General features: G+C 56.1%; 58 protein-coding genes and 1 other RNA gene (2 of these 59 cut by a window edge). 33 read left to right on the top strand and 26 right to left on the bottom strand.

From position 1 onward, the window contains the following. Window positions 1-211, bottom strand: partial view of a 23S rRNA (guanine(1835)-N(2))-methyltransferase RlmG gene (gene rlmG, locus AC0TOY_RS06520; RefSeq protein WP_090418807.1) — the start only. It extends 926 nt beyond the left edge of the window; 211 of the gene's 1,137 nt are visible here — the first part of the coding sequence; its start codon is at window positions 209-211; the stop codon falls past the left edge of the window. Window positions 212-294: 83 nt separating this feature from the next. Between rlmG and AC0TOY_RS06515 the strand changes: the two genes are divergently transcribed. From AC0TOY_RS06515 to sstT, 4 genes are all read left to right on the top strand, one after another. After that, window positions 295-798 carry a YgjP-like metallopeptidase domain-containing protein gene (locus AC0TOY_RS06515; protein ID WP_023333531.1) on the top strand — a complete coding sequence of 168 codons (504 nt, stop codon included), beginning with the start codon at window positions 295-297 and terminating at the stop codon, window positions 796-798. Between the two features lie 70 nt (window positions 799-868). Further along, window positions 869-1,867 carry a Gfo/Idh/MocA family protein gene (locus tag AC0TOY_RS06510; protein WP_032650326.1) on the top strand — a complete coding sequence of 333 codons (999 nt, stop codon included), beginning with the start codon at window positions 869-871 and terminating at the stop codon, window positions 1,865-1,867. A 251-nt stretch (window positions 1,868-2,118) separates the two neighbouring features. Next, a complete protein-coding gene (locus tag AC0TOY_RS06505) occupies window positions 2,119-3,087 on the top strand; it encodes a TerC family protein (protein WP_407859105.1) in 969 nt (322 codons plus the stop codon). A gap of 237 nt (window positions 3,088-3,324) precedes the next feature. Further along, window positions 3,325-4,566 (top strand): serine/threonine transporter SstT, encoded by a 1,242-nt coding sequence (gene sstT, locus AC0TOY_RS06500; protein ID WP_048992600.1) that lies wholly within the window; start codon window positions 3,325-3,327, stop codon window positions 4,564-4,566. A gap of 84 nt (window positions 4,567-4,650) precedes the next feature. Here the strand turns inward: sstT and AC0TOY_RS06495 are convergent, their stop codons facing one another. Both AC0TOY_RS06495 and uxaC read right to left on the bottom strand, forming a co-directional pair. After that, window positions 4,651-6,138, bottom strand: a complete 1,488-nt coding sequence (locus AC0TOY_RS06495; RefSeq protein ID WP_048992599.1) for an altronate dehydratase family protein — start codon at window positions 6,136-6,138, stop codon at window positions 4,651-4,653. A gap of 17 nt (window positions 6,139-6,155) precedes the next feature. Then, window positions 6,156-7,568: a glucuronate isomerase gene (gene uxaC, locus AC0TOY_RS06490; protein WP_048992597.1), complete on the bottom strand. Its 1,413-nt coding sequence runs from the start codon at window positions 7,566-7,568 to the stop codon at window positions 6,156-6,158. Window positions 7,569-8,043: 475 nt separating this feature from the next. On the opposite strand from uxaC, the gene AC0TOY_RS06485 reads away from it, so the two are divergent. The 11 genes from AC0TOY_RS06485 (at window position 8,044) to AC0TOY_RS06435 (ending at window position 15,303) form a co-directional block, all read left to right on the top strand. Then, window positions 8,044-9,342 carry an MFS transporter gene (locus AC0TOY_RS06485; protein ID WP_024906406.1) on the top strand — a complete coding sequence of 433 codons (1,299 nt, stop codon included), beginning with the start codon at window positions 8,044-8,046 and terminating at the stop codon, window positions 9,340-9,342. 115 nt (window positions 9,343-9,457) lie between these two features. Beyond that, complete coding sequence (gene exuR, locus AC0TOY_RS06480) at window positions 9,458-10,234, top strand: transcriptional regulator ExuR (protein ID WP_023309288.1); 777 nt, start codon at window positions 9,458-9,460, stop codon at window positions 10,232-10,234. A 344-nt stretch (window positions 10,235-10,578) separates the two neighbouring features. After that, window positions 10,579-11,241, top strand: coding sequence for a DedA family general envelope maintenance protein YqjA (gene yqjA / locus AC0TOY_RS06475; protein WP_024906405.1), 663 nt, complete (start codon window positions 10,579-10,581; stop codon window positions 11,239-11,241). 2 nt (window positions 11,242-11,243) lie between these two features. After that, a complete protein-coding gene (gene mzrA / locus AC0TOY_RS06470; protein ID WP_032650331.1) occupies window positions 11,244-11,627 on the top strand; it encodes an EnvZ/OmpR regulon moderator MzrA in 384 nt (127 codons plus the stop codon). Between the two features lie 142 nt (window positions 11,628-11,769). Continuing rightward, window positions 11,770-12,138 carry a DUF1090 domain-containing protein gene (locus tag AC0TOY_RS06465; RefSeq protein WP_048992595.1) on the top strand — a complete coding sequence of 123 codons (369 nt, stop codon included), beginning with the start codon at window positions 11,770-11,772 and terminating at the stop codon, window positions 12,136-12,138. Between the two features lie 31 nt (window positions 12,139-12,169). Continuing rightward, window positions 12,170-12,475: an ElaB/YgaM/YqjD family protein gene (locus AC0TOY_RS06460; RefSeq protein ID WP_008503141.1), complete on the top strand. Its 306-nt coding sequence runs from the start codon at window positions 12,170-12,172 to the stop codon at window positions 12,473-12,475. A 1-nt stretch (window position 12,476) separates the two neighbouring features. Then, window positions 12,477-12,869, top strand: a complete 393-nt coding sequence (locus AC0TOY_RS06455; protein WP_023333540.1) for a phage holin family protein — start codon at window positions 12,477-12,479, stop codon at window positions 12,867-12,869. Between the two features lie 2 nt (window positions 12,870-12,871). Then, window positions 12,872-13,168, top strand: coding sequence for a YqjK-like family protein (locus tag AC0TOY_RS06450; RefSeq protein WP_024906403.1), 297 nt, complete (start codon window positions 12,872-12,874; stop codon window positions 13,166-13,168). A gap of 211 nt (window positions 13,169-13,379) precedes the next feature. Beyond that, on the top strand, window positions 13,380-13,772 hold the full coding sequence (locus AC0TOY_RS06445; RefSeq protein WP_023309292.1) for a DoxX family protein: 393 nt from the start codon (window positions 13,380-13,382) through the stop codon (window positions 13,770-13,772). A 71-nt stretch (window positions 13,773-13,843) separates the two neighbouring features. Continuing rightward, window positions 13,844-14,830, top strand: a complete 987-nt coding sequence (locus tag AC0TOY_RS06440) for a glutathione S-transferase family protein (RefSeq protein WP_473721618.1) — start codon at window positions 13,844-13,846, stop codon at window positions 14,828-14,830. A 107-nt stretch (window positions 14,831-14,937) separates the two neighbouring features. Beyond that, window positions 14,938-15,303, top strand: coding sequence for a DUF805 domain-containing protein (locus AC0TOY_RS06435; RefSeq protein WP_024906401.1), 366 nt, complete (start codon window positions 14,938-14,940; stop codon window positions 15,301-15,303). Between the two features lie 41 nt (window positions 15,304-15,344). Here the strand turns inward: AC0TOY_RS06435 and AC0TOY_RS06430 are convergent, their stop codons facing one another. Next, entirely contained in the window at window positions 15,345-16,247 is a 903-nt protein-coding gene (locus tag AC0TOY_RS06430) for a LysR family transcriptional regulator (RefSeq protein ID WP_473721617.1), read from the bottom strand. Window positions 16,248-16,351: 104 nt separating this feature from the next. Here AC0TOY_RS06430 and AC0TOY_RS06425 point away from each other — a divergent pair, with 104 nt between their 5' ends. Continuing rightward, window positions 16,352-17,053, top strand: coding sequence for a pirin family protein (locus tag AC0TOY_RS06425; protein ID WP_032650336.1), 702 nt, complete (start codon window positions 16,352-16,354; stop codon window positions 17,051-17,053). A gap of 105 nt (window positions 17,054-17,158) precedes the next feature. Here AC0TOY_RS06425 and AC0TOY_RS06420 read toward each other — a convergent pair whose 3' ends face one another. From AC0TOY_RS06420 to garL, 11 genes are all read right to left on the bottom strand, one after another. Beyond that, entirely contained in the window at window positions 17,159-18,463 is a 1,305-nt protein-coding gene (locus tag AC0TOY_RS06420; protein ID WP_407820749.1) for an L-cysteine desulfidase family protein, read from the bottom strand. A gap of 20 nt (window positions 18,464-18,483) precedes the next feature. Next, the gene (locus tag AC0TOY_RS06415) at window positions 18,484-19,815 is read right to left on the bottom strand and encodes an SLC5/6 family protein (RefSeq protein WP_407820748.1); all 1,332 of its coding nucleotides are present in this window, start codon (window positions 19,813-19,815) and stop codon (window positions 18,484-18,486) included. Window positions 19,816-20,076: 261 nt separating this feature from the next. After that, entirely contained in the window at window positions 20,077-20,487 is a 411-nt protein-coding gene (locus tag AC0TOY_RS06410) for a Spy/CpxP family protein refolding chaperone (RefSeq protein ID WP_024906397.1), read from the bottom strand. 149 nt (window positions 20,488-20,636) lie between these two features. Then, the gene (pflB, locus tag AC0TOY_RS06405) at window positions 20,637-22,931 is read right to left on the bottom strand and encodes a formate C-acetyltransferase (protein ID WP_473721616.1); all 2,295 of its coding nucleotides are present in this window, start codon (window positions 22,929-22,931) and stop codon (window positions 20,637-20,639) included. 15 nt (window positions 22,932-22,946) lie between these two features. Beyond that, window positions 22,947-24,155, bottom strand: a complete 1,209-nt coding sequence (gene tdcD, locus AC0TOY_RS06400) for a propionate kinase (protein ID WP_090418950.1) — start codon at window positions 24,153-24,155, stop codon at window positions 22,947-22,949. Window positions 24,156-24,185: 30 nt separating this feature from the next. Then, window positions 24,186-25,517 carry a threonine/serine transporter TdcC gene (tdcC, locus tag AC0TOY_RS06395; protein WP_024906394.1) on the bottom strand — a complete coding sequence of 444 codons (1,332 nt, stop codon included), beginning with the start codon at window positions 25,515-25,517 and terminating at the stop codon, window positions 24,186-24,188. A gap of 9 nt (window positions 25,518-25,526) precedes the next feature. Further along, window positions 25,527-26,516, bottom strand: a complete 990-nt coding sequence (tdcB, locus tag AC0TOY_RS06390; RefSeq protein ID WP_048992630.1) for a bifunctional threonine ammonia-lyase/L-serine ammonia-lyase TdcB — start codon at window positions 26,514-26,516, stop codon at window positions 25,527-25,529. A 101-nt stretch (window positions 26,517-26,617) separates the two neighbouring features. Beyond that, a complete protein-coding gene (tdcA, locus tag AC0TOY_RS06385) occupies window positions 26,618-27,538 on the bottom strand; it encodes a transcriptional regulator TdcA (RefSeq protein ID WP_008501504.1) in 921 nt (306 codons plus the stop codon). Window positions 27,539-28,224: 686 nt separating this feature from the next. After that, window positions 28,225-28,602: RNase P RNA component class A (gene rnpB / locus AC0TOY_RS06380), an RNA gene on the bottom strand. Between the two features lie 59 nt (window positions 28,603-28,661). Beyond that, window positions 28,662-29,552, bottom strand: coding sequence for a 2-hydroxy-3-oxopropionate reductase (garR, locus tag AC0TOY_RS06375; protein ID WP_032650346.1), 891 nt, complete (start codon window positions 29,550-29,552; stop codon window positions 28,662-28,664). A 21-nt stretch (window positions 29,553-29,573) separates the two neighbouring features. Further along, window positions 29,574-30,344, bottom strand: a complete 771-nt coding sequence (gene garL / locus AC0TOY_RS06370) for a 2-dehydro-3-deoxyglucarate aldolase (RefSeq protein ID WP_032650347.1) — start codon at window positions 30,342-30,344, stop codon at window positions 29,574-29,576. 377 nt (window positions 30,345-30,721) lie between these two features. Here garL and garD point away from each other — a divergent pair, with 377 nt between their 5' ends. The 8 genes from garD to AC0TOY_RS06330 all read left to right on the top strand — a co-directional run bounded on the left by garD (window position 30,722) and on the right by AC0TOY_RS06330 (window position 38,771). Then, window positions 30,722-32,293, top strand: a complete 1,572-nt coding sequence (garD, locus tag AC0TOY_RS06365) for a galactarate dehydratase (RefSeq protein WP_024906390.1) — start codon at window positions 30,722-30,724, stop codon at window positions 32,291-32,293. A gap of 177 nt (window positions 32,294-32,470) precedes the next feature. After that, a complete protein-coding gene (locus AC0TOY_RS06360) occupies window positions 32,471-33,325 on the top strand; it encodes a tagatose bisphosphate family class II aldolase (RefSeq protein WP_473702193.1) in 855 nt (284 codons plus the stop codon). Window positions 33,326-33,359: 34 nt separating this feature from the next. After that, on the top strand, window positions 33,360-34,631 hold the full coding sequence (gene gatZ / locus AC0TOY_RS06355) for a tagatose-bisphosphate aldolase subunit GatZ (protein WP_473721615.1): 1,272 nt from the start codon (window positions 33,360-33,362) through the stop codon (window positions 34,629-34,631). 13 nt (window positions 34,632-34,644) lie between these two features. Continuing rightward, window positions 34,645-35,112, top strand: coding sequence for a PTS galactitol transporter subunit IIA (gene gatA / locus AC0TOY_RS06350; RefSeq protein WP_473702191.1), 468 nt, complete (start codon window positions 34,645-34,647; stop codon window positions 35,110-35,112). A gap of 28 nt (window positions 35,113-35,140) precedes the next feature. Then, a complete protein-coding gene (gene gatB, locus AC0TOY_RS06345) occupies window positions 35,141-35,425 on the top strand; it encodes a PTS galactitol transporter subunit IIB (RefSeq protein ID WP_021242240.1) in 285 nt (94 codons plus the stop codon). 4 nt (window positions 35,426-35,429) lie between these two features. After that, window positions 35,430-36,803, top strand: coding sequence for a galactitol-specific PTS transporter subunit IIC (locus AC0TOY_RS06340; protein ID WP_473702190.1), 1,374 nt, complete (start codon window positions 35,430-35,432; stop codon window positions 36,801-36,803). A 40-nt stretch (window positions 36,804-36,843) separates the two neighbouring features. Further along, window positions 36,844-37,887 carry a galactitol-1-phosphate 5-dehydrogenase gene (gene gatD / locus AC0TOY_RS06335; protein WP_473721614.1) on the top strand — a complete coding sequence of 348 codons (1,044 nt, stop codon included), beginning with the start codon at window positions 36,844-36,846 and terminating at the stop codon, window positions 37,885-37,887. A gap of 110 nt (window positions 37,888-37,997) precedes the next feature. Further along, complete coding sequence (locus AC0TOY_RS06330; protein ID WP_115876337.1) at window positions 37,998-38,771, top strand: DeoR/GlpR family DNA-binding transcription regulator; 774 nt, start codon at window positions 37,998-38,000, stop codon at window positions 38,769-38,771. A gap of 136 nt (window positions 38,772-38,907) precedes the next feature. On the opposite strand, the gene rsmI is transcribed toward AC0TOY_RS06330, so the two are convergent. Beyond that, a complete protein-coding gene (gene rsmI, locus AC0TOY_RS06325; protein ID WP_045331026.1) occupies window positions 38,908-39,771 on the bottom strand; it encodes a 16S rRNA (cytidine(1402)-2'-O)-methyltransferase in 864 nt (287 codons plus the stop codon). Window positions 39,772-39,833: 62 nt separating this feature from the next. On the opposite strand from rsmI, the gene AC0TOY_RS06320 reads away from it, so the two are divergent. The 4 genes from AC0TOY_RS06320 to dolP are packed head-to-tail and all read left to right on the top strand — an operon-like array spanning window position 39,834 to window position 43,552. Next, complete coding sequence (locus tag AC0TOY_RS06320) at window positions 39,834-42,002, top strand: penicillin-binding protein activator (protein WP_473721613.1); 2,169 nt, start codon at window positions 39,834-39,836, stop codon at window positions 42,000-42,002. Further along, window positions 41,960-42,355, top strand: coding sequence for a YraN family protein (locus AC0TOY_RS06315; RefSeq protein WP_021242244.1), 396 nt, complete (start codon window positions 41,960-41,962; stop codon window positions 42,353-42,355). Before AC0TOY_RS06320 ends, AC0TOY_RS06315 begins: the two co-directional genes overlap by 43 nt. Before the next feature lie 21 nt (window positions 42,356-42,376). Further along, window positions 42,377-42,967 (top strand): DnaA initiator-associating protein DiaA, encoded by a 591-nt coding sequence (gene diaA / locus AC0TOY_RS06310; protein WP_003861754.1) that lies wholly within the window; start codon window positions 42,377-42,379, stop codon window positions 42,965-42,967. A 9-nt stretch (window positions 42,968-42,976) separates the two neighbouring features. Then, window positions 42,977-43,552, top strand: a complete 576-nt coding sequence (gene dolP, locus AC0TOY_RS06305) for a division/outer membrane stress-associated lipid-binding lipoprotein (protein ID WP_024906379.1) — start codon at window positions 42,977-42,979, stop codon at window positions 43,550-43,552. 67 nt (window positions 43,553-43,619) lie between these two features. Here dolP and AC0TOY_RS06300 read toward each other — a convergent pair whose 3' ends face one another. Both AC0TOY_RS06300 and AC0TOY_RS06295 read right to left on the bottom strand, forming a co-directional pair. After that, a complete protein-coding gene (locus tag AC0TOY_RS06300; RefSeq protein ID WP_407820742.1) occupies window positions 43,620-44,657 on the bottom strand; it encodes a permease in 1,038 nt (345 codons plus the stop codon). Between the two features lie 40 nt (window positions 44,658-44,697). Beyond that, window positions 44,698-45,342 (bottom strand): NAD(P)H-binding protein, encoded by a 645-nt coding sequence (locus AC0TOY_RS06295; RefSeq protein WP_407820741.1) that lies wholly within the window; start codon window positions 45,340-45,342, stop codon window positions 44,698-44,700. A 128-nt stretch (window positions 45,343-45,470) separates the two neighbouring features. Between AC0TOY_RS06295 and AC0TOY_RS06290 the strand changes: the two genes are divergently transcribed. Beyond that, window positions 45,471-45,989 carry a type 1 glutamine amidotransferase domain-containing protein gene (locus AC0TOY_RS06290; RefSeq protein ID WP_023333577.1) on the top strand — a complete coding sequence of 173 codons (519 nt, stop codon included), beginning with the start codon at window positions 45,471-45,473 and terminating at the stop codon, window positions 45,987-45,989. On the opposite strand, the gene AC0TOY_RS06285 is transcribed toward AC0TOY_RS06290, so the two are convergent. Beyond that, window positions 45,969-46,403, bottom strand: coding sequence for a YhbP family protein (locus tag AC0TOY_RS06285; protein WP_473721612.1), 435 nt, complete (start codon window positions 46,401-46,403; stop codon window positions 45,969-45,971). The genes AC0TOY_RS06290 and AC0TOY_RS06285 overlap by 21 nt on opposite strands. A gap of 14 nt (window positions 46,404-46,417) precedes the next feature. On the opposite strand from AC0TOY_RS06285, the gene AC0TOY_RS06280 reads away from it, so the two are divergent. Continuing rightward, the gene (locus tag AC0TOY_RS06280; protein WP_008501484.1) at window positions 46,418-46,747 is read left to right on the top strand and encodes a GIY-YIG nuclease family protein; all 330 of its coding nucleotides are present in this window, start codon (window positions 46,418-46,420) and stop codon (window positions 46,745-46,747) included. On the opposite strand, the gene AC0TOY_RS06275 is transcribed toward AC0TOY_RS06280, so the two are convergent. Then, entirely contained in the window at window positions 46,734-47,237 is a 504-nt protein-coding gene (locus tag AC0TOY_RS06275; protein WP_023309324.1) for a GNAT family N-acetyltransferase, read from the bottom strand. The two genes, AC0TOY_RS06280 and AC0TOY_RS06275, sit on opposite strands and share 14 nt — an antisense overlap. Then, window positions 47,231-47,755, bottom strand: a complete 525-nt coding sequence (ubiT, locus tag AC0TOY_RS06270) for a ubiquinone anaerobic biosynthesis accessory factor UbiT (protein ID WP_024906374.1) — start codon at window positions 47,753-47,755, stop codon at window positions 47,231-47,233. The genes AC0TOY_RS06275 and ubiT overlap by 7 nt, the downstream gene beginning before the upstream one ends. Window positions 47,756-47,966: 211 nt before the next feature. On the opposite strand from ubiT, the gene ubiU reads away from it, so the two are divergent. From ubiU to AC0TOY_RS06255, 3 genes are all read left to right on the top strand, one after another. Further along, complete coding sequence (gene ubiU / locus AC0TOY_RS06265) at window positions 47,967-48,962, top strand: ubiquinone anaerobic biosynthesis protein UbiU (RefSeq protein ID WP_048992077.1); 996 nt, start codon at window positions 47,967-47,969, stop codon at window positions 48,960-48,962. Between the two features lie 7 nt (window positions 48,963-48,969). Beyond that, window positions 48,970-49,848 carry a U32 family peptidase gene (locus AC0TOY_RS06260; RefSeq protein WP_090418859.1) on the top strand — a complete coding sequence of 293 codons (879 nt, stop codon included), beginning with the start codon at window positions 48,970-48,972 and terminating at the stop codon, window positions 49,846-49,848. A 78-nt stretch (window positions 49,849-49,926) separates the two neighbouring features. Further along, a complete protein-coding gene (locus tag AC0TOY_RS06255) occupies window positions 49,927-50,934 on the top strand; it encodes a luciferase-like monooxygenase (protein WP_032650369.1) in 1,008 nt (335 codons plus the stop codon). An 84-nt stretch (window positions 50,935-51,018) separates the two neighbouring features. Here the strand turns inward: AC0TOY_RS06255 and mtr are convergent, their stop codons facing one another. From mtr to pnp, 5 genes are all read right to left on the bottom strand, one after another. After that, window positions 51,019-52,263 (bottom strand): tryptophan permease, encoded by a 1,245-nt coding sequence (gene mtr, locus AC0TOY_RS06250; protein ID WP_473721611.1) that lies wholly within the window; start codon window positions 52,261-52,263, stop codon window positions 51,019-51,021. 142 nt (window positions 52,264-52,405) lie between these two features. Then, window positions 52,406-54,301 carry a DEAD/DEAH family ATP-dependent RNA helicase gene (locus tag AC0TOY_RS06245; protein ID WP_473721610.1) on the bottom strand — a complete coding sequence of 632 codons (1,896 nt, stop codon included), beginning with the start codon at window positions 54,299-54,301 and terminating at the stop codon, window positions 52,406-52,408. Continuing rightward, window positions 54,294-54,374, bottom strand: a complete 81-nt coding sequence (yrbN, locus tag AC0TOY_RS06240; protein ID WP_100122156.1) for a protein YrbN — start codon at window positions 54,372-54,374, stop codon at window positions 54,294-54,296. Before yrbN ends, AC0TOY_RS06245 begins: the two co-directional genes overlap by 8 nt. Window positions 54,375-54,481: 107 nt before the next feature. Beyond that, entirely contained in the window at window positions 54,482-55,366 is an 885-nt protein-coding gene (gene nlpI / locus AC0TOY_RS06235; protein ID WP_023309331.1) for a lipoprotein NlpI, read from the bottom strand. 108 nt (window positions 55,367-55,474) lie between these two features. Beyond that, on the bottom strand, window positions 55,475-56,233 hold the 3' end of the coding sequence (pnp, locus tag AC0TOY_RS06230; RefSeq protein ID WP_473721609.1) for a polyribonucleotide nucleotidyltransferase. It continues 1,380 nt past the right edge of the window; only the last 759 of its 2,139 coding nucleotides appear in the window; its start codon lies off the right edge, out of view; its stop codon occupies window positions 55,475-55,477.

The raw sequence follows: 56,233 nt of genomic DNA, 5'->3' as shown, positions 1-56,233 counted from the left end.
CGATGCTGTATGGCGTGTGCTCCGCCAGGGCGCATCCCAGCGCGCCAAACGCGTCATTCAGGATCAAAACCGGGCCGCGGATTTCAGTGTCATCCAACTGCTGCAGCAGATATTCATCCGCTGCTTCCCACGCCTGAAGCGGGTTAACGTCGTCCGTTTCCGGGAAACGTTTAAGGTTGAGTGAACGGAAACCGTTGTCTAAGTGGCTCATCGGCCCTCCTGAATGGTAAAATTTGGCGTATCCCTGAAAAGGGTGCGTGAGTATACCCGTTTTCGCATTAATTTGGGCTTTTGATGAACCAACTTACTTATCTCCAGGGCTATCCGGAGCATTTACTGACTCAGGTTCGCAGCCTGATTGCCGAGCAGAAGCTCGGTGCGGTGCTGGAAAAACGCTATCCCGGCACGCACGATTTCGCGACCGATAAGGCCCTCTGGCAGTATACGCAGGATCTGAAAAGCCGGTATCTGAAGAGCGCGCCACCGATCAACAAGGTGATGTACGACAATAAGATCCACGTGCTGAAAAACGCGCTCGGCCTGCACACCGCCATCTCCCGCGTGCAGGGCGGCAAGCTGAAGGCGAAGGCCGAAATCCGCGTCGCGACGGTGTTCCGTAACGCGCCGGAAGCGTTTCTGCGGATGATCGTGGTGCACGAACTGGCGCACCTGAAAGAGAAAGAGCACGACAAAGCGTTCTATTCCCTGTGCTGCCACATGGAACCGCAGTACCATCAGCTGGAGTTTGATACCCGCCTGTGGCTTACGCATTTATCGTTAAATGGTAATGCGGAATAGCGCACGCGAATTGTCATGATGACGTGCTACAGTGGCTAAAGGTTCCCCGCTACGGAGTACGTAAACGTTTATGATACGTTTCGCAGTCATTGGTACGAACTGGATCACGCGCCAGTTCGTCGACGCCGCCCACGAAACCGGCAAACTTAAACTTACCGCAGTCTATTCCCGCAGCCTTGAGCAGGCGCAGAGTTTTGCTAACGACTACCTCGTTGAGCATCTCTTCACTTCGCTTGATGAGATGGCGCAAAGCGACGCCATTGACGCGGTCTATATCGCCAGCCCGAACTCCCTGCACTTCCCGCAGACAAAGCTGTTTCTCAGCCACAAAAAGCATGTGATTTGCGAGAAGCCGCTGGCGTCGAATATCCAGGAAGTGGAAGCGGCCATTGCGCTTGCCCGCGAAAATCAGGTGGTGCTGTTCGAAGCGTTCAAAACCGCCAGCCTGCCGAATTTCCTGCTGCTGCAGCAGTCCCTGCCGAAAATTGGCAAAGTGCGTAAAGCCTTTATCAACTACTGCCAGTACTCGTCGCGCTACCAGCGCTATCTGGACGGCGAGAACCCGAATACCTTTAACCCGGCCTTCTCTAACGGTTCGATTATGGATATCGGCTTCTACTGTCTGGCCTCTGCCGTGGCCCTGTGGGGCGAGCCGCACGGCGTAACGGCCACCGCCAGCCTGCTGGAGAGCGGCGTGGATGCGCACGGACTCGTAGTGCTGGATTACGGTGATTTCAGCGTCACGCTGCAGCACTCCAAGGTGAGCGATTCCGTGCTGCCGAGCGAAATTCAGGGCGAGGCGGGCTCGCTGGTTATCGAGAAGATCTCCGAGTGTCAGAAAGTGAGCTTTGTGCCGCGCGGCGGCAAAGCGCAGGAGCTGACGCAGCCTCAGCATATTAACACTATGCTCTATGAGGCAGAGGTCTTCGCCCGTCTGGTGGAAGACAACGAAGTGAATCACCCTGGCCTGGCGGTGAGCCGCACCACGGCGAAGCTGCAAACGGAGATCCGCCGCCAGACCGGCGTGGTGTTCCCGGCAGACGGCATCAGCGCGGAAGCGATCGCGTAAAGCTGTGTAATGAAACGGTGCAGACCATTGACGAAACCGATGGTCTGACATATTTTGTTACCTGCAAAGGGGAGTAACTTCTTCGCCGGTGGATCGTCATTACGATGCGTGCAATACCGCATCCGGTCGCCGGGCAACCCTCGTGGTTGTAAGTGAGACCTTGCCGGAAGGCGAGGTCTATGCATAAAAAGCTAACGGCTATCGTCTTCTGACCATGGCCGTTTTTGTTTTTTATGTGTAAGGAAAATAGTATGCATTCTGTCGGCACTCCAATGTTGTGGGGCGGATTCGCGGTTGTCGTGCTCATCATGCTGGCGATCGACCTCTTTTTGCAGGGGCGTCGCGGCGCACACGGCATGAGCATCAAACAGGCTGCAGCCTGGTCTCTGGTGTGGGTCACCCTCTCCCTGCTGTTCTGTGCCGCCTTCTGGTGGTATCTGGCCTCGACCGAAGGCCGCGCGGTTGCCGATCCTCAGGCCCTCGCCTTCCTCACCGGCTATCTGATTGAAAAAGCCCTGGCGGTCGATAACGTCTTCGTCTGGCTGATGCTGTTCAGCTACTTCGCCGTGCCTGCGGCCCTGCAGCGCCGCGTGCTGGTTTATGGCGTACTGGGTGCCATTGTTCTGCGTACCATTATGATCTTCGCTGGCAGCTGGTTGATTACCCAGTTCGAATGGCTGCTGTACGTCTTCGGCGCGTTCCTGCTGTTCACCGGGGTCAAAATGGCGCTGGCGAAAGAGGACGGCTCTGCGATTGGCGATCGCCCGCTGGTGAAGTGGATCCGTGGACACCTGCGCATGACCGACAAGATTGAGAGCGAGCACTTCTTCGTGCGCAAGAATGGCCTGCTGTTTGCCACCCCGCTGCTGCTGGTGCTGATTCTGGTTGAGCTGAGCGACGTGATTTTCGCCGTGGACAGCATCCCGGCTATCTTCGCGGTGACCACCGACCCGTTCATCGTCCTGACCTCAAACCTGTTCGCCATTCTCGGCCTGCGTGCGATGTACTTCCTGCTGGCGGGCGCGGCGGAGCGCTTCTCGATGCTGAAGTACGGTCTGTCGGTGATCCTGGTGTTTATCGGTATCAAGATGCTGATCGTCGATTTCTACCATATCCCGATCGCCATTTCGCTCGGCGTGGTGTTTGGCATTCTGATCGTGACGCTGATTATCAATACCTGGGTTAACCGCCAGCACGATAAGAAGCAGCAGATGGAGTAAAACGTTCGGTGCGGGCTGATGCCCTCACCCCGGCCCTTTCCCACAGGGAGAGGGTGAACACACATTTGTAACGCAGTAGTTAAAAAACATGACGCACCACGTAAAATCCAGCATTTTACGCTTCCCTCCCAAGACACTTTCCCTATACTCGACCAGGCAAACATTTACTTACATCCGGACATAAATGTGACTAAGAGCACATCCGGGATGGAACGCAATTTCACTCAGGAATAATGTATGAGCACACAATCAACGGGGCTGTTTGCGCGCCTGGCGCAGGGAAGTCTGGTTAAACAAATTCTGGTAGGACTGATATTGGGTATTCTGCTTGCGATGGTTTCAAAACCTGCAGCGGAAGCCACGGGGCTGCTCGGTACCCTTTTCGTTGGCGCACTGAAAGCGGTCGCGCCGGTTCTGGTACTGATGCTGGTTATGGCGTCGATTGCCAACCACCAGCACGGACAAAAAACCAATATTCGCCCTATTCTGTTCCTGTATCTTCTGGGGACCTTCTCAGCCGCGCTAACCGCCGTTGTGTTTAGTTTCCTGTTCCCGTCCACGCTGCACCTGACCAGCGCGGCCGGTGATATCACGCCGCCATCCGGCATTGTCGAAGTGCTTCGCGGCCTGCTGATGAGCATGGTCTCTAACCCCATCACCGCGCTGATGAGCGGAAACTACATTGGCATCCTGGTCTGGGCGATTGGTCTGGGCTTCGCGCTGCGCCACGGTAACGACACCACGAAACACCTGGTCAACGATTTGTCGAACGCCGTCACCTTTATGGTGAAGCTGGTCATTCGCTTTGCGCCAATTGGTATTTTCGGTCTGGTCTCTTCCACGCTGGCAACCACCGGTTTTGACGCGCTGTGGGGTTACGCGCAGCTGCTGGTGGTTCTGGTCGGCTGTATGCTGCTGGTGGCGTTGGTGATCAACCCGCTGCTGGTGTTCTGGCAGATCCGCCGTAATCCGTACCCGCTGGTGCTGACCTGCCTGCGCGAAAGCGGCGTGTATGCCTTCTTCACCCGCAGCTCTGCGGCGAACATTCCGGTTAACATGGCACTGGCGGAGAAGCTGAACCTGGACCGCGATACCTACTCCGTGTCGATCCCGCTGGGTGCAACCGTGAACATGGCGGGCGCGGCGATCACCATTACGGTGCTGACGCTGGCCGCGGTGCAGACGCTGGGTATTCCGGTGGATCTGCCAACCGCGCTGCTGCTGAGCGTGGTGGCGTCGCTGTGTGCATGCGGCGCATCCGGTGTGGCGGGCGGTTCCCTGCTGCTGATCCCGCTGGCGTGCAATATGTTCGGCATCCCGAACGAGATCGCAATGCAGGTTGTGGCCGTCGGCTTTATCATCGGCGTGCTGCAGGACTCCTGCGAAACCGCGCTGAACTCCTCTACCGACGTGCTGTTCACCGCAGCGGCCTGTCAGGCGGAAGACGCGCGTTTAGCGAAGAACGCCCTACGCAGTTAAAAAAAAGCCCGGTGGCGGCTACGCCTTACCGGGCCTACAGGGTTTAGTAGGTCGGGTAAGCGCTAGCGCCACCCGACAAAGCACTTAAAGCGTCACACCACTCTTAAAGATCGCCAGCTCGCGGAAGTCATTCTTCTCGTTGCAGGTCTGCTTGCCGTTAGCAATTTCCACGATAGCGTCCACGAACTCCGTCAGCAGCTGCGGCATCGCTTTGCCGTGGATAAGCTGCCCGGCATCAAAGTCTATCCAGTGCTTTTTCTTCGCCGCCAGCTCGCTGTTGGTGGCGATTTTCACCGTCGGCACAAAACCGCCGTACGGCGTGCCGCGACCGGTGCTGAACAGCACCATATGGCAGCCGGCTCCCGCCAGCGCGCTGGTGGCAACCGCATCGTTGCCCGGTGCGCTCAGCAGGTTCAGACCGTGCGTTTTCAGGCGCTCGCCGTAGCGCAGCACGTCAACCACCTGGCTCGAGCCCGCTTTCTGGGTGCAGCCGAGGGATTTCTCTTCCAGCGTGGTGATCCCGCCCGCCTTGTTGCCCGGAGACGGGTTTTCATAAATCGGCTGATTGTGGGCAATGAAGTACTGTTTGAAGTCGTTCACCATGGTGACGGTTTTCTCAAACGTCTCTTCGTCGCGGCAGTGGCTCATCAGAATACGTTCCGCGCCGAACATCTCCGGCACCTCGGTCAACACCGTCGTGCCGCCGTTAGCAATCATATAGTCCGAGAAGCGACCCAGCATCGGGTTGGCGGTGATACCGGACAGGCCGTCAGACCCGCCGCACTCCAGCCCAAACTTCAGCTCGCTCAACTTGCCCGGCTCGCGCTTGTCGTGGCGCATCACGTTATACAGCTGATGAAGCTGCTCAACGCCCGCTTCCACTTCGTCGTCCTGATGCTGACACACCATAAAATGCACGCGCTCAGGGTCGAATTCCCCCAGCGTTTCGCGGAAGGCGTCCACCTGGTTGTTCTCGCAGCCCAGGCCAATCACCAGCACCGCGCCCGCGTTCGGGTGACGCACCATGTTTTGCAGCATGGTGCGGGTATTAATGTGGTCATCACCCAGCTGGGAGCAGCCGTAGGTGTGGCTAAACAGATGTACCCCGTCGGTGCCTTCGGCATCGTGAGTCTCTTTCAGGAAGCGCGTCTGGATCTGACGCGCAATCCCGTTCACGCAGCCGACGGTCGGGAGGATCCACAGCTCGTTGCGGATCCCCACGTCGCCATTGGCGCGGCGGTAGATCTGCACGTCACGATCCGCCGCCTGCTCTTGTGCCGCAGGTAAATCAGGTTGATAGCTGTACTCGTCCAGATCGCTCAGATTGGTGCGGGTATTATGGGAATGAATATGTTCACCCGGCACGATATCCGCCAGCGCATGCCCAATCGGAAGACCGTACTTAATGACGTTGTCCCCTTTAGCGAGAGGCTTCACGGCAAACTTGTGTCCGCGAGCAATCGCCTGACGCAGGGTGACGCTCTGGTTATCAACGGTCACCACGTCGCCTTCAGCGAGATCCGTCAGCGCGACGGCCACGTTATCCAGCGAATGGATTTTGATGTATTGCATATCAACCTCAAACGGCCTTAGTTCAGTTCAATGGCGAAGTAGTCACGCGCATTGTTAAAGCAGATGTTTTTCACCATTTCACCCAGCAGCTGGATATCCGCTGGCGCTTCGCCCGCGTGCACCCAGCGGCCAATCATCTGGCACAGAATGCGGCGGAAGTATTCGTGGCGAGTGTAAGAGAGGAAGCTGCGGCTGTCGGTCAGCATGCCGACAAAGCGGCTCAGCAGGCCAAGCTGCGCCAGCTGCGTCATCTGACGCTCCATGCCGTCTTTCTGATCGTTGAACCACCAGCCAGAACCGAACTGCATCTTGCCCGGCATCCCTTCGCCCTGGAAGTTGCCGACCATGGTACCCAGCACTTCGTTATCGCGCGGGTTCAGGCAGTACAGGATGGTTTTTGGCAGCAGGTTTTGTTCGTTCTGTTTACTCAGCAGTTTGGACAGCTCTTCCGCCAGCGGGCGGTCGTTGATGGAGTCGAAGCCCACGTCCGCACCGATCAGTTTGAACTGGCGCTGGTTGTTATTGCGCAGCGCACCGATGTGGTACTGCTGTACCCAGCCGCGACGGGCGTATTCCGCACCGAGGAACACCAGCACCGCCGTTTTGAACTGCGCCACTTCGCGCTCGCTAAGCGATTCACCGGACAGGCGACGCGCAAGGATGCTGTCCAGCTCGGCCTCGTTTGATTCCGCGAACAGCACGACGTCCAGCGCGTGGTCAGAGACTTTACAGCCGTGCGCCGCGAAGTGATCCAGACGTTTGGTCAGCGCGGTTTGCAGATCGGCGAAACGGCGAATGTCGGTATCGGACACTTCAGCCAGCTTCGCCATGTAGTCGTTAAACGTAGCCTGCTCAATGTTGAAGGCTTTGTCCGGGCGCCAGCTTGGCAGCACTTTGATATCAAAAGAGGTGTCCTTGGCGACGACGGCATGATGTTCCAGGGAATCAATCGGATCGTCGGTGGTCCCCACCATCTTCACGTTCATCTGCTTCATGATGCCGCGCGCGGAAAAGTTATCCTGCGCCAGCAGCGCATTGCAGCGATCCCAGATTTCATCGGCGGTCGTTGGGGAGAGCAGTTTGCCGGTGATGCCAAACGGACGACGCAGCTCGAGGTGCGTCCAGTGATAAAGCGGGTTGCCGATGGTGTGCGGAACGGTCGCCGCCCAGGCGTCAAACTTCTCGCGGTCGGTCGCATCGCCGGTGCACAGGCGCTCAGCGACGCCGTTGGTACGCATGGCACGCCATTTGTAGTGGTCACCCTTCAGCCAGATGTCATACAGGTTTTTGAAACGGTAATTTTCGGCAACCTGCTGCGGCGGTAAATGGCAGTGGTAGTCGAAAATCGGCTGGTCTTTTGCGTAGTCATGATACAGGCGGCGAGCAAATTCGGTATCCAACAGAAAATCTTCGGTCATAAACGGCGTCATTATCGTCTTCCTCATTACGGGAGCGTCAGAAAGCGTATGTTCATATGCTGCAAAGTTATCACACCAATTTCCACCCACCGAAGCTTTTTTCGTGAGTGAGATCAATAAACACCAACAAATAAATTACCCTCAATGGCGTAAACCCTTCTACAGGCCGCGCCATTACTGGCTTTGCGTGCAGCGATTAATGTCCCTACAAAGAATCATACATTTGTGATGTCACTCACCTTTTAAAGTTGTATGACAAGTTATCTTTTCGCCGTCGCAAACGCTAAGCCGACGGAATGCATTACCGGTGTGAGAGGCATCGGGTTTAACGGTACGGATACCGACTTATGCACGCTTACTTATGGCAAGGTTCGGGCCGTTCCGGGACATGCTCCCGCTACGCCCCTCCCGTTACACAACTGCTCCCGGAAACGGTTGAGAGGTTGCCGTGCTCTGGCGCGGACATAACATAACGATGAGGTTTTAGATGCGTAAAATTAAAGGGTTACGTTGGTATATGATCGCACTGGTGACGTTAGGCACCGTGCTGGGCTACCTGACGCGTAACACCGTGGCAGCTGCAGCGCCAACGTTGATGGAGGAGCTGCATATCTCCACGCAGCAATACTCCTACATCATTGCCGCCTATTCCGCGGCGTATACCATCATGCAGCCTGTTGCTGGCTATGTGCTGGACATTCTCGGTACTAAAATCGGTTATGCCTTCTTCGCCATCGCCTGGGCGGTGTTCTGCGGTGCCACCGCGCTGGCAGGCAGCTGGGGTGGACTGGCGCTGGCGCGTGGTGCGGTCGGTGCGGCAGAAGCCGCGATGATCCCGGCAGGCCTGAAGGCCAGCTCCGAGTGGTTCCCGGCAAAAGAGCGCTCCATTGCGGTCGGCTACTTCAACGTGGGCTCGTCCATCGGGGCAATGATTGCACCGCCGCTGGTGGTGTGGGCCATTGTGATGCACAGCTGGCAGATGGCGTTCATCATCTCTGGCGTGCTGAGCTTTGCCTGGGCAATGGCGTGGCTGATTTTCTATAAACACCCGCGCGATCAGAAAAAGCTCTCCGAAGAAGAACGCGAATACATCATTGGTGGTCAGGAAGCGCAGCATCAGACCAACAACGGCAAAAAAATGACCGTCTGGCAGATCCTGGGCACCCGTCAGTTCTGGGGTATCGCCCTGCCGCGTTTCCTGGCTGAACCGGCCTGGGGCACCTTTAACGCGTGGATCCCCCTGTTCATGTTTAAAGTCTACGGCTTTAACCTGAAAGAGATCGCGATGTTCGCCTGGATGCCCATGCTGTTCGCTGACCTGGGCTGTATCGTGGGCGGCTACCTGCCACCGCTGTTCCAGCGCTGGTTTGGGGTGAACCTGATTGTTTCCCGTAAGATGGTCGTCACCATGGGCGCGCTGCTGATGATTGGCCCGGGTATGATCGGCCTGTTCACCAGCCCGTACGTCGCTATTGCCCTGCTGTGCATCGGTGGCTTTGCGCACCAGTCCCTGTCCGGCGCGCTGATTACGCTCTCGTCTGACGTCTTTGGCCGCAACGAAGTGGCCACCGCCAACGGTCTGACCGGGATGGCCGCCTGGACTGCGAGTACGATGTTCGCGCTGGTGGTCGGCGCGCTGGCGGATACCATCGGCTTCAGCCCGCTGTTCGCCGTGCTGGCTATTTTCGACCTGCTGGGTGCGGTAGTGATCTGGACGGTGCTGAAAAGCAAATCGGCAGAAGAGCTGGCGAAAGAGTCCCTCGGGAAACCGGCGACGCAGAGTTAGCGAAAATGCGTTTCACCGAAGCCGCCTCCGGGCGGCTTTTTTAATGGCAAAATCTGGAGAGTGGCACGCAAAAGTGGTATAACAAATCATCTGCCGTACCCTGCCTGGAGCGCATATGGAAATCACCGAACCACGTCGTTTATATCAACAACTTGCTGCCGAGCTGAAAGATCGCATCGAGCAAGGGGTCTATCTTGTCGGTGATAAACTTCCCGCCGAGCGCTTCATCGCGGATGAAAAAAGCGTGAGCCGCACCGTGGTGCGTGAAGCGATTATCATGCTGGAAGTGGAAGGCTACGTTGAGGTACGCAAAGGCTCCGGCATTCACGTGATTTCTAATCTGCCGAAACACTCTCCCGTCGCGGACGAAAGTCTGGAATTCGCCAGCTATGGCCCGTTTGAGCTGCTCCAGGCTCGCCAGCTGATCGAAAGCAATATTGCCGAGTTTGCGGCGACGCAGGTGACCAAGCAGGACATCATGAAGTTGATGGAGATCCAGGAGAATGCCCGTAAGGAAAAATGTTTCCGCGATTCAGAATGGGATCTGCAGTTCCACGTTCAGGTCGCCCTGGCAACCCAAAATACGGCGCTGGCGGCAATCGTTGAAAAAATGTGGACTCAGCGCGTTCACAACCCGTACTGGAAAAAACTGCACGACCATATCGATTCCCGTACCGTCGACAACTGGTGTGACGATCACGATCAAATCCTTAAGGCGCTGATTCGTAAAGACCCGCATGCCGCTAAGCTGGCGATGTGGCAGCACCTGGAAAACACCAAGCAGATGCTGTTCAACGAAACCAGCGATGACTTCGAATTTAACGCTGACCGCTATCTTTTCGCCGATAATCCCGTTGTTCATCTCGATACGGCATCCAGTGCCGCAAAATAGATGACCTTTCTGCTGGCAGGCGCTACGTTGCGCCTTCCGGCTTACATGGGTAAGCAAAACATATATAGTGTCAGCCTTTGTAAATCCCCTCGCTCACTTCCTGGGCTTACGCCAAAATCAACTCACCCCTGCAAATTCTGTGACGCAGAACGTTGGGCTTTGTTACAATTGGATTCAATTCCTTATTTTGTAAGTTAGTGCTTGCTAACCAGCCAATTAACAGGGAACAGTGTTGGCCACACCGCAATGTGTCCGCGAGCGACCATAATGAAATCACAACAATGTCGCCGTGCTGTTTGTCCCGGATAACAGGCGTGACGTTAACCGATTTCCAGGAACACTGAATGGAACTTTTGACCCAACTACTGCATGCCCTCTGGGCGCAGGATTTTGAAACGCTGGCCAACCCTTCCATGATTGGCATGCTCTATTTCGTCTTGTTTATGATCCTGTTCCTTGAGAACGGTTTGCTGCCTGCTGCCTTCCTGCCCGGTGATAGTTTGCTGGTGCTCGTCGGCGTGCTGTGTGCCAAAGGGGCGATGGCGTTTCCACACACCATTTTATTACTGACCGTTGCGGCCAGCCTCGGCTGCTGGGTGAGCTACATACAGGGAAGATGGCTGGGCAATACCCGAATCGTCCAGAACTGGCTCTCGCACCTGCCTGCACATTATCATCAGCGGGCGCACCACCTTTTCCATAAGCACGGGCTTTCCGCGCTGCTGATTGGTCGCTTTATTGCCTTTGTTCGCACCCTGTTGCCCACCATTGCCGGGCTGTCGGGGTTGAGCAGCACGCGCTTCCAGTTCTTCAACTGGATGAGCGGTCTGCTATGGGTGCTTATTCTGACGACGCTGGGTTATGCATTGGGTAAAACGCCGGTCTTTATGAAATATGAAGACCAGCTGATGTCCTGCCTGATGCTGCTGCCTGTGGTTCTGCTGGTCTTCGGCCTGATCGGCTCCCTGGTCGTCCTGTGGAAAAAGAAATACGGAGCCAGAGGCTGACGATGGTTATCTCACCGCTCGCTCTGCGCCGTTTTGCCTTTGCCATGATTACGCTGGTGGTGCTCAGCGCCCTGCTGCTGGCCTGGAGCGCGCTTTCGCATCAGGAATCGACGCTGGCCATCCGCCCGGTAAACCAGGGTGCCAGCGTACCTGACGGTTTTTCTGTCTGGCATCATCTGGATGCGAACGGGATCCGCTTTAAGAGCATCACCCCGCAGGACGATGTTTTACTGATCAAGTTTGATTCCCGTGCGCAAAGTGCCGCCGCGAAAGTGGTTCTCGACCGTACGCTGCCGCGCGGGTATATCATTGCTCAGCAGGAAGATGACAGCCAGCCTGCAGCCTGGCTCTCATTGATTCGCGATACGTCGCATCGGTTTGGATAACTTCCAGGATTCCGAATCTTTTCACTCACTTTGGTGAATCCCCCGTTTACTTACTATGCTTAAGTACGCGGAGCACCCCTCGATGTACTCCGCATAACTTTGGATAGCGGCTCAAGCCGCAACACAATGGAAGGTTTCGATAATGAAATTCCGCATTACTCTGGCTCTGGCCCTTTTTTCTTTAAGCACAGCATCCTTCGCAAACTCTCTCTGTCAGGAGAAAGAACAGGATATTCAGCGTGAGATCGGTTATGCCGAAAAGCATAACAATCAGCACCGTGTTGATGGTCTTAAAAAAGCGCTGAGCGAAGTGAAAGCGAACTGTTCAGACAGCAAGCTTCGTGCCGACCACCAGAAGAAAATCGCTGAACAGAAGGACGAGATAGCCGAGCGCCGTCGCGACCTGCAGGAAGCGAAAGAGAAAGGAGATGCGGAAAAAATTGCTAAGCGCGAGAAGAAGTTGAAAGAAGCGCAGGACGACCTGAAAGCGCTGGAAGCTCGCGATTATTGAGTTAACGGAAATCTCAACAGGAGAGAGAATCATGTCAAAAGATACGACGTCTGAACATCTGCGCGCTGAACTGAAATCCCTGGCCGATACCCTTGAAGAGGTGCTGAACTCCTCTGCTGACAAGTCAAAAGAAGAGGTCAGCAAGCTGCGCAGCAAGGCGGAGCAAGCGCTGAAGGAGAGCCGTTATCGCCTGGGTGAAACCGGTGATGCACTGGCGAAACAGACCCGTGAAGCGGCTGCCCGCGCGGACGAATATGTGCGTGATAATCCATGGACGGGTGTAGGGATTGGTGCCGCAGTGGGTGTGGTACTGGGTGTCCTGCTGACGCGTCGTTGATATGGAAGATCCTCGTCACGCACAAGGGCCTGCTAACAACGTCCTCGGCATCGGCCAGCGTATTTTAACGACGCTGGTCGGGATTGCCGAAACGCGCGTCCGGCTGGCAGTGGTCGAGCTGGAAGAGGAGAAAGCGAACCTCTTCCAGATGCTGCTGATGCTCGGGCTGACCATGCTCTTCGCCGCGTTTGGCCTGATGAGCCTGATGGTGTTAATCATCTGGGCCATTGACCCGCAGTATCGTCTTAACGCGATGATTGCCACCACCGTCGTTCTGCTGGTCGCCGCGTTGATCGGCGGTATCTGGACGCTGCGTAAAGCGCGCAAGTCCACATTCCTGCGCCATACGCGTCAGGAGCTGGCGAACGATCGCGCCCTGCTGGAGGATGACTAGCCGTGAGCGGTAAAGCCGAACGTCAAAAGCGAAAAGCGTACCTGCTAAGCCAGATCCAGCAGCAACGGCTGGACCTGTCTGCCAGTCGTCGCGACTGGATTGACGCGACGCGACGGTTTGACCGGGGCTGGAATACCGTCCTGAGCCTGCGTTCATGGGCGCTGGTCGGCAGCAGCGTGATGGCTATCTGGTCCGTTCGTCATCCAAATATGCTGATCCGCTGGGCGCGTCGTGGATTTGGTGCCTGGAGCGCCTGGCGTCTGGTGAAAGCAACGTTGCGGCAGCAACAATTACGCTAGCCTTCTCGCCGGGTGGCGGCTACGCCTTACCCGGCAAAATTCTCTCCCTCTCCCTTACTCAATATCTTTGAAGAAGATTGACAGTTTTCCTTGCTAACAATTGCCACCCGCCCCGTTTATTATCCTCTCCATCGACAGCAACGACGCGGTATCTACCCGGAATTGCAGACAAATAACGTTCAGCCGCTGATGTGGTTTCCTGGAGAGTAAAATGAAAAAATTAGAAGATGTTGGTGTACTGGTAGCGCGTATTCTGATGCCAATTCTGTTCATCGTGGCAGGTTGGGGAAAAATCACCGGTTATGCGGGTACCCAGCAGTATATGGAAGCCATGGGCGTTCCGGGGTTCCTGTTGCCACTGACCATTCTTCTTGAGTTCGGCGGCGGCCTGGCGGTACTGTTCGGCTTCCTGACCCGCACCACCGCGCTGTTTACCGCAGGCTTCACCGTGCTGACGGCGTTCATCTTCCACAGCAACTTTGCGGAAGGCGTGAACTCTCTGATGTTCATGAAAAACCTGACCATCGCGGGTGGCTTCCTGCTGCTGGCCGTCACTGGCCCAGGCGCATACAGCATCGACCGCGTTCTGAATAAGAAATGGTAAGCACGCTATACTGAATGAACACAAAGCGAGGAGACATCTCCTCGCTTTTGCTATCTGACGGAGGAGAAAAAATGGGACAACTCGTAGACGGCGTCTGGCAGGATGTCTGGTATGACACCAAATCCACCGGAGGTCGCTTTAAGCGCTCTGTTTCGGCCTTCCGTAACTGGCTGACCGCCGATGGTGCGCCTGGCCCTAGCGGTGAAGGCGGCTTCGCGGCTGAAAAAGACCGTTATCATCTTTATGTTTCCCTTGCCTGTCCGTGGGCCCACCGCACGCTGATCGTGCGCAAGCTTAAAGGTCTCGAATCATTCATTCCGGTTTCCGTCGTCAACCCGTTGATGCTGGAAAACGGCTGGACGTTTGACAGTGATTTCCCTGCGGCAACCGGCGACGATCTTTACCACCACGATTTCCTTTACCAGCTCTATCTGCGCGCCGATCCGCATTACACCGGTCGTGTGACCGTGCCGGTGCTGTGGGACAAGAAAAACCAGACGATTGTCAGCAATGAGTCTGCGGAAATCATCCGCATGTTCAATACCGCATTTGATGCCCACGGCGCCCGCGCCGGGGATTACTACCCGGTTGAATTGCGCGATAAGATTGATGAGCTGAACAGCTGGATTTACGACAACGTCAACAACGGTGTCTATAAGGCCGGTTTCGCCACCAGCCAGGAAGCGTATGACGAAGCGGTTGGAAAAGTGTTTGAATCGCTTGAACGCCTGGAACAGCTCCTGGGCAAGCATCGCTACCTGACGGGCGATCGCCTCACGGAAGCGGACATTCGCCTGTGGACCACGCTGGTTCGCTTTGATCCGGTCTATGTCACCCACTTTAAGTGCGACAAGCACCGCATCAGCGATTACCTGAACCTGTATGGTTTCCTGCGCGACATCTACCAGATGCCGGGCATCGCGGAGACGGTCGACTTCGACCATATTCGCACCCACTATTTCCGCAGCCACAAAACCATCAACCCGACGGGCATTATCTCCATTGGGCCGTGGCAGGATCTGAATGAACCTCACGGGCGCGACGTCCGTTTTGGATAAATATTAAGGGCATCAATAGATGCCCTTTTTTAATTCACAATCTCCATCTATCCTTACTTTGATTGCTTAAAAAACAAGTGATTGACCGACTATTGAGGCAAGGAAAAATGGACTGGTATTTAAAAGTACTGCGCAACTACATTGGATTTGGTGGCCGCGCCCGCCGCAAAGAGTACTGGATGTTCGTTCTGGTGAACTTCATCCTCGTCATGGTGCTGGGCATTGTGGATAAAATTCTCGGCTGGGAGCGGGCTGGCGGTGAAGGCGTGCTGACCACCATTTATGGCCTGTTGGTCCTTCTACCATCATGGGCGGTGCTGTTCCGTCGACTGCACGACACCGATCGTTCAGCGTGGTGGCTATTGCTGCTGTTGATCCCGATTGTGGGCTGGATCGTGATTTTGATTTTCAACTGCCAGAGCGGGACGCCGGGCGAAAACCGCTTTGGCCCCGATCCTAAGGTCGGCGCGTAAAATAACGCCCGGTGGCGCTGACGCTTACCGGGCCTACTCGTTTATTTATTGTGGTGGGCGAAGAGTTTGGGTATTTCGCGCAGGCACCATGATTTGGCTTCGCCCATGCTGTCGCGACGCCACGCCATAATGATATCCACTTCGCTGGTATACTCCGGGCTCACGACCCGCAGTCGCCCTTCTGCAATATCTTTTTCCACAAACGGGTACGGCATGGTCGCCACGCCCAGACCTGCCATCAGCGCCTGCCGTTTGTCTTCCAGCGAGGTCACCGTCAGACGAGGCTGCTTATCCAGTAACTGCACCGTCAGCACCGGACGCTCGCGCGCGGTATCCGCGACCGCCACGCCGCGATACTTCACGCGCGTGACTTCAGAGAGCGGCTCCGGCTCCTGGTGAATCGGGTGGTTGGGGGCGGCAACGTAGACGTTCATCACGCTGTAGAGCTTGCGCGAGTTGATTTCTGACGATGAGCGGAAGTGCATGTCCGGCGCAATGACGATATCCGCCCTGCCCGTCTCCAGACGCTCCCACGCCCCTGCCAGCACCTCGGTGATGATCGACAGCTGCGTATTGGCCTTCGCTGCCAGGCGGTCCACCAGCGGGAACAGCGCTTCTGACGGCACCAGCGCTTCGGTAACTAACGTCAGATGGGTTTCCCAGCCGCGCGCCAGCGCTTCGGCGTCCGTGGTGAGCTTGTCCGCCGCCTCCAGCAGCACGCGGCCACGCTCCAGCAGCATCCGCCCGACGTTGGTGAATTTTGTTCGATGGCCGGAGCGGTCAAACAGTACGACGTCCAGCTCTTCCTCCAGCTTCTGCATGGTGTAGCTCAGCGCAGACGGAACGCGCCCCAGTTCATCTGCCGCCGCCGCAAAACTGCCGCGCCGATCAATCGCGTCCATGACGCGAAGCGCCTCAAGCGTCAATGCTCTCTCTTTAGCCATCTCGTTCTCATTCAGGAAATTTGAACATACCAGGCAGAATATCTGGCTAACAATGCAGCGTCCATACCTTTACCATTGTTTTAGTGTAAAGAGAGGTCAAGTTTATGATTACGACAAGAACAGCTAAACAGTGCGGACAAGCCGATTTCGGTTGGCTGCAGGCCCGCTACACCTTTTCCTTTGGACACTACTTTGACCCTAAACTCCTCGGTTACGCTTCATTGCGCGTGTTGAACCAGGAAGTGCTCGCCCCGGGCGCCTCCTTCCAGCCGCGTACGTACCCGAAAGTCGATATCCTGAACCTGATCCTGGAAGGCGAGGCAGAATACCGCGATAGCGAGGGCAATCATGTCCAGGCAAAGGCTGGCGAAGCGTTGTTAATTTCCACACAGCCGGGCATCAGCTACAGCGAGCATAACCTCAGCAAAGACAAAACGCTGACCCGCATGCAGCTGTGGCTGGACGCCTGCCCTGAACGGGAAAATCCGCTGGTGCAGAAGATAGATTTAACGGACGAAAAACAGCAGCTGATTGCATCCCCTGATGGCAGCAAAGAGAGCCTGCAGCTGCGTCAGCAGGTGTGGCTGCACCATATCGAGCTGAAGAAAGGTGAACAGGCAAGCTTCCAGCTTCATGGCCCGCGCGCCTATTTGCAGTCTATTCACGGTACGGTGCATGCGGTGACGCATACGGAAGAGAAAGAAGCGCTAACCTGCGGCGACGGGGCGTTTATTCGTGATGAAGCGAATATCACCCTGGTGGCGGATACGCCGCTGCGCGCGCTGCTGATTGATTTGCCGGTTTAAAAATCCCCCTCACCCCAACCCCTCTCCCCAAAGGGGCGAGGGGCTCGATCGTTCCCTCTCCCCTTTGGGGAGAGGGCCAGGATGAGGGGTCCGGTTTCGATTAAATCACGACACCTTACTCGCCATAATCTCAATAATCTGCCGGTCCGTGGCCTGCATCGAGCGGCACGCCAGCGCGCACAGGTTTGCGATTGACTGCTCCACATCGTGCGCCACAATCCCCTCGTTTCCCGTTACGCCCGACTCATCCAGCGCCATCATCACCGCTTTCCAGGCGCTACTGACGCTGGTTGAGACCTTCATGGCGCAGCTGTTTGACGCCCCGTCGCAGATCATCCCGCTGACGTCGCCGATCATGCTTCCAATCGCCATCGCAATGGTCTGGTAAGTGCCACCCATCAGCCACGCCATACCCGCCGCAGCGCCCATCGCCGCCGTTGTCGCCGCACACAGTGCGGACAGGCGCGGAAGCTGATAATGGATATAGATCGCTGACAGATGCGACAGCATCAGCGCCCGCGCCAGCCTTTCGTCGTCAGCCTGAAGGTGCTCAGCCACAACAACGACGGGCATAGTGGCGGTGATCCCCTGATTGCCAGAGCCCGAATTGCTCATCGCGGGCAGCGTCGCGCCGCCCATGCGGGCATCCGAGGCTGCGCTGGTACGAATTACAATATCTGACCCCAGATCCTGCGCCATCCATCCGCGCGCGCGCTGCTTATCAAGCGTTGCGCCAATATGCAGCCCCCACTTCCCGCTGAGCCCTTCGCGGGAGAGCGCATCGTTCAGCCGCCCTGCCTGCAGGATAAAGCGGATCGCCTCAAACGGCACCTGCTCGACAAATTCCAGGATCTGCGACAGTGTAGTAGTTGAAAGCACCGCCAGCGGATCGTCATTCGTCTGGCACCGTTGATCGTCAAGCGTAAAGCGCGTTTCCCCCTGGCAAACCACTTCCACCACCCGCGTATGCCCCCCCGCGATGGTCACCATCGCCGAGAGATCCCCGGCATGAACGCAGGCGCGGGAATAGAGGATCTCATCACAGGGCTCCTGCAGTTTTACCTGCACTTGCCCTGCCTGAAGCAGGGCTTTGGCGCGGACCAGTGCATCGGCGGTGGCATCTTTCAACACCTCCAGTCCGGCGTGCGCGTTACCGCCAATCGCGCCCAGCGCCGCCGCAATAGGTAACCCGACCATACCGGTACCCGGCACCGTCACGCCCAGCCCGTTTTTCATCAGGTTCGGCGAGACCCACGCCTCAATCCGTGTGACCTCCCCCGACAGAAGGTCTGCGGCCATCGCACAGGCCAGTGCCAGAGAGACGGGTTCGGTACACCCAAGGGCAGGCTTCACTTCTTCCTGCACCGCGCGAATAAATTGATTCCATAAAGGATGAGTTTGCTCAGACATCGTTACGACCTTAATTACCCTCAGGAGAATGCGAGGAAAGGAGAAACACAAAGCAGCAGTCCGGTGATGACGATAATCACCAGCGATACGCCTTTATATTTATGCAGGGCTGGCACCTTGTAGACCAGCCATGCAGGTATCAGGCAGCCCACCATGCCGAAGATGGGGCTGCAAATGGAGGTGAAGCTCAGCACCGGCGCGTTCAGGACTATCGCGCTCCAGGCCAGCAGGATGGCGAACAGCATAATCCCGCGCTGGACGGCGTGTTCATTGATTTTCTCAGCCGGCATTCTGCGGCGCAGGATGTTCATGACGATACCCTGCGTCGCCTCGCGAAAGCCGAGATAGACGCCGAAGAACGCGGTCATCACGGCGAAGATATTGAGGATCACGCTGACGATTTTGACCCAGCCCGCGCCGTCACCGCTGATAAACTGCGCCGCAATCGCCAGGGCAGAGATATTCTGCTCGTAGGCTTTGACCGCCTCATCGTGCCCCATCGCCAGCGTGAAGGAGACGGCGTAGAAGAAGACCGTCACAAACAGGATGCCAAAGGCAATATTCATCGCCCGCAGCGCTTTGTGGCGCGCCACCTCCACCGATTTTTCCCGTGAACGGTATGAGATCACCATCGGACTCAGGGTCTGAATAAACAGAATGGAGGTTAAGGTAAAGGGCAGCGTAATGATGGCGTTTTTAATCAACAGTCCCAGCGGCGGCAGCATGCCCACGTTGGCTAAATGCCAGAGGCCAATCATTGACAGCCCCAGCGCGGCTACCACGAATAATTTGGTCAGCACCATCAGGCTGGAGACTTTAAACAGCAGCTTTTCTCCGCGCGACGAAATGGCCACCAGAATGCAGATCAGGCATAAACCGTAAAACGGATTATCTGATAACAAACCGTCGGTCACGCCGAAGGTGTGCAAATACGAGGCGCTGTCGTTGGTAATGGCCGTGGAATAGACAAACATCCAGATCACCAGCATCACGAAATAGAGCGCGCCTAATAAGATGCCCCAGTTCTTACCCAAATAACCGCTAATTACGCTCGGGTAATCTTTGCACTCCGGTGATTCCGCCAGCGTATTAATAAACAGACGCTGGAATAAATACATGGCCGGATAGCCGATTATTGATGAGAGCAAAAATACCCACAGCCCCATTAATCCGACCTGCACGGGGAGAAAAACTATCCCCGCGCCGATAGCCATCCCAATACTCATGATGACCCAGCCCGTGTCGGTGCTGTCGAATTTAATCGCCTCTCGCCACTCGCTTTCACTCATTCCCGCCCGCCTTGCCGCGGGGGAATCACTCACAATCATACTGCTGTTTGTTGCCGTATCCATTGGGCACTCGCTTATTTTGTAGGGTAAACAGTTGTTTTTATTAGTTTCCGATCGCCAGCGATTGCGATTCAGATGGTTGCAGGTGAGTGTTATTGGTGTGGGAAGATCATATCCGGAGAGCGGGAGAAAAAGGTCACAACATTAATAAGGATATTCTGCTTCTGGAGGAAATTTTGCTTCTGAAGTGGGATATTAAAAGCTAATTTTCTAAAAGTGACGCCGATCAAGAAATAAAAACCCGCGCTATGCGCGGGTAGGAAATCAGTTAGCCAGCGCGTTAGCCATATCCGTTCTAATCTGTTTACGCTGTTCCGGCGTCAAAACCTGGCTGACGTCGAAGTAATATTTCACGCGGTAATAACGGGTCTGCTCTTCAATTTTGCTAAAGGCAGCAAGCTGGCTTTTCACCGTGCTTTCGTCCCATTTGCCCGCCTGGAACATGTCGATCAGCGCGCCGTCCTTCACGCCCGTCATCGGGATCTTGCTGACATTTTGTTCCAGCTGCTTATGCAGACCTTCAATCTTCGTAACCTGCTCATTGCTGAGCTTCAGGTGCTGCACCAGCGGATCCTGCGATGGAGACGGAGCAGCCTCAACGTTCGCGGCCTGTGCCGTAAAACTACACACTGCCAGCGAGGCGGCGACCAGCGCAATACGGGTCATTTTCATCATCTTACTGTCCTTACATGCTGTTATAGGGAAAAGCAGGGGTATTGTTTTTCAAGAGCGGATGAATATGTGTGAGTAATTATATAAACAATTTTGTATGTTTAGCGGACAAAAAAAGGCCCCCTGCATTGAGGGGGCATGAGAGCTCACGTTTAGATAGAGTGGGTAAAGGTTCGCGAAATCACATCCTGCTGCTGCTCGCGCGTCAGCGCATTAAACCGCACCGCATAACCTGAAACGCGGATGGTCAGGTTCGGGTAATTCTCCGGGTGCGCGATGGCATCGAGGAGCATTTCCCGGTTCATGACGTTGACGTTCAGATGCTGCCCTCCCTCAATAGAGGCTTCGTGATGGAAATACCCGTCCAGTAGCCCCACCAGGTTGGTTTTGCGCACCAGCTCGTCCTTGCCAAGCGCCTGCGGCACGATGGAGAAGGTGTAGGAAATCCCGTCTTTCGCGTAGGTGAACGGCAGTTTGGCAACCGACGTTAGCGAGGCCACCGCCCCTTTTCTGTCGCGCCCGTGCATTGGGTTCGCGCCTGGGGCAAACGGCGTGCCGCCGCGTCGTCCGTCCGGCGTGTTCCCGGTCTTCTGACCATAAACCACGTTGGAGGTGATGGTCAGGATCGACTGAGTTGGCACCGCGTTGCGGTAGGTCCGCAGCGCCTGAATTTTCTTCATAAAGCGCTCCACCAGGTCGCAGGCAATGCTGTCCACGCGGTCGTCGTTGTTGCCGTACTGCGGATAATCCCCTTCAATCACGAAATCGACTGCCAGTCCGGTATGGTCGCGCACCGGCTTCACCGTGGCATATTTAATGGCCGACAGGGAATCCGCGGCTACCGACAGCCCGGCAATGCCGCAGGCCATGGTGCGATAGACGTCCCGGTCGTGCAGCGCCATCAGCGAGGCTTCGTAGCTGTACTTATCATGCATGTAGTGAATGAGATTCAGGGCGCTAATGTACTGCACCGCCAGCCAGTCCATAAAGTGATCGAGGCTCGCCATCACGGTGTCGTAATCCAGCACGTCGTCCAGCAGCGGCTCGGTTTTAGGACCGACCTGGATCTTCAGCTTCTCGTCCACCCCGCCGTTGATCGCGTACAGCAGCGTTTTGGCGAGGTTGGCGCGCGCGCCAAAGAACTGCATCTGCTTGCCGATCACCATCGGGCTGACGCAGCAGGCAATGGCGTAGTCGTCACTGTTGAAGTCCGCACGCATCAGATCGTCGTTCTCATACTGCAGCGAAGAGGTGACGATCGACACCTGCGCGGCGTATTTCTTGAACGCGATCGGCAGCTGTTCTGACCAGAGGATCGTCAGGTTCGGCTCAGGTGCTGGCCCCATGGTGTGCAGCGTGTGCAGATAGCGGAAGCTGTTCTTGGTCACCAGCGTGCGCCCGTCCAGCCCCATGCCGCCGATCACTTCCGTCGCCCAGATCGGATCGCCGGAGAAGAGCGTGTCGAACTCCGGCGTGCGCAGGAAGCGCACCATGCGGATCTTCATGATGAAGTGGTCGATCAGCTCCTGCGCCTGGACTTCATTCAGCCTTCCTGCCTGCATGTCACGTTCAATGTAGATATCGAGGAACGAGGCCGTGCGCCCCAGCGACATCGCCCCGCCGTTCTGGGATTTCACCGCGGCAAGGTAGGCAAAATAGAGCCACTGCACCGCTTCCTGGGCGTTCATCGCCGGGCGTGCGATATCGAAGCCATAGTTCGCCGCCATCTGCTGGATCTGCAGCAGCGCGCGCTTATGCTCCGCCAGCTCTTCACGCAGGCGGATCGTCGCCTCCAGATCCTCACCGCGCTCCAGCCTGCCCTGCAGATCCGTAAACTGGAGTTCACGCTCGCGCACCAGATAAGCAATCCCGTACAGCGCCACGCGGCGATAGTCGCCAATGATACGTCCGCGCCCGTAGCCGTCTGGCAAGCCGGTCAGCACGCCGGACTTACGGCAGCGCATCATCTCTGGCGAATAGACGTCAAACACGCCCTGGTTGTGGGTTTTGCGCAGGTCGGTAAAGAGATATTCAAACTGCGGATCCATCTCCCGGCCGTAGGCTTCGAACGAGCTGCGGATCATGTTGATCCCGCCGTACGGATGCAGGGCGCGCTTGAGCGGCTTGTCGGTTTGCAGGCCGACGATCGTCTCCAGATCCTGGTCGATATAGCCCGGCCCGTGGGCCGTAATGGTGGTGGCAATGTTGGTGTCAAAATCCACCGGGGCGTGGGTGGCATTCTCCTGGCGAATGCCAACCATCACCTTCTGCCACAGCGCCGTCGTTGCTGGCGTCGCCTGCGCGAGGAAAGCTTCATCGCCTTCATAAGGGGTGTAGTTATGCTGAATAAAATCGCGGACGTTGACGGCGTTTTTCCATTCTTGACCGCGAAACCCGGCCCATGCGTCGCTGTAGGGCGCGACGCCCGTATCGATTGTTACTTTCATGTGTTTCTCGCTTTATCAGGCGTAAGCCGCAGCCGGGGTAACCTTCCCAAGACGGAGGGCGTCCAGCGCGATCATTTTTTCTTCGTTGGTAGGGATCACCGCGCAGGCAACGCGGGACGACTCGGTGGAGATCACGCGCTCACCCGCGCTGCCCGGCAGGGCATTTTTGGCGTCGTCGAGGCGGATGCCGAACACGTTCAGATGTTCCGCCACCAGCGCGCGGACAAGCGTCGAGTTTTCGCCAATACCGCCGGTAAAGACCACCCCATCGAGGCGGTGCAGCGACGCAGCGTGCCCGGCAATGTGTCGCGCTATACGGTGAACGAAGGTCTGGATAGCCAGTTGCGCCCGCTCGTTGCCAGCGTGCCAGGCTTTCTCCAGCGCGCGTAAATCGGAGGAGATGCCGGAAATCCCAAGCAACCCGGACTCTTTGTTGACCACGCGCTCCAGATCCTCGAACGACTGCCCGGTCTGCTGGGCAATCCACGCCACTGCGCCGAAGTCCACGTCGCCGCAGCGCGTGCCCATTACCAGCCCTTCCAGGGGGGTCATCCCCATGGAAGTATCCACGCTTTCGCCGTTGCGCACCGCGCAGATGGACGCTCCGTTGCCGAGATGGGCAATCACCAGGCCGCTGTCATCGGGGGACAGCCCGAGAAGCGTATGCGCCTGCGCGGCCACGTAGCGGTGAGAGGTGCCGTGGAAGCCGTAGCGGCGCACGCCCAGCTCTTCAAAATAGCGGTACGGCAATCCGTACAGATACGCCTGCGGCGGCAGCGTCTGGTGGAAGCTGGTATCAAATACCGCGACCTGCTGCACGCCCGGGAACAAGCGCTCTGCGGCTTCCACGCCGCTCAGGTTAGCGTAGTTATGCAGCGGCGCCAGCGGAGAGACCTGGCGGATCTGCTCAATCACCGCTTCCGTAATCAGGGTCGACTCGCTGAAGAGGTCGCCGCCGTGCGCAATGCGGTGGCCAATTAAGGCCACGCTGCTCATCAGGTCACGCTTCTCCAGCTCCAGGGCGATGGCAGCCAGCGCCCCTTCGTAGTCCTGGTGAGCCAGTCTGGCCGGCTCACCCCCGTTCACGGAAATAAAGGCCTTCTCGGTGTTGATGCCGTCTGCAATGCCCGTCATCAGGGCGTCGCAGCTGCTGGCGTCGAGCACCGAAAACTTAACAGAGGACGAACCGCAGTTAATTACCAGTACAACCGGAAACTCAATCATCATGTGACTCCGCTCTTCCTGAGCAATGGGTTAGAACAGTTTGTAAACGATATTCAGAATGGTCAGCAGGCCGACCGCGGTAACGAAAATGTTCTCGGTACGCCCTTTGTATTTCGCCAGAGCCGGGGCTTTGCGGATGGCGTACATCGGCAGCAGGCACAGCAGAGAGGCGATGATTGGTGCGCCCATGGCTTCAATAAGGTCGAGAATGTTCGGGTTGGCGTAGGCCACAACCCAGGTGGAGCCCATGATGAACACCATGCTGATGGTGTTCAGTTTGCCAACAGAAACTTTCTTCTTATCGCCCTTGTAGCCGAACTTGAGGATCAGGCCATTCAGACCTTCCAGCGTGCCCAGGTAGTGCCCGAAGAAGGATTTGAAGATAGCCACCAGCGCGATGATGGAGGCACCGTATTCCAGTACCGTCGCGAACGTCGATTTAGTTCCGGACATTGACGCAAAGTGGTTCGCCAGGTAAGAGAGCACCGGAATATTCTGCGCCTTGGCGTCCGCCATGTTCTGCGGAGAGAGCGTAAACAGACAGCTAAAGGCGAAGAACATCACCACAGCCACCATCAGCAGGCTGGCGCGACCGATGATTTTGGAACATTTCTGCTCGGTGAACTCTTTACCGAACGTTGGCTCGTACTCTTCGCGCTTGGAGACCACAAACGAGGAGACGATAGGCGAGAAGTTGAAGGAGAAGACCATGATGGAGATACCCAGCCACACGGTGACCAGAATGCCGTCATGACCGGTGAAGGCGATATCGCTCAGGTTGACCTGGTCGATCACCGCCGAGTTCCAGTAAGGGATCAGCGACAGGGAAATCAGCACCAGGCTGGCGATAAACGGGAACACCAGGAAGCTCATGACCTTCACCATCAGGTCTTTACCAAACCAGATAACAAAGGCCATCAGCAGCAGCAGGAACAGCGCCACCACGCCGCGGTTCAGCGCGGGCAGCTGGAGCTGGTTTTCCCAGAAGGTCATAAAGGTGTTGGTAATGGTGACGCCATAAATCCACAGCAGCGGGCAAATGGCGAAGAAGTAGAGGAACGTGATCACCACCCCGCCGGTTTTACCGAAATGCTCTTCCACCGTTTCGGTGATGTTGCCGGAGACGTTGCTGCCGGACAAACACAAACGCGCCAGCGCGCGGTGGCAGTAAAACGCAATCGGGAATGCGAGAACCAGCATCAGCAGGATAGGGATTAATCCGCCAAAGCCTGCGCGAATGGGGAAGAACAGCACGCCTGCGCCAATGGCGGTACCAAACAGGCCAAGCGTCCAGGTGGTATCAGACTTACGCCAGGAGGACGTTTTTGTCTGGCCAACGATAATGCTTTCTGTGTTGCTCATAGGTCACCTTTATGCGTCAACGAAGCCGGTAATTTGGGAAACACGGGAGAGGTCGATATTGCCGCCGGAAATAATGCAGACGGTTTTGCGGCCCTGAATATAGTGGTCAAGTTTGCCGCTTAATAACGCAGCACAAGCCAGTGCGCCAGCGCCTTCCGTCACCACTTTATTTCGCTGAATAAGGGCAATCATGCTGTTGCGAATATCGTCTTCGCTCACCAGCACAATGTCATCGACCAGTTCACGAACGATTTCGAAGGTTAATTTCCCCGGACGAGAGACGTCGCAGCCGTCGGCTAACGTGCCGGTAACGCGATGGTTGGTTATTTCTCCTGCCTGCCAGGAGGCTGCCATTCCGTGCACGTTTTCAGACTGTACGCCGATAATATTAATGGTCGGGTTGATGGATTTAATCGCCGTCGCAATCCCGGCAATTAATCCGCCGCCGCCGATAGGTACAATGACGTTATCCACGTCGTATAAATCTTCGAGAATTTCCAGGCCGATGGTGCCCTGCCCGGCAATCACTTTTGGATCATCGTAAGGCGGAATAAAAATACGCCCTTCCGTCTCAACGATTTCGCTCACTTTGGCGATGGTATCGTTGAAGTTCTCGCCGTGCAGCACCACTTCGGCGGAGTAGTCGCGGGTGGCGGCAACCTTGGATTTCGGTGCCCCCTTCGGCATCACCACTTTGCCGTCGATGCCGAGCATGGCGCAGGAGAGGGACACACCCTGCGCGTGGTTTCCCGCGGAGCAGGCGACAACGCCTTTGCGTTTTTCAGCGTCGGTCAGCGAGCTTAACTTGTTAAACGCGCCGCGGATCTTAAACGAGCCGGTACGCTGCATATTCTCAAATTTCAGGAATATTTCGCCCTTACAACGTTCGCTGAGATAATTCGAACGTGGCATACCGGTTTTATATATTTTTCCTGCCAGTCGTTTTCTGGCGTCCTGAATATCTTCAATCGTTACCGGGAGATCGTAGGTAATATGCATAATATCCTCGTTATAATAATTCATTCTTTTCAGGCAAAGTCAGGGTATCAGCGCGTTAACACGTTAACGCTCTGGGTGTTTTTAAAATGGGTACTAATTATTCATCGTCGTCTTTCGATATTCATCGACGAATATTGTTTTGCCAGCTCAACTAATACTGACGCCGATTTTTTAATCCTGTAATTTTTTGACCACACGGCGGCATAACGCGCCACGGGTAATTCATCTTCCACTGGCAGCACAATAAACTGGTCAGAACCGAACGGTGCAATCATGTCGCGGGGAATAACCGTCAGATAATCGGCATTCAGCACAAGGTTATAAATGGTGACGACGGAATCGGTCTGGACGATGTTTTCGATGCTGATGTGATTGTCTTGCAGGGTGGTCAGAAGTTCTTTGTAGTAGCCCATATCGGTTTGCGGCATCACCCACTGCTCGTGCGTGAGCGATGCCAGTGTCGTCGGGCCGGTGCACGTTCGCGTTTTGCTGGCGACCAGCACAAACTCGGACTCAAACAGCGGTTCGACGTGCAGATCCTGCAGCAGCATTTCATCACTCAGCGTGCCGATAGCGAAATCCAGACGACCGTCGCGAATGGCCGGCAGGAAAGAGGAGAGCTGGGCTTCATACATCGAGACGCGTGCTTTCGGGAACACTTCCTTAAATTTTTTGATCATTTCGGACAGGAAGGTGAAACCGATAAGCGACGGGTAACCAAAGGAGACGTCCATAACGGTGCTGAAACTCAGGCTGTTAATCTCACTCACCATGTTTTTCATTTCGCGGGTGATGGACTCTGAGTACGAGAGCAGAACCTGGCCCGCAGCAGTGAGTTTTACGCCGGTGTTTTTACGCACCATCACTTCCACACCGAAGTAGGACTCAATATCGCTGATGATTTTGCTGACGGCGGGTTGCGTCAGACCCAGCTGTCTTGCTGCAGAACCTATGGAGCCACTTTTAATGACTTCCTGAAATACCACGAGGTGCTGTGTTTTCGGTAGAATAATAGTGTTCATAATATTCTGCACTTATTTCCCTATGACGGGGTGAATTCTACTCAATAATGTTTGAAGGGGTATGTGCTGTTACTCACAATTTGCTTTCCAGGCCCTTTATCACGCACAGCGAAAAACCATAAAAACGCTTACTTATCAAAGGAATAAATAGAGACAAATATGCTACTACGCTGATATTGATCAACAAAAATAGCGGTAATAAATTTATTTTATGGCGATAACCCGGATAAATTTTACCATCCGGAAAAAATCAATAAAGGCGATATTTCAGGCAATTAAAGACCAATAAATAACCGCTATTTGTTTGAAACATTCTTTCAATTTATCAAATTTTTCCGACGCGAATTTTCAGGCTGGCGGAAAAGAGTGGAATACGTCACATATTCACAGGAGAAATGTATTTGATTTCAATGTATGCATATCAAACGAGAAAAGTTTCGCGATCATTAAGATAACAATCATAACAAATTATCAATACTGAAAATCGCGAGTTTTTTAGCGTGAAATTTTGTGATGACGATCGTCCGCAGACACAGGAGCGATACGGAAGGGGTAAAAACAGTGAAATGTGCTTAATGTCGCAAATATGAGAATTGATGTCGTTTGTCTGGTGCCGGGTGGCGCTGCGCTTACCCAGCCTACCCCCCCTGAAAGCAAAAACCCCGCCGAAGCGGGGTTTTCTAAGAAGTTGAAGCTGACCGATAAGCCGGGTTCTGTCGTTGGACAGTCATTCATCTAGGCCAGCAATCGCTCACTGGCTCAAGCAGCCTACCCGGGTTCAGTACGGGCCGTACCATGTGAACCCCTATTTGGCCTTGCTCCGGGTGGAGTTTACCGTGCCACGGACTGTTACCAGCCGCGCGGTGCGCTCTTACCGCACCCTTTCACCCTTACCTGATCCCGCTTGCGCGGGCCATCGGCGGTTTGCTCTCTGTTGCACTGGTCGTGGGTTTCCCCCCCAGGCGTTACCTGGCACCCTGCCCTATGGAGCCCGGACTTTCCTCCCCTCCGCCCGTCTCCCCCGAAAGGGACGACGACGAAGCGGCGACTGTCTGGTCAGCTTCGGCGCGCAGTATAGAGGGTTTGCGCGCCGCTGTCACCCTCAGGTATGGGCAAGGCGTGATTAACGCGCCACTTCCACCTTCGCCAGTTTTTCGTAGTAGCATGCAATCGCGCTGTGATCGGCCGTGCCCAGGCCATCGGCACGCAGCGCCTGCATCATCTCCATGACCGCCGCGGTCAGCGGCAGCTGCGCGCCCACGCCGTGTGACGTATCCAGCGCGTTGGCCAGATCTTTGATATGCAGGTCGATGCGGAAACCGGGTTTGAAATTACGATCCATGACCATCGGCGCTTTGGCCTCCAGCACGGTACTGCCCGCCAGGCCACCGCGAATGGCCTGATAGACCAGGTCCGGGTTGACGCCCGCTTTGGTTGCCAGCGTCAGCGCTTCGGACATGGCGGCAATGTTCAGCGCCACAATCACCTGGTTTGCCAGCTTGGTCACGTTACCCGCCCCGATATCCCCGGTATGCACCACGGAGCCCGCCATCGCTTTCATTAGATCGTAGTATCTATCGAAAACGGCTTTATTACCGCCGACCATCACCGACAGCGTACCGTCTATCGCTTTCGGCTCACCGCCGCTGACCGGCGCGTCCAGCATATCGACGTCCTTTGCTTTTAGCGCCTCGCTGATTTCACGACTTGCGAGCGGCGCAATAGAGCTCATATCAATCAACACCAGGCCCGGCTTCGCGCCATCGATAATGCCGTTTTCACCCAGCGCGACCTCTTTAACATGCGGTGAGTTTGGCAGCATGGTGATGATGACGTCGCACTGCTCAGCAATCGCTTTGGCGGTGGTGGCCGTTTCTGCGCCCGCCGCCATCACCTCCGCCACGGCCTGCGGATTATGATCGGATACCACCAGTGAGTAACCCGCTTTGATGAGGTTCTTACTCATTGGTTTACCCATGATCCCCAGGCCAATAAAACCCACTTTCAGCGTCATAATCTGTATCCTCAATGATGGTTATTTTTTAAAAGCGTCCGCTAATTTCTGCGTGGCCGAGCGGAATACGCCGAGGTCGCTGCCGACGGCAACAAACGTGGCTCCCCACTCCAGATAGCGACGGGCGTCCGCCTCAACCGGCGCCAGAATGCCGCACGGTTTGCCGTGTGCTTTGGCGCGGGCAAAGATGTGCTGGATCGCGCGCTGCACGTCGGGGTGGCTGGCGTTGCCCAGATGGCCAAAGGCGGCAGCCAGATCGCTTGGGCCGACGAAGATACCGTCCACGCCGTTTGTGGCGGCAATCGCGTCGACGTTATCAACGCCCTGCTGGCTCTCGATCTGAACCAGAATGGTGATGTTGCTGTTGGACTGCGCGAAATAGTCCGGCACGGTGCCAAACATATTGGCGCGATGCGAAACGGAGACGCCGCGGATCCCTTCCGGGGGGTAGCGCGTTGACGCAACGGCCAGCGCCGCTTGTTCTTCCGTCTCCACAAACGGGATCAGAAAGTTGTAGAAGCCGATATCCAGCAGACGCTTGATAATCACCGGCTCGTTGGTGGGTACACGCACCACCGGGGCGCTGTGGCTGCCTTTCAGCGCCATCAGCTGCGGAATAAACGTGCTGATATCGTTCGGCGCATGTTCGCCGTCCAGCACCAGCCAGTCGAAACCGGCCAAGCCCAGCACTTCGGTGCTGATTGGGTTTGCCAGCGCGGACCAACAGCCAATCTGAATCTGGTGCGCCGCGAGGGCCGCTTTAAATTTATTCGGGAAGATATCGTTACTCATCGTATTTACCTTTTTATTCCGCAGCCTTTTCCAGCGTCATTTTATTTATTCATTCAGACACCGTGCCAGCATGATATTTATTATTCTGACGTATTCTGGCGTGATAAAATCGTCATTCAGTATAAGACGCCATCCGCGACCGCACATTGTTTTAATGCTCAGGTATTACGGCATATTTTGATAAAAATTTTTGCATATGCACAAAGTACTGGGCGCTAATGCACAGAATCAAGGATTACGGGTTCGGGAGCGATCGCGATCACATTTTAATATCCCCTATGCTGACATGCTTTATTTCTGAAAGCCGCGTATTAATTTCTACCATTAGAAAATTGGCTGAATTTATTATCAGATACTTTGCTGGAGAATAGTGAACAATGGCCGACATTGAAATTCGACAGGCATCGCCGACGGCGTTTTATATCAAAGTACACGACATCGATAATGTGGCGATTATTGTCAACGACAATGGCTTAAAAGCGGGCACTCGATTCCCGGACGGGCTGGAACTGATTGAGCATATTCCACAGGGACATAAAGTCGCCCTGGTGGATATCCCTGCTAATAGCGAAATCGTACGTTACGGTGAAGTCATCGGCTATGCCGTTCGCGCTATACCACAGGGTAGCTGGGTTGAGGAGTCGCTGGTGGCACTTCCAGAAGCGCCGCCGCTGAACACGCTTCCGCTGGCAACCCGCGTGCCGGAACCGCTTCCTCCGCTGGAGGGCTATACCTTCGAAGGCTACCGCAATGCGGACGGCAGCGTCGGCACCAAAAATCTGCTCGGTATTACCACCAGCGTGCACTGCGTGGCGGGCGTAGTGGATTACGTGGTGAAAATCATCGAACGCGATCTGCTGCCAAAATACCCGAACGTCGACGGCGTGGTGGGCCTGAACCACCTCTACGGCTGCGGCGTGGCGATTAACGCGCCCGCTGCCGTGGTGCCTATCCGGACCATCCACAATATCGCCCTCAACCCGAACTTTGGCGGCGAGGTGATGGTCATCGGCCTCGGCTGTGAAAAATTGCAGCCAGAACGCCTGCTGCAGGGTACTGAGGATGTCAAAGCCATCCCGGCAGACGAGGCCAGCATCGTGCGCCTGCAGGACGAACGCCACGTTGGTTTCCGCTCAATGGTCGATGACATTCTGCAGGTGGCAGAGCGACATCTGGACAAACTCAACCGCCGCCAGCGCGAAACGTGTCCGGCCTCGGAACTGGTCGTGGGCACCCAGTGCGGCGGCAGCGATGCCTTCTCCGGCGTGACGGCCAACCCGGCGGTAGGCTATGCGTCCGATCTGCTTGTTCGCTGCGGCGCTACGGTGATGTTCTCCGAGGTGACCGAAGTGCGTGACGCCATCCATCTGCTTACGCCACGCGCCGTTAATGAAGAGGTCGGCAAGCGCCTGCTTGAGGAGATGGCCTGGTACGATAGCTATCTCGATATGGGCAAAACCGACCGCAGCGCCAACCCGTCTCCGGGGAACAAAAAAGGCGGCCTGGCGAACGTGGTGGAAAAAGCCCTTGGCTCCATTGCCAAATCCGGTCAGAGCGCCATTGCAGAAGTGCTCTCCCCGGGCCAGCGCCCGACGAAACGCGGCCTGATTTACGCGGCAACGCCGGCCAGCGATTTTGTCTGCGGCACGCAGCAGGTGGCATCCGGCATTACGGTACAGGTCTTTACCACCGGGCGGGGCACGCCGTACGGCCTGATGGCGGTGCCGGTGATTAAGATGGCGACCCGCACCGAGCTGGCAAACCGCTGGTATGACTTAATGGATATCAATGCGGGCACTATCGCCACCGGAGAAGAGAGTATTGAGGACGTGGGCTGGAAACTGTTCCACTTCATTCTGGATGTCGCCAGCGGACGGAAGAAAACCTTTTCGGATCAGTGGGGATTGCATAATCAGCTGGCGGTGTTTAACCCGGCACCGGTGACGTGAGTTTGCTGTGAACCTCGCTTAGCATGGCTTCGGCCATGCTTTTTTTTTGCTTTCATTTCTTTCGCATCCTTACCTTTCATTTCGATTCTTTCATTTTTAAGATATCAATCACAAAATAACATTCCGAAACCCTATATTGTCTTTCGCATAAATAAAACGAAAGGTTTCGGAGGAAAGATGTTCATCATCTCGTCGAAGGCGATGCTGCTAAAAGCACAGCGCGAAGGTTACGCCGTACCGGCATTCAATATTCATAATCTCGAAACGCTGCAGGTGGTCGTTGAAACGGCCTATGAGATGCGATCTCCGCTGATCGTGGCGGGTACGCCCGGCACATTCAGCTATGCAGGAACCGGTAACGTGGTCGCCATCGCCAGCGATCTGGCCAAAACGTACAACCAGCCACTGGCGATCCACCTCGATCATCACGAAGATTTCGACGATATCGCGCAGAAAGTCCAAAGCGGGATCCGCTCGGCGATGATCGACGGATCTCATCATCCATTCGCTGAAAATGTCGCGCTGGTGAAGAAAGTGACAGACTACTGCCACCGTTACGATGTGAGCGTGGAGGCTGAACTTGGCCGTCTTGCCGGGCAGGAAGATGACCTTGTGGTCGACAGCAAAGATGCGCTTTACACCAACCCACTACAGGCACGTGAGTTTGTTGAATTAACGGGTATCGACTCATTGGCCGTCGCCATCGGTACCGCGCACGGCCTCTACACTGCCACGCCGAAACTTGATTTTGAACGTCTGGCAGAGATTCGCAATCAGGTCGATATCCCGCTGGTGCTGCACGGCGCTTCCGGTTTATCTACGGCCGATATCCATCAGGCAATTCGCCTCGGTATCTGCAAGGTCAACGTTGCCACAGAACTCAAAATCGCCTTCTCGAATGCCCTGAAAACCTATCTCGCTTCACATCCCGAAACCAGTGACCCGCGTCATTACATGGTGCCCGCCAAACGCGCCATGAAAGAGGTGGTGTGTAAAGTTATTAACGATTGTGGTTGTGAAGGAAAGCTCTAAATACGAAAGCCTGAAGTCCTGACCTGGAGGAAACGTGAAAGATATTATTACCCGCCATAAAGCGGGAGAAGCTCTCGGTATTTGCTCAGTTTGCTCAGCGCACCCGCTGGTTATCGAAGCCGCTTTGCGGTTCGATCTGCATACCGACAACAAGGTTCTGATTGAAGCCACCTCAAATCAGGTGAACCAGTTCGGCGGTTACACCGGTATGAAACCCGCTGATTTCCGTGATTTTGTTCTGAAGATCGCTAAAGAGGTGGGCTTTCCGCATGAACGTTTGATCCTGGGTGGCGATCATCTGGGGCCAAACTGCTGGCAAAACGAACCCGCAGACGCGGCGATGGAGAAATCCATTGCATTGATCAAAGCCTATGTCGCGGCTGGATTTAGCAAGATACACCTGGACGCCTCAATGTCTTGTGCCGACGATCCTACCCCACTCTCGCCATGGATGGTGGCACAACGTGTGGCCCGACTGTGCAAAGCGGCAGAAGAGACGGCCACTGAAGAACAAAAAGCGGCACTGACCTATGTGATTGGTACTGAGGTTCCCGTTCCCGGCGGAGAAGCCAGCAGCATTAACAACGTTCATGTCACCCGTGTGGAAGATGCCGCGCAGACGCTGGAAACGCATCGTGAGGCCTTTGCTGCGCTCGGTCTGGACGAGGCTATGACGCGTGTGATTGCGATAGTCGTGCAACCCGGCGTGGAGTTCGACCATACGCAAATTATTCACTACCAGCCGCACGCGGCAGAGGCCCTTTCCGGCTGGATCCGCCAGACACCCATGGTCTATGAGGCGCACTCAACCGACTACCAGACTCGCCAAGCCTATCGTGCTTTGGTTCGCGATCACTTCGCGATCTTGAAAGTCGGCCCGGCGCTTACCTTTGCCCTGCGAGAAGCCATCTTTGCACTCGCACAAATGGAGAAGGCCCTCATCGCCCCTGAACAACGCAGCCATGTGCTTGACGTGATCGACGAAGTCATGCTGAACGAGCCGGATTACTGGAAGAAGTACTACCGTCCCACCTGGAGTCAGGCAATGGTGGATATTCACTTTAGCCTGTCCGATCGCATTCGCTACTACTGGCCGCATCCGCGCATTCGTCAGTGCGTTGAGAAATTAATCGCTAATCTGAGCGCTATCTCCTTGCCTCTGGGGCTGGTCAGCCAGTTTATGCCCGTCCAGTTCGAGCGATTGTCGATGAATGAGATCGCCGCAACACCGCAAAATCTCATCATCGACAAAATACAGGATGTATTACGTGCTTATCGATTTGGCTGCACCCCTGAACCCGTCTAATGCCGGAGAGTGTATGAGTCACGTTTTTGTCCGTACCGGAATTGAGTTTGAAACCTGCCAGCAGGCGCTGGCGCATATTGGCGAGGAGATGCTGGCTAAAGGTGTTGTACACGCCACCTACCCTGCCGCCCTTCTTGAAAGGGAGGTGGATTACCCCACCGGCATTGCTCTTGAACGCCATGCGGTCGCTATTCCGCACTGCGAAGCCGTACATGCGAAACGCCCCGCGATTTACCTGATTCGCCCGGACAAACCGGTGCATTTCCAGCAGGCCGATGATGATGGCGAGGTCGCCGTCTCACTCATCATCGCGTTAATCGTGGAAAACCCTGCGGCACAAATGAAATTGCTTCGCCGCCTTTTCAGTGAGCTACAAAACCCGGACACGCTTGACATGCTGCTGGCTGCGCCCGCAGAGCGCCTGGCCGATCGTTTCCGGGAGATGATACTTGAACCTGTCGCCTGTGCCCAGGCTTCATAACAAACTGATAATAAAAAAGGAGTGCCCTATGAAACGCAAAGTTATTGTTGCCTGCGGCGGCGCTGTCGCCACCTCAACCATGGCAGCAGAAGAGATAAAAGAACTGTGTGAAGCACACCACATTGAGCTGGATCTGGTCCAGTGCCGGGTGACCGAAATTGAAACCTATATGGACGGCGCTGACCTGATCTGCACCACAGCGAAAGTCGACAGAGCCTTTGGCGACATTCCGGTGGTGCACGGTATGCCGTTTGTATCCGGTGTCGGCATCGAAGCCCTGCAGCAAAAAATCTTGACCATCCTCGAGGGGTAAGATCATGTTTACCGAAATCATGCGTTACATCCTCGATTTGGGGCCAACCGTAATGCTGCCAATCGTCATCATCATCTTCTCGAAGCTGTTGGGGATGAAGCTCGGCGATTGCTTTAAATCCGGCCTGCACATAGGCATAGGCTTCGTCGGGATCGGACTGGTTATCGGCCTTATGCTTGACTCCATCGGCCCGGCGGCCAAAGCGATGGCTGAACAGTTCCAGATTAACCTGCACGTGGTGGACGTTGGCTGGCCGGGTTCATCCCCAATGACCTGGGCATCACAGATTGCACTTATTGCTATCCCTGTTGCCATTGGCGTTAACGTTGTCATGCTGGTGACGCGGATGACCCGGGTAGTTAACGTCGATATCTGGAACATCTGGCACATGACCTTCACCGGTGCGATGCTGCACCTGGCAACCGGCTCTTACTGGCTGGGGATCCTGGGCGTTGTGGTGCACGCAGCCTTTGTTTACAAGCTTGGAGACTGGTTTGCCAAAGACACCCGGGACTTTTTCGGTCTGGACGGGATTGCCATCCCTCACGGCTCGTCAGCTTATCTCGGCCCGATCGCCGTTCTGGTCGATACGATTATCGATAAAATCCCAGGCCTGAAGCGTATTCATTTTAGCGCTGACGATGTGCAAAAACGCTTTGGCCCGTTTGGCGAACCGGTCACGGTTGGGTTTGTGATGGGTCTGGCTATTGGCATGCTGGCTGGCTATGACGCTAAATCTGTTCTCCAACTGGCCGTGAAAACCGCCGCAGTGATGCTGCTGATGCCGCGCGTCATCAAACCAATCATGGATGGCCTGACGCCGATTGCTAAACATGCACGTAAACGTCTGCAGGCAAAGTTTGGCGGACAGGAGTTCTTAATCGGTCTCGATCCAGCACTCCTGCTGGGCCATACGTCCGTCGTCTCCGCCAGCCTGATTTTCATCCCGCTTACCATCCTGATTGCTGTTCTGGTGCCGGGCAACCAGGTGCTGCCGTTCGGTGACCTTGCCACCATTGGCTTCTTTGTGGCAATGGCGGTCGCGGTGCATCAGGGCAACCTGTTCCGCACGCTTATCTCTGGCGTCATCATCATGGGCATTACGCTGTGGATTGCGACCCAGACCATCGGCCTGCACACCCAGCTTGCGCAAAATGCTGGCGCGTTGAAAGCTGGCGGGCTGGTGGCCTCCATGGACCAGGGCGGTTCACCCGTCACATGGCTGCTCATCCAGCTGTTCACCTGGCAAAACGTGGTGGGGTTCATCGTGATTGGTGCAATTTACGTTACCGGCATCCTGCTCACCTGGCGACGTGCCCGCGTATTTAACGCGGCAGAAAAGAACGCCGCTACCCCTCAAAGCCAGACGGTGTCTTGATATCCGGGGAGCCATGCTCCCCTCTTTTTCTGGAGTGAATATGAAATCAGTGGTAATTCACGCTGAGGGCAACGTGCGCGTTGAAGAACGTCCAATCCCTCACATTCAGGCTGCGGATGATGTGCGGGTGCGCATTGCCTGCTCAGGACTATGTGGCTCCGATATCCCGCGAATTTTTGCCGGAGGGGCACATTATTATCCCATCACCCTGGGACATGAATTTAGCGGTTATGTCGAAGCCTGTGGTACCGAAGTGCACGATCTCAAGGCAGGCGATCCGGTTGCCTGCGTGCCATTACTGCCCTGCTTTTCCTGTCCGGCGTGTGAAAAAGGCTACTTCTCGCTCTGCAAGCAGTATCAGTTTGTCGGATCTCGTAGCGAAGGCGGCAACGCGGAATATATTGTGGTGAAGCGTGCAAACCTGTTCCGCCTTCCAGCAGAGATGGCAATTGAGGATGGCGCATTTATTGAACCCATAACCGTAGGGCTACACGCGTTTCATCTCGCTTCCGGTTGCGAGGGCAAGAACGTCATCATTGTAGGCGCAGGAACGATTGGCCTGCTGGCGATGCAGTGTGCGCTGGCATTGGGGGCCAACAGCGTAAGCGCGATTGATATCAACGACGATAAGCTCGCGCTGGCAACAGCGCTGGGGGCAACTCAGGTGTTTAATAGCCGCGATCTGGGTGCAAACGATATCCTCAACGTCTTGAGCGACAACCCGTTTGATCAGTTGGTTCTGGAGACTGCTGGCACACCGCAAACCGTCGCGCTCGCCATTGATATCGCCGGGCCGCGCGCCCAGGTCGCTCTGGTGGGTACGCTGCATCACGACCTAAACTTACCTGCGGCGACATTTGGCAAGATACTGCGTAAGGAGTTGACGCTTCTGGGAAGCTGGATGAATTATTCGGCCCCGTGGCCAGGTGAAGAATGGGAAACCGCGGCACGCCTGCTCACAGAGAAAAAACTGCAGCTAAAGCCCCTTATTGCTCATACCGGCGATAGCGATAGCTTTGCTCAGGCCGTGCAGGGACTAAACGGTGCGCCAATGCAGGGCAAAATCATGCTGCGCTTCGCGTAGTGCTTCGAGCCAGCAACCTGAGCTGGCTCACATTTCCTTTCGAATATTACCGTACCCCTTTCGCATACCTTCGATTAGAATAGAGGCAGTTAATTATCAGGCATTTCAATATGAACTCATTTGAGCGACGCAATAAAATCGTTGACCTTGTCAACGCTCAGGGCAGTGTCATGGTGCTGGATCTGTCGAATATGTTTGGCATTTCAGAAGTGACGATTCGAACAGATCTGCGCCTGCTGGAAGAAAAAGGATTGGTCACGCGTTTTCACGGTGGCGCAGCAAGACCCGGCAGCAGCCTGGCGGAAAGCGAAAATCAGGAAGTAGTGCTGGAAGACCGTTATCAGCTGGCGAGCGACCCGAAGAAGCGCATCGCACAGGCTGCCGCGGCCATGATTGAAGAGGGAATGACGATCATTCTGGACAGCGGAAGCACCACCATGCTCATCGCCGAAGCGCTGACCAAACGGGCCAATATCACCGTCATTACCAACAGCCTGCCTGCCGCATTTGCCCTCTCGGAAAACAAAGACATTACGCTCGTGGTCTGTGGCGGTACCGTGCGCCATAAAACGCACTCTATGCATGGCACCATCGCCGAGCGCTCTCTAACCGGGATAAGCGCGGATTTGATGTTTGTCGGGGCTGACGGCATCGATGCCACCAACGGCATTACAACGTTCAATGAAGGCTATTCGATCAGCAGCGTGATGGCGGCTGCCGCACATAAGGTGATCGCCGTGCTGGACGCAAGCAAATTCAATCGCCGCGGGTTCAACCAGGTACTGCCGATGGAAAAAATAGACTGTGTGATTACGGATGATGGGATCGGAAAGCACGAAAAAGAACAGTTGGGTAAAACGGGCACCGAGGTCATTACAGTTTAGCGAACGACGCAGGTCAGCGTATGACATGAGCAATTTGCTCTTCCGACATTTATACCGACATTTATACCGACATTTTATAAAGTTGTAGGCCGGGTAAGGCGTAGCCGCCACCCGGCAAAAACGGGCAGGAGATGACTTATTCCCCCTGCTGCTCCAGCGCATACTTATACAGCGCATTTTTCTTCACGCCGTGGATCTCCGCCGCTAATGCCGCCGCTTTCTTCAGCGGCAGTTCCGCCTGCAGCAGCGCCAGCGTACGCAGCGCGTCGGCAGGAAGCGCGTCTTCTTCCGCCTTGTGCCCTTCGACAATCAGCACCATTTCGCCCTTGCGGCGGTTTTCGTCTTCCTTCACCCACGCCAGCAGTTCCCCCACCGGCGCGCCGTGGATAGTCTCCCAGGTTTTGGTCAGCTCGCGCGCCAGCACTACGTAGCGGGCTTCTCCCCAGACGGTCACCATATCTTCCAGGCTCTCCAGCAGGCGGTGTGTGGATTCGTAGAAAATCAGGGTGCGCGGTTCCGCTTCCAGGTCTTTTAAGACGTCGCGGCGGCCTTTGGATTTGGCAGGCAGGAAGCCTTCATAGCAGAAACGGTCAGACGGCAGACCTGCGGCGCTCAGCGCAGCAATGGCAGCGCATGGACCCGGCAGGGGCACAACGCGAATACCGGCTTCGCGACAGGTACGCACCAGGTGATAGCCAGGATCGTTGATCAGCGGCGTACCGGCGTCGGAGACCAGGGCGATGTTCTGCCCCTCTTTCAGCTTCGCCACCAGCGTTTCGGCTTTTTGTTGCTCATTGTGATCGTGCAGAGCGAACAAACGGGCGTTAATCGCGAAATGTTGCAGCAGTAAACCGGTGTGGCGGGTATCTTCAGCAGCAATTAAATCAACAGCTTGCAGTACGGTGAGCGCACGTTGGGTAATATCAGACAAATTCCCGATAGGAGTAGGTACAATATAAAGCTGGCCTTGAGAATTATCTGCCGTTTCGTGTTGTTTCATTGTTTCGTCCGTATTGCCGATTTAATATTGAGCATTGCGTAAAAAAAATCACTGGATACAGTATGGTACCGTTAACGTTTCTTCGAAAAAAAGCCACGCGCAGCGTGCCGCTTCTGCTGGCAGCCCTGATCTTTGCAGGCTGTGGCACCCAGGCACCTGACCAGAGCACCGCCCATCTCCAGGGTTCTGCTCAGGCTGATTCTGGCTTTTATCTGCAACAAATGTCGCAGAGTTCAAATGATACCAAGACCAACTGGCAATTACTCGCCATTCGTGCACTGCTGAAAGAGGGTAAAACCCAGCGGGCAGCCGAGCTGTTTAACCAGTTGCCAAAAGATCTTAACGACGCCCAGCGTCGCGAGCAGAGCCTGCTCTCTGCCGAGCTGAAAGTCGCGCTGAAAGATTACGCCGCCGCGAAGAAGATCCTCGGGGATATTGACGTGAGCGCGCTGGATAAAAATCAGCAGGCACGCTTCTGGCAGGCGGGCATTACCGCTGAGCAGGGACGCCCTTCGCTGACCTTGCTCCGCGCGCTCGTCGCGCAAGAGCCACTGCTTGGCGGTGCCGATAAGCAGAAAAATATCGATGCCACCTGGCAAGCGCTGGCGTCGATGACGCAGGAACAGGCGCAGGCGCTGGTCATCAACGCGGATGAAAACGTCCTGCAGGGCTGGCTGGATCTGCAGCAGATGTGGTTTAACAACCGCAGCGATCCTAAGATGTTGAAAGCCGGCATTACGGACTGGCAGACGCGCTACCCGCAAAACCCGGGCGCGAAAATGCTGCCAACCCAGCTGGTGAACGTGCAGAACTTTAAGCCTGCCTCGACCAGCAAAATCGCCCTCCTTCTGCCACTCAACGGCCAGGCGGCGGTGTTTGGACGCACCATTCAGCAGGGCTTTGAAGCGGCGAAAAACGGCACGACGGCGATCACCGGCAGCGCCGTTCCCGCACAGGCGGCCCAGGCGGCTAACGTGAATGATGTTGTCAGCCCATCCGCCGCAGAGACCAGCGACCTGACCACGGCGCAAGCGCCAGCGCAGGGCACGATGCAAAACCCGGTGACGGCTCCGACGACACCGCCAGCGACAGCAGCTCCGTCTACTACAGCACCTGTGACCCAGGCTCCGGCTCCGGCCGAGACGCAAGCGGCACCTGCACCTGTCACAACAGCAGAGCAACCTCAACAGCAGCCTGCGCAACCCGCGGCCCAACCTGCCGCGCAGCCGCAGGCCGTGGCAACCACCAGCGCCAATCCGGGCGCTGAGTTGAAAATCTACGACACCAGTTCGCAGCCGCTTGATCAGGTGCTGGCGCAGGTTCAACAGGACGGGGCGAGCATCGTTGTCGGTCCGCTGCTGAAAAACAACGTGGAAGAGCTGATGAAGAGTAATACCACGCTGAACGTGCTGGCGCTCAACCAGCCGGAGCAGGTTCAGAACCGGGCCAATATTTGCTACTTCGCGCTCTCTCCTGAAGATGAAGCCCGCGATGCGGCGCGTCATATTCACGAGCAGGGTAAGCAGGCTCCGCTGCTGCTCATCCCACGCAGCGCGCTGGGCGATCGCGTGGCCAATGCCTTTGCCGATGAGTGGCAGAAGCTGGGCGGCGGCGTGGTGCTGCAGCAGAAATTCGGTTCCGTCTCTGAACTGCGCGCGGGCGTAAACGGCGGGGCGGGCATCGCGCTTAACGGCAGTCCTGTCACCGCGAGCCTGCCACAGCAGCAGGGCGTGACGATTGGCGGCCTGACGATCCCTGCCCCACCTACCGACGCGCAGATCAGCGGTGGCGGTAAAGTGGATGCGGCCTATATCGTTGCCACGCCGCAGGAGATCGCCTTTATCAAACCGATGATCGCGATGCGTAACGGCAGCCAGAGCGGCGCAACGCTCTACGCCAGCTCCCGCAGCGCGCAGGGCACCGCAGGGCCGGATTTCCGTCTGGAAATGGACGGTCTGCAGTACAGCGAAATCCCGATGCTGGCCGGCAGCAACCCGGCGCTGATGCAGCAGGCGCTGAGTACCGTACGTAACGATTATTCGCTGGCCCGTCTGTATGCGATGGGTGTCGATGCATGGGCGCTGGCGAACCACTTTACCCAGATGCGTCAGGTGCCGGGCTTTGAGCTTAACGGCAACACCGGCGATCTGACCGCGACTCAGGACTGCGTGATCAACAGGAAGTTATCATGGCTCAAATACCAGCAGGGGCAGATCGTCCCGGCCAGTTAAGCCGCAAACAGACCGGCGATGCGTGGGAGTTAAAGGCGCGTCGCTGGCTTGAAGGCAAAGGACTGCGCTTTATTGCCGCTAACGTCCGCGGGCGCGGCGGCGAAATTGATCTGATCATGAAAGACGGTCAGGTCATCGTGTTTGTAGAAGTCCGCTTTCGACAGTCCTCCCGTTTTGGCGGTGCTGCCGCCAGCGTGACGCTCGCCAAACAACATAAATTATTACAGACTGCCCACTTGTGGCTTGCCCGCCATAATGGGAGCTTTGATACTGTGGATTGCCGGTTCGATGTGATAGCCTTCACCGGAAATGAGATCGAATGGCTTAAAAACGCTTTTGGCGAAGACGCATAATTAGGATTTAAAAGGGATAACGTGCTCGAAAGAATTAAAGTGTGCTTCACAGAAAGCATCCAGACTCAGATTGCCGCGGCGGAAGCCCTTCCGGATGCTATCTCGCGTGCCGCAATGACGCTGGTGCAATCCCTGCTTAATGGCAACAAAATCCTCTGTTGTGGCAACGGCACGTCAGCCGCCAACGCACAGCATTTTGCTGCCAGCATGATCAATCGCTTTGAAACAGAACGCCCGAGTTTACCCGCCATTGCACTTAATACCGATAATGTGGTCTTAACGGCGATTGCTAACGATCGTCTGCATGACGAAATTTACGCAAAGCAGGTGCGAGCCCTGGGTCATGCCGGAGATGTGCTGCTGGCCATCTCTACGCGCGGCAATAGCCGGGATATTGTCAAAGCCGTTGAAGCCGCCGTCACCCGCGACATGACCATCGTGGCCTTAACCGGCTATGACGGGGGTGAGCTGGCGGGTCTGCTTGGGCCGCAGGATGTGGAAATCCGCATTCCGTCTCACCGGAGCGCGCGTATTCAGGAAATGCATATGCTCACGGTGAACTGCTTATGTGACTTGATCGATAACACGCTTTTCCCTCACCAGGATGATTAAGGAGTTCTTATGAAGGCTTTATCGACCCTCGCAGTCCTTATGTCTGCATTACTGCTTCAGGGATGTATCGCTGCGGCCGTTGTGGGTACCGCCGCAGTAGGCACCAAAGCAGCAACCGATCCGCGCTCTGTGGGGACACAGGTGGATGACGGTACGCTGGAGCTGCGCGTCAACAGTGCGCTGTCGAAAGACGAACAGATCAAGAAAGAGGCGCGTATTAACGTGACGGCTTACCAGGGCAAAGTGCTGCTGGCAGGCCAGGCGCCGAATATGGAACTCGCCTCTCGTGCGAAACAAATCGCAATGGGTGTTGAAGGAACCACAGAGGTGTTTAACGAAGTGCGTCAGGGCAAGCCAATTGGCCTGGGTGATGCCTCTTCCGATACCTGGATCACCACCAAAGTGCGTTCCCAGCTTCTCGGCTCGGACCAGGTGAAATCCTCCAACGTGAAAGTGACGACGGAAAACGGCGAAGTGTTCCTGCTGGGTCTGGTGACCGACCGTGAAGGGAAAGCGGCGGCCGATATCGCCAGCCGGGTGAGCGGCGTGAAGCACGTCACCACCGCGTTTACTTACATTAAATAAAAAAAAATCCCCTCACTTGAGGGGATTTTTTTGCAGGCCCGGTAAGCGTAGCGCCACCGGGCGTTTTTCACAGAAGCGCAATACTTCCCACCATCACCCCGCTCAACGCCACCAGCCCCGCGGTCAGCCAGAGCGCTTTCGCCGGGAACGACTTACGCAGCATAATCAGCGACGGCAGGCTGATCGCCGGCAGCGTAATCAGCAGCGCCAGCGCCGGCGCGGTGCCCATGCCGGCCAGCATCATGGTCTGAACAACCGGGATCTCCGCCGCCGTTGGGATCACAAACAGGCAGCCTGCAACGGCCATCGCAATGACCCACATCAGCGTGTTGTCGATAGCGCCATCCGCATGCGGGAAGAGCCAGACGCGCGCCGCCCCCAGAACCAGTACCGCCAGGATGTAGACCGGGATGGTGCTCCAGAAAAGTTGCCATAGCGCCCTGCCCCAGCGCGCAAAGAAGCCCCCCTGCGGCTCGCTGACGTCCAGCTCAACGGCAGCGGGTTCTGCAGCAGTATCCTTCACCAGTTTTTGCACCAGTGTCGCCACCACCAGCACGGTCAGCAGTCCGGCGACCAGACGGATGAACGCGAAATGCCAGCCCAGGACAAAGCCCATAAACACCAGCGTCGCCGGATTGAGCAGCGGGTTGCCCATCCAGAACGCCAGCGCGCCGCCCATCGACACGCGCTGGCGGCGCATCCCTGCCGCCACGGGCGCGGCACAGCAGGAGCACATCATGCCCGGCAGGGAGAAGATCGTTCCCAGCAGCGTGCCCTGAAAGCGCGGCTGGCCCAGGGTTTTCACCAGCCAGTTACGCGGGATCAGCACCTGAATCAGCGACCCCAGAATGACGCCTAAAACGGCGGCTTTCCAGACGGCAAGGAAGTAGACCATGGCATAGTCCCACGCCGCCTGCAGCGGGCTGGACTCAGCCTGCGCGAGAATAGATTTACCGATGCTGTGCGTTTCGGCGGCGGTGAAGGCTTTGCCGTAGTACGGCTGCCATTTCACGTACCAGAGGCCAATAATGACCACGAGAAAGAAGAGTGCGGGCTTCCACCATTGAACAGGTGTTGCCGCCTGAGATGAAGACTGACCAGTCATAGCATTCCCCGGAGAGTATTAGGTTATTAGCCGGGGGAGTTTACGCCTCGCCCTGCGCGATTTCACGCAGTTTTGCCGAAGGGATAATGTTTACGCCCGCTTTCGACGGGGCCAGTCCCTCTTTTAACATCGCCCGCGCGACGTCCCGCGCCTCGATGGCCTTCCAGTTGCCGGGAAGGATGCGAAACAGCGGGGCCAGTATCGACTCGTTAAAGCGGCGTTCGTCCCGGTGGCCGATCAGCATCGAAGGGCGCACAATCGTCAGCTGCTCCCATTTCTGCGCAATCAGCGCATCCTCCATCTTGCCCTTCACCTTGTTGTAGAAGAAAGGCGATCCGGCACTGGCGCCCAGCGCGCTGACCACCAGAAAATGTCTGGCCCCCAGTTTTTTCGCCGTAAGCGCGGTGTCCACCACCAGCGTATAGTCGGCGTGGATAAATGCCTCTTTGCTGCCCGCCTCCCGTCGCGTGGTGCCCAGACAGCAAAAGGCGATATCAATCGGGTCCTGGACCTGCACCAGCGCGTCCGTCAGCTGAGGATCGTGCGGATTAAAGACGCCAGATAAATCTGCCAGCGGTCGACGCGTCGGGGCGGCGATATAGTTCACGCGGCGATCCTGAATCAGCAGCCGCAGCAGATGATCGCCCACTAACCCGGTAGCCCCGGTAATCAATACCTGACTCATCGTATCCCCTTTACAGAATTGTCCGTTTGCGAACTCAGCGTCGTCGACCACACTTAGAAGTCTGTTACAGGTAAGTATTTACCACAAGCGGAGAAAAATCAGTCTGAAGCCAAAACAACGGAGGAAGCATGGGCAAGAAAATCGCAGTCTTGATTACCGACGAGTTTGAAGATTCAGAATTCACCTCGCCTGCAGAGGCGTTCCGCAAGGCAGGACATGAGGTCATCACCATTGAGAAAGAGGCGGGCAAAACGGTGACAGGCCATAAGGGCGAGGCGACCGTAACCATTGATGAGACTATCGATAACGTTAGCCCCTCAGATTTCGACGCCCTGCTGTTACCCGGTGGCCATTCCCCGGATTCCCTGCGCGGGGACGAACGCTTCGTGACCTTCACCCGGGACTTTGTCTCTACCGGCAAACCGGTCTTTGCCATCTGTCACGGTCCGCAGCTCCTTATCAGCGCGGAGGTTGTACGCGGGCGTAAGCTCACGGCGGTGAAACCGATCGTTATCGATCTGAAAAATGCGGGCGCCGAGTTTTACGATCAGGAAGTGGTCAACGACAAAGATCAGCTGATCACCAGCCGTACTCCGGACGATCTCCCGGCGTTTAACCGCGAAGCGCTACGCCTGCTCGGCGCGTAACCAGTGCAGCTTCTTGCCAAAGCCCAGGGTGTTGTCGGTAAATTTCAGCTCATCGAGGCGGATTTCCCACACCGGGGCTTTTAGCGCAGCGGCAACGGGAAAGCGGCGCGTGTAGAGCTTACGGCGCGCGTCGCTCTCTTCGCCATCCAGACGACGGATCTCCGCTTTGAACTGCACGCCGCGGATCAGCGCGACCGTTTTCGGCTGGCCATTCACCGTGCCTGCGACCTTCGCCTGCAGGCCGGTCATCTGCGCATGACGCGTTTTGTCTTCGCTCATGACATAAAACGCGACGCGCTCCGGATCGTAGTAGTAAAACGCGTTAGCGCACCACATCTCCCCCTCGTCATAGACGCACCAGGTGACAACATGCTGCTTCGCCAGCCAGCGGTTAATGGCGGCCAGTGTTTCCATTTTCGTTCTCTCTCATGCTATGGTGCGTTCACCTTAACATACTGAATCTGTTTACCGTGTGCTGGTTTCTCTATCTTGTCCGAACCGCTGATAACGCACTCTACACCGGGATCACCACCGATGTGGCGCGGCGTTTTTTACAACATCAAACGGGAAAAGGGGCAAAGGCGCTGCGGGGGAAAGGGGAATTACAGCTCGCCTTTTCGGCGCCCGTCGGTGACCGATCGCTGGCGCTCAGGCTGGAATACCGCATCAAACAGCTGACGAAGCGCCAGAAAGAGCGCCTCGTGACCGGAGACGGCTCCTTTGAGGCGCTACGCGAGAGCCTGATTAAAAGCGATTGAAATGGTCGTGGTACTCGACCAGGCCATTGACGCCGTTCAGCGCGTCGTCCGCCAGACGGTGCACCTGGAAAGCGGATTCCGTACCCGGCCAGCGGCAACGCAGATCGTAATGCGCGGCCTGCTCAAAGCCTAAACGGCCATAGAACGCCGGATCGCCCAGCGTGACAACGGCCGCATAACCGAACTCATTGAGCGAATCCAGGCCTTCATAGACCAGCTGGCGTGCCAGCCCCTGCCCGCGATAGCTTTCATCTACCGCCAGCGGTGCCATGCCTACCCACTGCAGCTCTTCGCCCTGAACGATGACCGGACTGAAGGCAACATAGCCCACCACCTGACCTTCGTCATCGGTGGCAACCAGCCCCAGCGTAATCAGGCCGTCTTCGCGAAGGTCGTGGACCAGTTGGGCTTCGGCATCGCTCGCAAAGGCGCGGCGTAACAACGCATCGATCCCCGGCGCATCAATCCCAATTTCGACTCGAATCAGCATGGCTCACCTACTGAAGTGTGTTTACCGTCCGGCGGGGTTTTCAGCCCGGCCTCAACGAAATCTGCCATTTGCATTAACATCACGCGCAGCGCTTTCGGCATCTGCTCCAGCTCAATGGCATCCATTAAATTCTTCACGTACAGACCGAGCTCCGTGTCGCCTTCAATCACCAGACGGCGCTGGAAGAAGAGCGTATCCGGATCCTGCTTACGCGCGGCGATCATCAGCAGATCGCTGGCGTTGGCGCTAAAGCTCACATCCGCCTCGGCGGTTTCGCGGACGATCAGCTGGTCATTCTCAACGGAGGTAAACCAGCGCAGCCCGATATCACGCACCTCAATGCTCAACCAGCGCCCTTCCAGGAATTCCAGCTCGCCATCCTGCAGCGCCTGGCGGAACTGCCAGCTCAGGACCTGCTCCAGCACCTGACGTTTAAGCGCGAACGGCGCCAGCTTTACCGGCACGCTCAGCATTGATGGACCAAATTGTACGAGACGTGAACGCAGTTTATCCAGCACGAGCTTTACTCCCTGATATCTATAGTCCTGCTATTTTGCCATATCCGAAGCGCAACATAGCGGCGTAAATCAACAAACCGTCGTCCGCCGTACCTCATTATTGGTGTCATCAATACGCCATTAGCTGCCTTAAATCAAAAATTGTCGCCTATGGGTTAATTAAAATCCCAGCTCGTTAACAATTTTGCGATCGACTACATCAGGATAAATTATGGAGCTGCTCTGCCCTGCCGGAAATCTTCCGGCGCTTAAGGCGGCCATCGAAAATGGGGCCGATGCGGTCTATATCGGGCTAAAAGATGACACCAACGCCCGCCATTTTGCTGGCCTCAACTTTACGGAGAAAAAGCTTCAGGAAGCCGTTAACTTCGTTCACCAGCACCGCCGCAAATTGCATATCGCCATCAATACCTTTGCTCATCCTGACGGCTACGCCCGCTGGCAGCGCGCGGTGGATATGGCGGCACAACTGGGTGCCGATGCGCTGATCCTGGCCGACCTCGCCATGCTTGAGTATGCGGCAGAACGCTATCCCCATATTGAGCGCCACGTCTCTGTTCAGGCATCTGCCACCAACGAAGAAGCCGTGCGTTTTTACCATCAACACTTTGACGTGGCTCGCGTGGTGCTGCCGCGCGTGCTCTCTATTCATCAGGTTAAGCAACTCGCGCGCGTCACGCCAGTGCCGCTGGAAGTTTTTGCCTTTGGCAGCCTGTGCATCATGGCCGAAGGCCGTTGCTATCTTTCCTCTTATTTAACCGGTGAATCGCCGAATACCGTCGGAGCCTGCTCCCCTGCCCGCTTTGTCCGCTGGCAGCAGACCCCTCAGGGGCTGGAATCCCGCCTGAATGAGGTGCTGATTGACCGCTATCAGGACGGTGAAAACGCCGGTTATCCCACCCTGTGTAAAGGCCGCTATCTGGTCGACGGCGAGCGCTACCACGCGCTGGAGGAGCCGACCAGCCTCAACACGCTGGAGCTGCTGCCGGAACTGCTGGCGGCCAATATTGCCTCGGTGAAAATCGAAGGTCGTCAGCGCAGCCCGGCCTATGTGAGCCAGGTGGCGAAAGTGTGGCGTCAGGCCATCGACCGCTGCATGGCGGACCCGCAGAACTATGCTCCGCAGCAGGCCTGGATGGAGACGCTCGGATCGATGTCCGAAGGCGCGCAAACCACGCTTGGCGCATATCACCGTAAATGGCAGTGAGATAACCATGAAATATTCATTAGGACCGGTGCTCTACTACTGGCCAAAAGAGACGCTGGAAGATTTTTACCAACAGGCCGCCACCAGCAGCGCCGATGTGATTTACCTCGGCGAAGCGGTGTGCAGCAAGCGCCGCGCCACTAAAGTGGGCGACTGGCTGGATATGGCGAAAAGCCTGGCCGGCAGCGGCAAGCAGGTCGTGCTCTCCACGCTTGCGCTGGTGCAGGCGTCTTCCGAACTGGGCGAGCTGAAGCGCTATGTCGAAAACGGCGAGTTCCTGCTGGAAGCGAGCGATCTCGGCGTGGTGAATATGTGCGCCGAACGCAAGCTACCGTTTGTCGCGGGCCATGCTCTGAACTGCTATAACGCCGTGACCCTGCGCCTGCTGCTCAAACAGGGGATGACGCGCTGGTGCATGCCGGTGGAGCTCTCTCGCGACTGGCTGGCAAACCTGCTGAATCAGTGCGACGAGCTGGGCATTCGCAATCAGTTTGAAGTGGAAGTGCTGAGCTATGGGCATCTGCCGCTGGCCTATTCTGCCCGCTGCTTTACCGCGCGCTCGGAAGACCGTCCGAAAGACGAGTGCGAAACCTGCTGCATTAAGTACCCGAACGGGCGCAGCATGCTGTCGCAGGAGAATCAGCAGGTGTTTGTCCTCAACGGCATTCAGACCATGAGCGGCTATGTCTATAACCTCGGCAACGAGCTGGCGTCGATGGACGGGCTGGTGGATATGGTGCGCTTGTCGCCGCTGGATACCGGCGTGTTTGCGATGCTGGATGCCTTCCGTGCCAACGAAAACGGCGCCGCTCCGCTGCCGCTGACGGCAAACAGCGACTGTAACGGCTACTGGAAGCGTCTGGCCGGGCTGGAACTGCAGGCCTAAAAAAGGCTCACTTTGTTAACAACGGTTATCATTTTTTAATGCAGTATTAAAGATTGACCGTCGACAAAGTGAGCTGTTATGACTGACAAAACAATTCCGTTTTCGGTGCTGGATCTGGCGCCGATCCCACAAGGCTCCTCGGCAAGAGAAGCCTTTTCGCACTCCCTCGATCTCGCTCAGTTGGCCGAAAAGCGTGGCTATCACCGCTACTGGCTGGCCGAGCACCACAACATGGTGGGCATTGCCAGCGCCGCCACCTCGGTACTGATTGGTTATCTGGCGGCAAATACCACCACTCTGCACCTGGGCTCCGGCGGCGTGATGCTGCCGAACCATGCCCCGCTGGTGATCGCCGAGCAGTTCGGCACCCTGAATACCCTCTATCCGGGCCGTATCGATTTGGGGCTTGGCCGTGCGCCCGGCAGCGACCAGCCGACCATGCGCGCCCTGCGCCGCCATATGAGCGGCGATATCGATAACTTCCCGCGCGACGTGGCAGAGCTGGTGGACTGGTTCGACGCGCGCGATCCGAACCCGCACGTGCGCCCGGTACCGGGCTACGGTGAGAAGATCCCGGTATGGCTGTTGGGATCAAGCCTCTACAGCGCACAGCTGGCCGCACAGCTGGGGCTGCCGTTTGCGTTTGCCTCGCACTTCGCGCCGGATATGCTGCATCAGGCGCTGCATCTTTACCGCACGCACTTCAAACCGTCCGAGCGTCTGGAGAAGCCGTACGCGATGGTGTGCATCAACATCATTGCCGCCGACAGCAATCGCGACGCGGAATTCCTGTTCACCTCTATGCAGCAGGCGTTTGTGAAGCTGCGCCGCGGTGAGACGGGCCAGCTTCCGCCGCCGGTGGAGAATATGCATCAGCTGTGGTCAGCGTCAGAGCAGTATGGCGTTCAGCAGGCGCTGAGCATGTCGCTGGTAGGCGATAAGGCGAAAGTGCGTCACGGGCTGGAGGCGGTGCTGCGCGAAACGCAGGCGGATGAAATTATGGTTAACGGCCAGATTTTCGATCACCAGGCGCGATTGCATTCGTTTGAGCTGGCGATGCAGGTGAAAGAGGAGCTGGTGGGATAGTTTTTTGCCGGATGGCGGCTTCGCCTTATCCGGCCTACGCGATCCCTGTAGGCCCGGTAAGCGCAGCGCCACCGGGCTTTCTGTTTATTGATACACAGGCAGCAGGTTAAAACTCGACAGCACGTGGACCAGCGCATTGCCAGCACCGAACACCAGAATCAGCGCAATCATCGGCTTGCCGCCCCAGACGCGGAATTTCGGGCTGCCGAAGCGTTTACGTGATTTACGTGCCAGCAGCGCTGGCACAATCGCCGCCCAGATTGTTGCCGCCAGTCCGGCATAGCCGATGGCGTACAGGAAGCCGTTCGGCCACAGCAGGCCACCCACAATCGGCGGCAGGAAGGTCAGCAGCGCGGTTTTGAAACGCCCCATCGCAGAATCATCAAAGCCAAACAGATCCGCCAGGTAGTCAAACAGGCCCAGGGTTACGCCGAGGAAAGAGCTCGCCACCGCGAAGTTAGAGAAGATAACCAGCAGCAGATCCAGGCTGCGGCTGTTCAGCACGCCGCTCAGGGCCTGCACCAGCACGTCGATGTTACCGCCCTTCTGGGCAATGCCGATAAACTCCGGGCGCGGGATGTTGCCCATCGTCCCGAGCAGCCAGATCACATACAGCCCCAGCGCCAGCAGCGTGCCGTAGACCAGACACTTCACAATCGTGCGCGGATCTTTGCCGTAGTACTTCATCAGGCTCGGCACGTTACCGTGGTAGCCGAACGATGCCAGACAGAACGGCAGCGTCATCAGCAGGTACGGCGTGTAGGAGGTATCCACTTCGGCAACGTTAAACAGCGTGGCGGGCGTCACGTGCCCCAGCAGGCTGCCGAAGGTCAGGAAGAAGGTGATGACCTTCGCACCCAGTACGATCGCCGTCATCCGACTCACCGCTTTGGTACTCATCCAGACGATAAACGCCACGCCCAGCGCAAAGCACAGCCCGGCCAGACGCGCCGGAACGTTCAGCGACATCTCAGAGAAGGTGTGATGCAGAATCGAACCGCTCGCCGAGATATATGCGTAGGTCAGGATATAGAGCACAAAGGCGATGGACAGCCCGTTAACCAGGTTCCAGCCTTTGCCCAGCAGATCTTTGGTGATGGTGTCGAAGCTGGAGCCAATGCGGTAGTTCAGGTTTGCTTCGAGGATCATCAGCCCGGAATGGAGCATACAGAACCAGGTAAAGACCAGCGCAGCCAGCGACCAGAAGAACCACGCACCGGACATGACCACGGGCAGGGAGAACATCCCGGCACCTATAATGGTTCCGCCGATGATCACCACGCCGCCAAGCAGCGAAGGTGACGTTTGGGTGGTGGTTAGTGTCGCCATACAGCCTTTTCTCCAGTCAATCATGCGGTTCTGCATTTTAATGTGACGCACTGTACCAGTACAAGAGTACAAAGGGAATAAAAAAAGCCCCGATAGCATGTATCGGGGCTGTATATTTTACTTTACGTCAGAAGCGTAAGGCTTACGCGTCACCGAAACGACGACGGCTGGTGCCTTCTTCACGACGCGGGCCACGGCTTTCGCGGCGCTCGCCGGAGAAACGACGACCTTCACCACCGCGACCTTCACTGCGACCGCCTTCACGACGCTCGCCGCCGAAGCTGCGACCACCGCCACGACGTTCACCACCGCGGTCAGGACGTGGCTGTGCATCACCCAGCAGCTGCATGTTCATCGGCTTGTTCAGGATGCGGGTACGCGTAAAGTGCTGCAGCACTTCGCCCGGCATGCCTTTTGGCAGCTCGATGGTAGAGTGGGATGCGAACAGCTTGATGTTACCGATGTAACGGCTGCTGATGTCGCCTTCGTTAGCGATCGCGCCAACGATGTGACGAACTTCAACGCCATCATCACGACCCACTTCAATGCGGTACAGCTCCATGTCACCTGCGTCGCGACGTTCACGACGTGGACGGTCTTCACCACCACGCTCTGGACGGTCACCACGTGGGCCACGATCGTTACGGTCGCCACGACGTTCGAAGCGATCGTCACGGTCACGGAATTCACGCTTAGGACGCATCGGTGCATCTGGTGGCACGATCAGGCTACGTTCGCCCTGAGCCATTTTCAGCAGTGCTGCAGCCAGGGTTTCCATGTCCAGCTCTTCGCCTTCAGCAACAGGCTGAATCTGCGACAGCAGCGCGCGGTACTGATCCAGATCGCTGCTTTCCAGCTGCTGCTGTACTTTGGCGGCGAATTTTTCCAGACGGCGTTTGCCCAGCAGCTCTGCGCTTGGCAGGTCCGCTTCTGGAATGGTCAGCTTCATGGTACGTTCGATGTTACGCAGCAGACGACGCTCGCGGTTCTCAACGAACAGCAGCGCACGGCCAGCACGACCCGCACGACCGGTACGGCCGATACGGTGAACGTAAGACTCGGAATCCATCGGGATGTCGTAGTTAACAACCAGGCTGATACGCTCAACGTCCAGACCACGTGCTGCCACGTCGGTTGCAATCAGGATATCCAGACGACCGTCTTTCAGACGCTCCAGAGTCTGCTCACGCAGGGCCTGGTTCATATCGCCGTTCAGCGCTGCGCTGTTGTAGCCGCTACGCTCCAGGGCTTCAGCCACTTCCAGGGTCGCGTTTTTGGTACGAACGAAGATAATCGCCGCATCAAAATCTTCCGCTTCCAGGAAACGTACCAGCGCTTCGTTTTTACGCATGCCGTACACAGACCAGTAGCTCTGGCTGATGTCCGGGCGAGTGGTTACGCTGGACTGAATACGCACTTCCTGCGGCTCTTTCATGAAGCGGCGGGTAATGCGACGGATAGCTTCCGGCATGGTTGCAGAGAACAGCGCGGTCTGATGACCGTCCGGGATCTGCGCCATAATGGTTTCAACGTCTTCGATGAAGCCCATACGCAGCATTTCATCTGCTTCATCCAGTACCAGACCGCTCAGTTTAGAGAGGTCCAGGGTACCGCGCTTCAGGTGATCCAGCAGACGGCCCGGCGTACCGACAACAATCTGTGGGCCCTGGCGCAGGGCGCGTAACTGCACGTCATAACGCTGGCCGCCGTACAGGGCAACCACGTTTACGCCGCGCATATGTTTAGAGAATTCCGTCATGGCTTCTGCAACCTGAACAGCCAGTTCACGGGTTGGAGCCAGAACGAGGATCTGCGGTGCACGCAGGTCCGGATCAATGTTGTTCAGCAGCGGCAGCGAGAATGCTGCAGTTTTACCGCTACCAGTCTGGGCCATGCCCAGCACGTCACGACCAGAAAGCAGGTGTGGGATACACTCAGCCTGGATCGGAGATGGTTTTTCGTAACCCAGATCGTTAAGGGCTTCAAGGATAGGAGCCTTCAGGCCCAGATCTGCAAAAGTGGTTTCGAATTCAGCCATGTAGTACGAGTGCCTCAATGTCAATGGCGGCCAGTCTACTTAGCTCATCGTGAAAATGATTAGCAATTTTCATTGAAAAGTGTGAACCGGCTCAAAGTAGGTGTATTGACGAACAACAACGCCCTCACCAGTTAAGGTGATGGCAATCAAAAGATTACGGGCTGATGTTTATGTCGTCAGCTATTGCTGGTCCGATTCTGCCAGGTCGTCATGCTCCTGGCCCAAGAGCGATAATTCCAACAATGCATAACGGTGCTCAACGAAGTTGTGTACGTTGTTAGCAACCGCTAATTTGAACAGTGCCGTAGCGCTGTCCATATCCCCCAGACTTAGGTAGTACTTACCTAAATAGAAGTTGGTTTCACTGAGATGCTCAGCGAGCGAGGTGTTATCCGTTGCGTCCGCCTTGAGGCGTTCCATCAGCGTTGCTTCGCTAATGTTGCCCAGGTAGAACTCGACAATGTTCCATCCCCACTGTTCCTTGTCCGATTTATCGAAGCGCTGTTTCAGTGCTTCTTTTGCCTGCTTCTCATCGAGCTTCCGCTCAACGATGTAAAGCCACAGGCTACGGAAAGGATCATTAGGATCGTCTTGATAAAACGCCAGCAGATCATCTTGCGCTAACTTGTCACGACCGCCGTAATACAATGCGATACCGCGATTCAAGTGCGCGTAGTTGTAAGTTGGATCAAGCTCAAGTACAGAATCAAACGCTTCATAGGCAGCATCAAAATTGCCTGCCTGCGTTAAATAAATGCCTAAGTAATTGAATACTTCAGGCATATCAGGTCGGATAGCCAGCGCTTGTGAAAAATCATTCCGCGCTAATGCCCTCAGACCGAGACTATCATACAACACTCCGCGCTCATATAAAAGCTGTGCGCGTTCTTCATCGGTTAAAGCCCGACTGGCAAGTATTTGTTCCATGCGTGCCAGGATCACTTCCTGCTGCAAAGTCGGTTGCAATGGCACTGCGAGGACTTCGCTCTTACGCCAGGCAGAGTTGCTGCATCCTGCCAGCGTTAAAGCTGTCGCAACGAAACACCAGCGCAAAAAAGGCTTCATTTCCCACTCCCGAAGACAACTATTGGATGAACGTCCTGTCCCCCGGCGGCTTAACAAGGCGTCCTGCCTGATAATAGGCCCTCCGCAAAGCGGAGGGCAAATGGCAACTTACTCGCCTTGCTGTTCTGCTGCCTGTGCTTCTGGCGCAGCAGCTGGCTGAGACTGCTCGGTTGCTTCTTTAATGCTCAGACGGATACGGCCCTGGCGATCAACTTCCAGAACTTTCACCGGTACTTCCTGACCCATCTGCAGGTAATCAGTCACTTTCTCAACGCGCTTGTCAGCGATCTGAGAGATGTGAACCAGACCTTCTTTACCGCCACCGATGGCAACGAACGCGCCAAAGTCAACGATACGGGTCACTTTACCTGCATAGACACGGCCCACTTCGATTTCTGCAGTAATTTCTTCGATGCGACGGATCGCGAATTTCGCTTTCTCGCCGTCGGTTGCTGCGATCTTCACAGTACCGTCATCTTCGATTTCGATGGTGGTGCCAGTCTCTTCGGTCAGCGCACGGATTACGGAACCGCCCTTACCGATAACATCTTTGATCTTGTCTGGATTGATCTTGATGGTGTGGATACGTGGAGCGAACTGAGAAATGTCGCCACGCGGCGCGTTAATCGCCTGTTCCATCACGCCCAGGATGTGCAGACGCGCACCTTTAGCCTGGTTCAGAGCAACCTGCATGATCTCTTTGGTGATACCTTCAATTTTGATATCCATCTGCAGTGCAGAGATACCTTCGCGGGAACCCGCTACTTTGAAGTCCATATCGCCCAGGTGGTCTTCGTCACCCAGAATGTCAGACAGAACAACGAAGTTGTCGCCTTCTTTCACCAGGCCCATTGCGATACCCGCAAC

The sequence above is a fragment of the Enterobacter sp. PL_is379 genome, assembly GCF_055817355.1.
Note: the sequence above shows the minus strand (reverse complement) of the source record. Positions and strands in the feature narration are given on the sequence as shown.

Bases quoted from the DNA above. Each gene is read 5' to 3' on its own strand.
- dolP (WP_024906379.1), top strand. From the start codon at position 42,977: ATGAAGGCTTTATCGACCCTCGCAGTCCTTATGTCTGCATTACTGCTT.
- AC0TOY_RS06420 (WP_407820749.1), bottom strand. From the start codon at position 18,463: ATGTCTGAGCAAACTCATCCTTTATGGAATCAATTTATTCGCGCGGTG.
- nlpI (WP_023309331.1), bottom strand. From the start codon at position 55,366: ATGAAGCCTTTTTTGCGCTGGTGTTTCGTTGCGACAGCTTTAACGCTG.
- AC0TOY_RS06245 (WP_473721610.1), bottom strand. From the start codon at position 54,301: ATGGCTGAATTCGAAACCACTTTTGCAGATCTGGGCCTGAAGGCTCCT.
- AC0TOY_RS06360 (WP_473702193.1), top strand. From the start codon at position 32,471: ATGTTCATCATCTCGTCGAAGGCGATGCTGCTAAAAGCACAGCGCGAA.
- AC0TOY_RS06505 (WP_407859105.1), top strand. From the start codon at position 2,119: ATGCATTCTGTCGGCACTCCAATGTTGTGGGGCGGATTCGCGGTTGTC.
- ubiU (WP_048992077.1), top strand. From the start codon at position 47,967: ATGGAGCTGCTCTGCCCTGCCGGAAATCTTCCGGCGCTTAAGGCGGCC.
- garD (WP_024906390.1), top strand. From the start codon at position 30,722: ATGGCCGACATTGAAATTCGACAGGCATCGCCGACGGCGTTTTATATC.
- AC0TOY_RS06330 (WP_115876337.1), top strand. From the start codon at position 37,998: ATGAACTCATTTGAGCGACGCAATAAAATCGTTGACCTTGTCAACGCT.
- AC0TOY_RS06300 (WP_407820742.1), bottom strand. From the start codon at position 44,657: ATGACTGGTCAGTCTTCATCTCAGGCGGCAACACCTGTTCAATGGTGG.
- AC0TOY_RS06445 (WP_023309292.1), top strand. From the start codon at position 13,380: ATGAAAAAATTAGAAGATGTTGGTGTACTGGTAGCGCGTATTCTGATG.
- AC0TOY_RS06510 (WP_032650326.1), top strand. From the start codon at position 869: ATGATACGTTTCGCAGTCATTGGTACGAACTGGATCACGCGCCAGTTC.
- AC0TOY_RS06455 (WP_023333540.1), top strand. From the start codon at position 12,477: ATGGAAGATCCTCGTCACGCACAAGGGCCTGCTAACAACGTCCTCGGC.
- AC0TOY_RS06485 (WP_024906406.1), top strand. From the start codon at position 8,044: ATGCGTAAAATTAAAGGGTTACGTTGGTATATGATCGCACTGGTGACG.
- rsmI (WP_045331026.1), bottom strand. From the start codon at position 39,771: ATGAAACAACACGAAACGGCAGATAATTCTCAAGGCCAGCTTTATATT.
- uxaC (WP_048992597.1), bottom strand. From the start codon at position 7,568: ATGACGCCGTTTATGACCGAAGATTTTCTGTTGGATACCGAATTTGCT.
- AC0TOY_RS06410 (WP_024906397.1), bottom strand. From the start codon at position 20,487: ATGATGAAAATGACCCGTATTGCGCTGGTCGCCGCCTCGCTGGCAGTG.
- AC0TOY_RS06465 (WP_048992595.1), top strand. From the start codon at position 11,770: ATGAAATTCCGCATTACTCTGGCTCTGGCCCTTTTTTCTTTAAGCACA.
- AC0TOY_RS06295 (WP_407820741.1), bottom strand. From the start codon at position 45,342: ATGAGTCAGGTATTGATTACCGGGGCTACCGGGTTAGTGGGCGATCAT.
- AC0TOY_RS06315 (WP_021242244.1), top strand. From the start codon at position 41,960: ATGGCTCAAATACCAGCAGGGGCAGATCGTCCCGGCCAGTTAAGCCGC.
- garR (WP_032650346.1), bottom strand. From the start codon at position 29,552: ATGACGCTGAAAGTGGGTTTTATTGGCCTGGGGATCATGGGTAAACCA.
- pflB (WP_473721616.1), bottom strand. From the start codon at position 22,931: ATGAAAGTAACAATCGATACGGGCGTCGCGCCCTACAGCGACGCATGG.
- AC0TOY_RS06255 (WP_032650369.1), top strand. From the start codon at position 49,927: ATGACTGACAAAACAATTCCGTTTTCGGTGCTGGATCTGGCGCCGATC.
- AC0TOY_RS06435 (WP_024906401.1), top strand. From the start codon at position 14,938: ATGGACTGGTATTTAAAAGTACTGCGCAACTACATTGGATTTGGTGGC.
- AC0TOY_RS06515 (WP_023333531.1), top strand. From the start codon at position 295: ATGAACCAACTTACTTATCTCCAGGGCTATCCGGAGCATTTACTGACT.
- AC0TOY_RS06430 (WP_473721617.1), bottom strand. From the start codon at position 16,247: ATGGCTAAAGAGAGAGCATTGACGCTTGAGGCGCTTCGCGTCATGGAC.
- AC0TOY_RS06340 (WP_473702190.1), top strand. From the start codon at position 35,430: ATGTTTACCGAAATCATGCGTTACATCCTCGATTTGGGGCCAACCGTA.
- tdcD (WP_090418950.1), bottom strand. From the start codon at position 24,155: ATGATTGAGTTTCCGGTTGTACTGGTAATTAACTGCGGTTCGTCCTCT.
- AC0TOY_RS06495 (WP_048992599.1), bottom strand. From the start codon at position 6,138: ATGCAATACATCAAAATCCATTCGCTGGATAACGTGGCCGTCGCGCTG.
- gatB (WP_021242240.1), top strand. From the start codon at position 35,141: ATGAAACGCAAAGTTATTGTTGCCTGCGGCGGCGCTGTCGCCACCTCA.
- tdcA (WP_008501504.1), bottom strand. From the start codon at position 27,538: ATGAACACTATTATTCTACCGAAAACACAGCACCTCGTGGTATTTCAG.
- yrbN (WP_100122156.1), bottom strand. From the start codon at position 54,374: ATGAAAATTGCTAATCATTTTCACGATGAGCTAAGTAGACTGGCCGCC.
- AC0TOY_RS06280 (WP_008501484.1), top strand. From the start codon at position 46,418: ATGCTATGGTGCGTTCACCTTAACATACTGAATCTGTTTACCGTGTGC.
- AC0TOY_RS06275 (WP_023309324.1), bottom strand. From the start codon at position 47,237: ATGCTGATTCGAGTCGAAATTGGGATTGATGCGCCGGGGATCGATGCG.
- sstT (WP_048992600.1), top strand. From the start codon at position 3,325: ATGAGCACACAATCAACGGGGCTGTTTGCGCGCCTGGCGCAGGGAAGT.
- AC0TOY_RS06460 (WP_008503141.1), top strand. From the start codon at position 12,170: ATGTCAAAAGATACGACGTCTGAACATCTGCGCGCTGAACTGAAATCC.
- AC0TOY_RS06415 (WP_407820748.1), bottom strand. From the start codon at position 19,815: ATGGATACGGCAACAAACAGCAGTATGATTGTGAGTGATTCCCCCGCG.
- AC0TOY_RS06260 (WP_090418859.1), top strand. From the start codon at position 48,970: ATGAAATATTCATTAGGACCGGTGCTCTACTACTGGCCAAAAGAGACG.
- AC0TOY_RS06285 (WP_473721612.1), bottom strand. From the start codon at position 46,403: ATGGAAACACTGGCCGCCATTAACCGCTGGCTGGCGAAGCAGCATGTT.
- gatD (WP_473721614.1), top strand. From the start codon at position 36,844: ATGAAATCAGTGGTAATTCACGCTGAGGGCAACGTGCGCGTTGAAGAA.
- mtr (WP_473721611.1), bottom strand. From the start codon at position 52,263: ATGGCGACACTAACCACCACCCAAACGTCACCTTCGCTGCTTGGCGGC.
- tdcB (WP_048992630.1), bottom strand. From the start codon at position 26,516: ATGCATATTACCTACGATCTCCCGGTAACGATTGAAGATATTCAGGAC.
- garL (WP_032650347.1), bottom strand. From the start codon at position 30,344: ATGAGTAACGATATCTTCCCGAATAAATTTAAAGCGGCCCTCGCGGCG.
- AC0TOY_RS06320 (WP_473721613.1), top strand. From the start codon at position 39,834: ATGGTACCGTTAACGTTTCTTCGAAAAAAAGCCACGCGCAGCGTGCCG.
- tdcC (WP_024906394.1), bottom strand. From the start codon at position 25,517: ATGAGCAACACAGAAAGCATTATCGTTGGCCAGACAAAAACGTCCTCC.
- yqjA (WP_024906405.1), top strand. From the start codon at position 10,579: ATGGAACTTTTGACCCAACTACTGCATGCCCTCTGGGCGCAGGATTTT.
- AC0TOY_RS06290 (WP_023333577.1), top strand. From the start codon at position 45,471: ATGGGCAAGAAAATCGCAGTCTTGATTACCGACGAGTTTGAAGATTCA.
- AC0TOY_RS06440 (WP_473721618.1), top strand. From the start codon at position 13,844: ATGGGACAACTCGTAGACGGCGTCTGGCAGGATGTCTGGTATGACACC.
- mzrA (WP_032650331.1), top strand. From the start codon at position 11,244: ATGGTTATCTCACCGCTCGCTCTGCGCCGTTTTGCCTTTGCCATGATT.
- exuR (WP_023309288.1), top strand. From the start codon at position 9,458: ATGGAAATCACCGAACCACGTCGTTTATATCAACAACTTGCTGCCGAG.
- AC0TOY_RS06425 (WP_032650336.1), top strand. From the start codon at position 16,352: ATGATTACGACAAGAACAGCTAAACAGTGCGGACAAGCCGATTTCGGT.
- gatA (WP_473702191.1), top strand. From the start codon at position 34,645: ATGAGTCACGTTTTTGTCCGTACCGGAATTGAGTTTGAAACCTGCCAG.